The 54,792-nt window shown below is 62.6% G+C and carries 48 protein-coding genes, 1 tRNA gene and 1 pseudogene; 31 read left to right on the forward strand and 19 right to left on the reverse strand.

Annotated features, from left to right (window positions below; genetic code table 11):
* Positions 1 to 281: 281 nt before the first annotated feature.
* The gene (locus tag H620_RS0116765; RefSeq protein ID WP_155950793.1) at positions 282 to 1,646 is read left to right on the forward strand and encodes a hypothetical protein; all 1,365 of its coding nucleotides are present in this window, start codon (positions 282 to 284) and stop codon (positions 1,644 to 1,646) included.
* A gap of 259 nt (positions 1,647 to 1,905) precedes the next feature.
* Positions 1,906 to 2,241: pseudogene (gene greB / locus H620_RS25850) on the forward strand (transcription elongation factor GreB); the annotation flags it as partial.
* 50 nt (positions 2,242 to 2,291) lie between these two features.
* Here the strand turns inward: greB and H620_RS0116775 are convergent.
* Positions 2,292 to 4,799: an ABC transporter permease gene (locus tag H620_RS0116775; protein ID WP_027907722.1), complete on the reverse strand. Its 2,508-nt coding sequence runs from the start codon at positions 4,797 to 4,799 to the stop codon at positions 2,292 to 2,294.
* Entirely contained in the window at positions 4,799 to 5,482 is a 684-nt protein-coding gene (locus H620_RS0116780; protein WP_023379655.1) for an ABC transporter ATP-binding protein, read from the reverse strand. The genes H620_RS0116775 and H620_RS0116780 overlap by 1 nt, the downstream gene beginning before the upstream one ends.
* Positions 5,483 to 5,492: 10 nt before the next feature.
* Here H620_RS0116780 and H620_RS0116785 point away from each other — a divergent pair, with 10 nt between their 5' ends.
* The 3 genes from H620_RS0116785 (at position 5,493) to H620_RS0116795 (ending at position 7,522) form a co-directional block, all read left to right on the forward strand.
* Positions 5,493 to 6,098 carry an arylesterase gene (locus H620_RS0116785; RefSeq protein WP_023379656.1) on the forward strand — a complete coding sequence of 202 codons (606 nt, stop codon included), beginning with the start codon at positions 5,493 to 5,495 and terminating at the stop codon, positions 6,096 to 6,098.
* A gap of 58 nt (positions 6,099 to 6,156) precedes the next feature.
* Positions 6,157 to 6,438: a hypothetical protein gene (locus H620_RS0116790; protein ID WP_023379658.1), complete on the forward strand. Its 282-nt coding sequence runs from the start codon at positions 6,157 to 6,159 to the stop codon at positions 6,436 to 6,438.
* A gap of 106 nt (positions 6,439 to 6,544) precedes the next feature.
* The gene (locus H620_RS0116795) at positions 6,545 to 7,522 is read left to right on the forward strand and encodes a L,D-transpeptidase family protein (RefSeq protein ID WP_023379660.1); all 978 of its coding nucleotides are present in this window, start codon (positions 6,545 to 6,547) and stop codon (positions 7,520 to 7,522) included.
* A 137-nt stretch (positions 7,523 to 7,659) separates the two neighbouring features.
* On the opposite strand, the gene oprI is transcribed toward H620_RS0116795, so the two are convergent.
* Positions 7,660 to 7,911: an outer membrane lipoprotei OprI gene (gene oprI, locus H620_RS0116800; protein ID WP_003259780.1), complete on the reverse strand. Its 252-nt coding sequence runs from the start codon at positions 7,909 to 7,911 to the stop codon at positions 7,660 to 7,662.
* Positions 7,912 to 8,417: 506 nt separating this feature from the next.
* On the opposite strand from oprI, the gene H620_RS0116805 reads away from it, so the two are divergent.
* A complete protein-coding gene (locus tag H620_RS0116805; protein ID WP_023379662.1) occupies positions 8,418 to 8,699 on the forward strand; it encodes a GNAT family N-acetyltransferase in 282 nt (93 codons plus the stop codon).
* A 64-nt stretch (positions 8,700 to 8,763) separates the two neighbouring features.
* Here the strand turns inward: H620_RS0116805 and H620_RS0116810 are convergent, their stop codons facing one another.
* Positions 8,764 to 9,840 carry a 3-deoxy-7-phosphoheptulonate synthase gene (locus H620_RS0116810; protein ID WP_023379664.1) on the reverse strand — a complete coding sequence of 359 codons (1,077 nt, stop codon included), beginning with the start codon at positions 9,838 to 9,840 and terminating at the stop codon, positions 8,764 to 8,766.
* A 236-nt stretch (positions 9,841 to 10,076) separates the two neighbouring features.
* On the opposite strand from H620_RS0116810, the gene H620_RS0116815 reads away from it, so the two are divergent.
* The 3 genes from H620_RS0116815 to cysB all read left to right on the forward strand — a co-directional run bounded on the left by H620_RS0116815 (position 10,077) and on the right by cysB (position 12,730).
* A complete protein-coding gene (locus tag H620_RS0116815) occupies positions 10,077 to 11,024 on the forward strand; it encodes a putative 2-dehydropantoate 2-reductase (RefSeq protein ID WP_023379666.1) in 948 nt (315 codons plus the stop codon).
* A 104-nt stretch (positions 11,025 to 11,128) separates the two neighbouring features.
* Positions 11,129 to 11,626, forward strand: coding sequence for a universal stress protein (locus tag H620_RS0116820; protein ID WP_023379668.1), 498 nt, complete (start codon positions 11,129 to 11,131; stop codon positions 11,624 to 11,626).
* A 129-nt stretch (positions 11,627 to 11,755) separates the two neighbouring features.
* Positions 11,756 to 12,730, forward strand: coding sequence for an HTH-type transcriptional regulator CysB (gene cysB, locus H620_RS0116825; protein ID WP_023379669.1), 975 nt, complete (start codon positions 11,756 to 11,758; stop codon positions 12,728 to 12,730).
* A 54-nt stretch (positions 12,731 to 12,784) separates the two neighbouring features.
* Here the strand turns inward: cysB and H620_RS0116830 are convergent, their stop codons facing one another.
* From H620_RS0116830 to rloA, 5 genes are all read right to left on the reverse strand, one after another.
* Entirely contained in the window at positions 12,785 to 13,519 is a 735-nt protein-coding gene (locus tag H620_RS0116830) for a phosphoadenylyl-sulfate reductase (protein WP_023379671.1), read from the reverse strand.
* Positions 13,520 to 13,650: 131 nt separating this feature from the next.
* Positions 13,651 to 14,994, reverse strand: coding sequence for an aminodeoxychorismate synthase component I (gene pabB / locus H620_RS0116835; RefSeq protein WP_023379673.1), 1,344 nt, complete (start codon positions 14,992 to 14,994; stop codon positions 13,651 to 13,653).
* A gap of 184 nt (positions 14,995 to 15,178) precedes the next feature.
* The gene (locus H620_RS0116840; RefSeq protein WP_027907723.1) at positions 15,179 to 16,159 is read right to left on the reverse strand and encodes an alpha-L-glutamate ligase-like protein; all 981 of its coding nucleotides are present in this window, start codon (positions 16,157 to 16,159) and stop codon (positions 15,179 to 15,181) included.
* Positions 16,159 to 17,694: an osmotic stress tolerance membrane protein RloB gene (rloB, locus tag H620_RS0116845; RefSeq protein WP_023379676.1), complete on the reverse strand. Its 1,536-nt coding sequence runs from the start codon at positions 17,692 to 17,694 to the stop codon at positions 16,159 to 16,161. The genes H620_RS0116840 and rloB overlap by 1 nt, the downstream gene beginning before the upstream one ends.
* A 5-nt stretch (positions 17,695 to 17,699) precedes the next feature.
* Positions 17,700 to 18,236, reverse strand: coding sequence for a retropepsin-like aspartic peptidase RloA (rloA, locus tag H620_RS0116850; protein ID WP_027907724.1), 537 nt, complete (start codon positions 18,234 to 18,236; stop codon positions 17,700 to 17,702).
* 293 nt (positions 18,237 to 18,529) lie between these two features.
* On the opposite strand from rloA, the gene H620_RS0116855 reads away from it, so the two are divergent.
* The 6 genes from H620_RS0116855 (at position 18,530) to prpD (ending at position 26,855) form a co-directional block, all read left to right on the forward strand.
* Positions 18,530 to 19,246 carry a GntR family transcriptional regulator gene (locus H620_RS0116855; RefSeq protein ID WP_023379680.1) on the forward strand — a complete coding sequence of 239 codons (717 nt, stop codon included), beginning with the start codon at positions 18,530 to 18,532 and terminating at the stop codon, positions 19,244 to 19,246.
* On the forward strand, positions 19,243 to 20,133 hold the full coding sequence (prpB, locus tag H620_RS0116860; RefSeq protein WP_023379682.1) for a methylisocitrate lyase: 891 nt from the start codon (positions 19,243 to 19,245) through the stop codon (positions 20,131 to 20,133). The genes H620_RS0116855 and prpB overlap by 4 nt, the downstream gene beginning before the upstream one ends.
* 101 nt (positions 20,134 to 20,234) lie before the next feature.
* On the forward strand, positions 20,235 to 21,362 hold the full coding sequence (gene prpC / locus H620_RS0116865) for a bifunctional 2-methylcitrate synthase/citrate synthase (RefSeq protein ID WP_023379683.1): 1,128 nt from the start codon (positions 20,235 to 20,237) through the stop codon (positions 21,360 to 21,362).
* 85 nt (positions 21,363 to 21,447) lie between these two features.
* Positions 21,448 to 24,036 carry a Fe/S-dependent 2-methylisocitrate dehydratase AcnD gene (gene acnD / locus H620_RS0116870; protein WP_027907725.1) on the forward strand — a complete coding sequence of 863 codons (2,589 nt, stop codon included), beginning with the start codon at positions 21,448 to 21,450 and terminating at the stop codon, positions 24,034 to 24,036.
* A gap of 75 nt (positions 24,037 to 24,111) precedes the next feature.
* Entirely contained in the window at positions 24,112 to 25,302 is a 1,191-nt protein-coding gene (prpF, locus tag H620_RS0116875) for a 2-methylaconitate cis-trans isomerase PrpF (protein WP_027907726.1), read from the forward strand.
* Positions 25,303 to 25,370: 68 nt separating this feature from the next.
* Entirely contained in the window at positions 25,371 to 26,855 is a 1,485-nt protein-coding gene (prpD, locus tag H620_RS0116880) for a 2-methylcitrate dehydratase (RefSeq protein ID WP_023379689.1), read from the forward strand.
* Between the two features lie 143 nt (positions 26,856 to 26,998).
* Here the strand turns inward: prpD and acnB are convergent, their stop codons facing one another.
* Positions 26,999 to 29,608: a bifunctional aconitate hydratase 2/2-methylisocitrate dehydratase gene (acnB, locus tag H620_RS0116885; protein ID WP_027907727.1), complete on the reverse strand. Its 2,610-nt coding sequence runs from the start codon at positions 29,606 to 29,608 to the stop codon at positions 26,999 to 27,001.
* A gap of 404 nt (positions 29,609 to 30,012) precedes the next feature.
* Between acnB and H620_RS0116890 the strand changes: the two genes are divergently transcribed.
* Complete coding sequence (locus H620_RS0116890; protein ID WP_023379692.1) at positions 30,013 to 30,492, forward strand: DUF1289 domain-containing protein; 480 nt, start codon at positions 30,013 to 30,015, stop codon at positions 30,490 to 30,492.
* A 103-nt stretch (positions 30,493 to 30,595) separates the two neighbouring features.
* Here H620_RS0116890 and queD read toward each other — a convergent pair whose 3' ends face one another.
* Positions 30,596 to 30,952 (reverse strand): 6-carboxytetrahydropterin synthase QueD, encoded by a 357-nt coding sequence (gene queD / locus H620_RS0116895; protein WP_015269720.1) that lies wholly within the window; start codon positions 30,950 to 30,952, stop codon positions 30,596 to 30,598.
* Between the two features lie 54 nt (positions 30,953 to 31,006).
* A complete protein-coding gene (locus H620_RS0116900) occupies positions 31,007 to 32,086 on the reverse strand; it encodes a patatin-like phospholipase domain-containing protein (protein WP_023379694.1) in 1,080 nt (359 codons plus the stop codon).
* Positions 32,087 to 32,285: 199 nt separating this feature from the next.
* Between H620_RS0116900 and H620_RS0116905 the strand changes: the two genes are divergently transcribed.
* The 5 genes from H620_RS0116905 to H620_RS0116925 all read left to right on the forward strand — a co-directional run bounded on the left by H620_RS0116905 (position 32,286) and on the right by H620_RS0116925 (position 36,263).
* Entirely contained in the window at positions 32,286 to 32,594 is a 309-nt protein-coding gene (locus H620_RS0116905) for a PepSY domain-containing protein (protein ID WP_023379696.1), read from the forward strand.
* A complete protein-coding gene (locus H620_RS0116910; protein ID WP_023379697.1) occupies positions 32,594 to 32,908 on the forward strand; it encodes a PepSY domain-containing protein in 315 nt (104 codons plus the stop codon). Before H620_RS0116905 ends, H620_RS0116910 begins: the two co-directional genes overlap by 1 nt.
* Positions 32,909 to 33,577, forward strand: coding sequence for a response regulator transcription factor (locus tag H620_RS0116915; protein WP_027907729.1), 669 nt, complete (start codon positions 32,909 to 32,911; stop codon positions 33,575 to 33,577).
* The gene (locus tag H620_RS0116920; RefSeq protein WP_023379700.1) at positions 33,574 to 34,905 is read left to right on the forward strand and encodes a sensor histidine kinase; all 1,332 of its coding nucleotides are present in this window, start codon (positions 33,574 to 33,576) and stop codon (positions 34,903 to 34,905) included. The genes H620_RS0116915 and H620_RS0116920 overlap by 4 nt, the downstream gene beginning before the upstream one ends.
* Positions 34,906 to 35,117: 212 nt before the next feature.
* Positions 35,118 to 36,263 (forward strand): HPP family protein, encoded by a 1,146-nt coding sequence (locus tag H620_RS0116925; protein WP_023379701.1) that lies wholly within the window; start codon positions 35,118 to 35,120, stop codon positions 36,261 to 36,263.
* On the opposite strand, the gene H620_RS0116930 is transcribed toward H620_RS0116925, so the two are convergent.
* Positions 36,237 to 37,103, reverse strand: a complete 867-nt coding sequence (locus H620_RS0116930; protein ID WP_027907730.1) for a LysR family transcriptional regulator — start codon at positions 37,101 to 37,103, stop codon at positions 36,237 to 36,239. The genes H620_RS0116925 and H620_RS0116930 overlap by 27 nt on opposite strands.
* A gap of 180 nt (positions 37,104 to 37,283) precedes the next feature.
* On the opposite strand from H620_RS0116930, the gene H620_RS0116935 reads away from it, so the two are divergent.
* Positions 37,284 to 39,173: a propionyl-CoA synthetase gene (locus H620_RS0116935; protein WP_027907731.1), complete on the forward strand. Its 1,890-nt coding sequence runs from the start codon at positions 37,284 to 37,286 to the stop codon at positions 39,171 to 39,173.
* Positions 39,174 to 39,350: 177 nt separating this feature from the next.
* On the opposite strand, the gene zapE is transcribed toward H620_RS0116935, so the two are convergent.
* On the reverse strand, positions 39,351 to 40,430 hold the full coding sequence (gene zapE / locus H620_RS0116940; RefSeq protein WP_023379704.1) for a cell division protein ZapE: 1,080 nt from the start codon (positions 40,428 to 40,430) through the stop codon (positions 39,351 to 39,353).
* 182 nt (positions 40,431 to 40,612) lie between these two features.
* Here zapE and H620_RS0116945 point away from each other — a divergent pair, with 182 nt between their 5' ends.
* A complete protein-coding gene (locus tag H620_RS0116945; protein ID WP_023379705.1) occupies positions 40,613 to 41,038 on the forward strand; it encodes a DUF1810 domain-containing protein in 426 nt (141 codons plus the stop codon).
* A 180-nt stretch (positions 41,039 to 41,218) separates the two neighbouring features.
* A tRNA-Gln gene (locus H620_RS0116950) sits at positions 41,219 to 41,293 on the forward strand.
* Positions 41,294 to 41,367: 74 nt separating this feature from the next.
* Here the strand turns inward: H620_RS0116950 and H620_RS0116955 are convergent.
* Genes H620_RS0116955 through H620_RS0116965 form a run of 3 tightly spaced genes read right to left on the reverse strand, consistent with a single transcriptional unit; the run spans position 41,368 to position 46,490 of the window.
* Positions 41,368 to 43,755 carry a hybrid sensor histidine kinase/response regulator gene (locus H620_RS0116955; RefSeq protein WP_023379706.1) on the reverse strand — a complete coding sequence of 796 codons (2,388 nt, stop codon included), beginning with the start codon at positions 43,753 to 43,755 and terminating at the stop codon, positions 41,368 to 41,370.
* Between the two features lie 13 nt (positions 43,756 to 43,768).
* Positions 43,769 to 44,230 carry a response regulator gene (locus tag H620_RS0116960; RefSeq protein ID WP_023379707.1) on the reverse strand — a complete coding sequence of 154 codons (462 nt, stop codon included), beginning with the start codon at positions 44,228 to 44,230 and terminating at the stop codon, positions 43,769 to 43,771.
* Between the two features lie 13 nt (positions 44,231 to 44,243).
* Positions 44,244 to 46,490, reverse strand: a complete 2,247-nt coding sequence (locus H620_RS0116965; protein ID WP_027907732.1) for an ATP-binding protein — start codon at positions 46,488 to 46,490, stop codon at positions 44,244 to 44,246.
* Positions 46,491 to 46,769: 279 nt separating this feature from the next.
* Between H620_RS0116965 and H620_RS0116970 the strand changes: the two genes are divergently transcribed.
* The 7 genes from H620_RS0116970 to H620_RS0117000 all read left to right on the forward strand — a co-directional run bounded on the left by H620_RS0116970 (position 46,770) and on the right by H620_RS0117000 (position 53,111).
* Complete coding sequence (locus tag H620_RS0116970) at positions 46,770 to 47,297, forward strand: Csu type fimbrial protein (protein WP_027907733.1); 528 nt, start codon at positions 46,770 to 46,772, stop codon at positions 47,295 to 47,297.
* A 28-nt stretch (positions 47,298 to 47,325) separates the two neighbouring features.
* Positions 47,326 to 47,862 carry a Csu type fimbrial protein gene (locus tag H620_RS0116975; RefSeq protein WP_023379710.1) on the forward strand — a complete coding sequence of 179 codons (537 nt, stop codon included), beginning with the start codon at positions 47,326 to 47,328 and terminating at the stop codon, positions 47,860 to 47,862.
* Positions 47,863 to 47,880: 18 nt separating this feature from the next.
* Positions 47,881 to 48,411, forward strand: a complete 531-nt coding sequence (locus H620_RS0116980) for a Csu type fimbrial protein (protein WP_023379711.1) — start codon at positions 47,881 to 47,883, stop codon at positions 48,409 to 48,411.
* Positions 48,412 to 48,414: 3 nt separating this feature from the next.
* A complete protein-coding gene (locus H620_RS0116985) occupies positions 48,415 to 48,918 on the forward strand; it encodes a Csu type fimbrial protein (protein WP_023379712.1) in 504 nt (167 codons plus the stop codon).
* Positions 48,919 to 48,957: 39 nt separating this feature from the next.
* On the forward strand, positions 48,958 to 49,734 hold the full coding sequence (locus H620_RS0116990) for a fimbrial biogenesis chaperone (protein WP_023379713.1): 777 nt from the start codon (positions 48,958 to 48,960) through the stop codon (positions 49,732 to 49,734).
* A gap of 78 nt (positions 49,735 to 49,812) precedes the next feature.
* Positions 49,813 to 52,140 (forward strand): fimbria/pilus outer membrane usher protein, encoded by a 2,328-nt coding sequence (locus H620_RS0116995; protein ID WP_425311462.1) that lies wholly within the window; start codon positions 49,813 to 49,815, stop codon positions 52,138 to 52,140.
* On the forward strand, positions 52,137 to 53,111 hold the full coding sequence (locus tag H620_RS0117000; protein WP_023379715.1) for a Csu type fimbrial protein: 975 nt from the start codon (positions 52,137 to 52,139) through the stop codon (positions 53,109 to 53,111). Before H620_RS0116995 ends, H620_RS0117000 begins: the two co-directional genes overlap by 4 nt.
* A 63-nt stretch (positions 53,112 to 53,174) precedes the next feature.
* Here H620_RS0117000 and H620_RS0117005 read toward each other — a convergent pair whose 3' ends face one another.
* Together H620_RS0117005 and H620_RS0117010 are read right to left on the reverse strand one after the other, a co-directional pair.
* On the reverse strand, positions 53,175 to 54,323 hold the full coding sequence (locus H620_RS0117005; protein ID WP_023379716.1) for a M14 family metallopeptidase: 1,149 nt from the start codon (positions 54,321 to 54,323) through the stop codon (positions 53,175 to 53,177).
* Positions 54,324 to 54,402: 79 nt separating this feature from the next.
* A partial coding sequence (locus H620_RS0117010) for an RHS repeat domain-containing protein (RefSeq protein WP_027907735.1) occupies positions 54,403 to 54,792 on the reverse strand: 390 nt, incomplete at its 5' end.

The following is a 54,792-nucleotide window of genomic DNA, read 5'->3' on the forward strand; positions in this document are numbered from 1 at the left end:
CCTGCCTGCCTGCCTGCCTGCCTGCCTGCCTGCCTGCCTGCCTGCCTGCCTGCCTGCCTGCCTGCCTGCCTGACCCTGTCTCTCTGTCTCTCTACTTGATCGATTCCTTGACTTCTTCCATCTGTCGCTGCTTGGCAAGCAGATCTGGGGGCGGCCGGGTGTTGGCATCCGTTGTGAGGGAGCGCACCTGTTCCGCCTCTGGCGCCTTTATATAGAAGGACGCAGACTCAAGGTGTGGCGACCGTGTGGTCGGGATGGTGATCGCAAGGAGTGTGGTGCGAGTGATTTCTGAGTTGAAGGATGATGATTTCCCGGCAATCTACGAGTCCCTGGTGGCCTTGCTCCCCGATAGGCCGTGGGTGAAATGGGTGTCGAGCTTGGAGCATCAGCTTGGCGAGGCGCCCCTGATGCGTTCGTTTCTCTGGAGCCGGAACATCATTGCCTACGGGCTGAGGGAGTTTGATTGTCACGGGCTGCAGCCGCCAACCTCAGAGTCGTGGGGTGCCATCAAGGGTGCGCTGATTTTTGCGTCGCAGGTCTTGTTGCTCTGTCGGCAACACTCATCTGGTGGCGGCGCGGAAAGTCGGGGAAAGCTTTTGGGTCGGGTGCGGCATGCCATCAAGGATCCAGATGGTATGCGTGGGCTTCGCTTGGAGCTCATGGTGGCAACGCACCTGAGTCGGCAGGGTTGCGAAATTCAGTGGATGGAAGAAGACGTGGGGGTTGGTACCTTCGACTTGCTCGCCAAGCTTCCTGGTGGTGCTTCGGAGGAATCAGGTGATGCTTCGGAGGAGCCGGGTGATGTTTGGGTGGAGGTCGAGTGCAAGAGTATTTCTGCTGACCGGGGAGAGCCGCTGACAGAGGAAGAATTCCACCTTCTGGTCGGCCCCATCCTCCAGCTCATTGAGCCGCGTTTGCTCCAAGTGGAGCGCCATTTTTTTGGCATCTCGGCTGTCTTTACAGACAAGCTGCCCAAAGGGGCGGCGCGAGGGGCGGTCGTCGAGGCTGTGGCGAGTGCAGTTGGCAAAGCGAGATCTGGAGAGGAGGCATTTGAGGTGCCAGGCGTTTGCCTGGTGCGAGTAGTTCTCTCTGATCTTAGGGAGGTGGTAGTCAAGGGTGAGGGGCTTGCGAGGGGGGAGGCCTACGCGCTCGCCGATCATCTGATCGGAGCGGGGAACGGTTTTCGCTTCATCAAGGGGGTTGGAGATGAGTGCTACCTTTCGATTGATTTTCAGACCGCGCTCCCGAGCAATTTCGAGGTCGGGCTCGGCAGTGTTGCAAAGCGGGCTGTTCGTAAGCAGATGACTGGTACGCGCCCGGGGTGTTTGGTTGTCGGGGTTGAGCGTCACTCCGGGGCTTCGCTCGAAGAGGTTTCACGCCAAGAGTCCGGTGAGTTGGCGCAGAGGGCTACCAAGCTGCTTCGTGATAGCCCGCACCTTGCTTCAGTCGTTTATGTCAGTGCGCCGATCTTGGAGCGGGTTGAGGCTGCGGATGATGGTTGGAGGTGTGCAGGGGGATTGGCAGTGCTTGAAGGCCAGGGGGAGGGACTTATTTCTGAGGGGGAGCTCAGTCGCACGTATGTGTTCGACAATCCTGCTGGTCATTACCCGCACCTTCGGCTCAGTCGGCTTTTCGGGGTTGGCTGAGCATTGAGTCTGATTTGGGCTGCACTAGACTGGTGTCAATCGCGTCCTGGCCTCAGCACACCTTCAAGGGCGTGTGCCTCTCTAAGGGTTTCCCCGATGAGTCCGCTGCTGCTATTGGGGGGCTTTGGGTGGGCGCTTACCGCGCCTGCGATTGATCCAGTCGAAGGTGCTTGGCCCTCTGTAGCCGTTGTGGTGCCGGGGCTTGGGGTGACTGAGGGGCGGGTTGCTAGAAATAGTAGGGCTTGGGGTGGGGTGATAATACCAGTACAACAAGAAGCTGCTTCGGGAAATCGACCGCCGCGTACGCTACCTGCGCAAGCGCCTTGAAGATGTAAAGGTGGTGGATTACTCGCCAGAGCAGGAAGGGCGGGTATTCTTCGGGGCCTGGGTCGAAGTGGAGGACGTCGAGGGCGACACCAAGGCATTCCGTATCGTCGGCTACGATGAAATCTATGATCGCAAGGATTACATCTCCATCGACTCGCCGATGGCCAGGGCACTGCTGAAGAAGTCCGAGGGCGACGAGGTGGTCGTCGCGACGCCGGCTGGCGAAGCTGTCTGGTACATCACCAAGATTACCTATTCCACCCCCTGACGTGGGTCCGCTATGGCCAGCAGCGGACCTTGCCGTGGGCATCCGGGGTTTCAACTTTCTCTGAGGACGGCCAGCGGGCTGGCGTTCAATGCCCGTCGCGTGCCCAACACGCCCGCGCCACCCACCAGCAGCGCGCCGGCCAGCGGTAGCACCAGCAGCCAGGGGTGCGGGCTCCATTGCAAGTCGAAGGCATAGCGATACAGCACCAGCGTGATCAGCTCGCACCCCAACGCCGCGAGCGTGCCACTGACAGCGCCCAGCAAGCCGAACTCGATGCGCCGGGCCTTGACCAGCAGCGGTCGCGGCGCACCCAGTGCACGGAGCAATGCACCCTGGCGGATGCGCTCGTCCAGGGTCGCCTGCAGCCCGGCGAACAGCACTGCCAGGCCCGCCGCCAGCACGAACGACAGGACGTATTCGACTGCCAGGGTGACTTGGGCAAGGATACTGCGTAGCTGCTCAAGCAAGGCATCGACCTGGAGAATGGTCACCGCCGGAAATGCCCGTGACAGTGCCACTACTTCAAGGTCGTGGCCAGGCCCCAGGTAGAAGCTGGTCAGGTAGGTGGTCGGTAGCCCTTGCAACGTGCCAGGCTGAAAGATCATGTAGAAGTTCGGCTGGAAGCTGTCCCAGTGCACGCTGCGCAGGCTAGTGACCCGGGCCTGGCGCTGCTGGCCGCCGATGTCGAAGGTCAACAGGTCGCCCATGTGCAGCTTGAGGCTGCTGGCCAGTTCGGCTTCGACGGAAACACCAGGAATCTGGTCGACGGGCGGCGGAACCTGCCACCAGTTGCCGGCGGTCAGCGTATTGCCCTCGGGCAGTTCGGCGGCCCAGGTCAGGCTAAGGTCGCGTTGTACCGCGCGCTCGCCCGCCGAGTCCTTGCTGACGACCTGCTGCACGGGTTGGTCGTTGATCCGGATCAGCCGCCCCGGCGTGACCGGGTAGAGCGGCGCTGTGCTGGCGTTGACCTGACGCAGACGTTCGGCGAACGGTTCGCGATCGTCCGGCAGGATATTCAGGGCGAAATGGTTGGGCGCGTCCTTGGGCAATTGCGCTTGCCAGGTGTCGAGCAGTTCGGCGCGCAACAGTGCGACCAAAGCCATGGCCAGCAGAATCAGGCCGAACGCCAGGGCCTGGCCGGCGGCGGCCATGGGGTGGCGCAGCAGTTGGCCCAGCCCCAGGCGCCAGGTCAGGGGGGCACCGGCCAGCAGCCGCCTGAGGCTGCGCAAGCCCAGCAAGAGCAAACCGCCGAGCACCAGTGCGGCAAGCAGGCCACCGCCCAGCAGGGCGAACGTCAGCAGCAGGTCGAGGCTCAGGCGCCACATGATCAGACCCAGTGCGAGCAAGGCCGCCCCGTAGACCAGCCAGCTGCTCGGTGGCACGGGCAGCAGGTCACGACGCAACACCCGCAAAGGTGGCACTTGGCCGAGAGCGGCGATCGGGGGCAGGGCGAAGCCGGCCAGGGCCACCAAGCCGGTGCCGATTCCCGCTAGCGCTGGCGTCAATCCACCGGGTGGTACAACGCTCGGTAACAGACCTTCGAGCAGGCGGAACAGGCCTAGCTGCGCCAGCCAGCCGAGCAGGGCGCCAGCCAGGGCTGCGGCAAGGCCGAGCAGGGCCAGTTGCACGCAATACAGTCCCAGGGCCTGCCGGCGGGAAAGCCCCAGGCAGCGCAGCAGCGCGCTGGCGTCCAGGCGTCGTGCCGCGTAACGGCTGGCCGACAAGGCCACCGCCACGCCAGCCAGCAGCACCGCCACCAGGCTGGCCATGTTCAGGTAACGTTCGGCCTTGCCCAGGGCGCCGCCGATCTGCTGGTTGCCGTCGCGGGTATCGCGCAGTCGCTGGTTAGCCGCCAGCCCGCCTTCGAGGGTCTGGCGATACTGCGCCAGGGCCGGGCCTTCGCCGCGCCACAGGTCGCGGTAGGTCACCCGGCTGCCGGGTTGGATGACCCCGGTGGCGGGCAGGTCCGCGAGGTTCATCATCACCCGGGGTGTCAGGCTGTAGAAGTTGTTGGCGCGGTCCGGCTCGTAGGTGAGTACGCGGCTCATGCGCAAGGGTTTCATACCCACGTCGATACTGTCCCCAATCGACAGCCCAAGTGCCGCCAGCAGACGCGGCTCGACCCAGGCTTCACCGGGGGCAGGGCCGCCACCAGGCGCTTCTTGCGCATAAGGCGCAGCGGCACTGCGCACCTGCCCTCGAAGCGGATAGGCGCTATCGGTGGCCTTGATGCTGGACAACTGAATGCCGGCGTCACCGCCCACCACACTGGTGAACTCGACCACCTGCGCATGGCTCAGTCCCAGAGATCGCCCGGCGTCTATCTGGTCCTGGCGGGCGGGCGAGCTACCCTGCAACACCAGGTCTGCGCCCAGGAACTCGCTGGCGCGCAACAGCATGGCGCCGTTGAGGCGGGCACCGAAGTAGCCAATGGCCGTGCTGGCGGCCACGGCGACCAGCAGGGCGAAGAACAGCACGCGCACTTCACTGGCGCGGGCGTCGCGCAGCAGTTGGCGCACGGCCAAGCCGCACAGGCGGGAAAAGGGCATGTGGGTCATCAGACCTCCGCAGCGGCCACCAGGCGGCCAGCGTCCAGGCGGATCTGGCGGCGGCAGCGCTGGGCCAGGCGCTCGTCATGGGTGACCAGCACCAGGGTGGTGCCGCGTTCCTTGTTAAGCTCGAACAGAAGATCGCTGATGCGCTCGCCGGTATGGCTGTCCAGATTGCCGGTCGGCTCATCGGCGAACAGTACCGCCGGATGCGCGGCAAATGCCCGGGCGATGGCTACCCGTTGCTGCTCGCCACCGGACAGTTGGCGAGGCGTGTGGCTCAGGCGCTTGCCCAGGCCGACGCGTTCGAGCAAGGTGCGGGCTTGTTCGCGGGCATCGCGACGACCGTCGAGCTCCAGCGGCAGCATCACGTTTTCCAGGGCGTTGAGGCTGTCGAGCAACTGGAACGACTGGAACACGAAGCCGACATGCTCGGCACGCACCCGTGCGCGCTGGTCCTCGTCCAGTGGCCCCAGGTCCTGGCCTGCGAGGATGACCTTGCCGGCGCTGGGGCGGTCCAGCCCGGCGAGCAGGCCGAGCAGGGTCGACTTGCCCGAGCCCGATGCACCGACGATGGCCAGGCTGTCGCCCTGGGCGAGATCAAGGGAGAGGGCATGGAGGATGGTCAGGTCACCTTCCGCGCTTGGGACCACTTTGCTAAGGTTCTGCGCAACGAGAATGCTGGGGCCCATGGAGAATCCAATGCGAGTGTGGTGGTTGAGTGCCGGTCTGGCGCTGTTTTGCCTGGCCCAGAGCGCGGCAGCGGGAACACTGCTGGTTGTTGGCGATAGTATCAGCGCCGGTTTTGGGCTGGATAGCCGCCAAGGTTGGGTTTCCCTGTTGCAGCAACGCCTGAAACGCGAGGGTTTCAACGATCAGGTGGTCAACGCGTCGATCAGTGGCGATACCAGTGCCGGAGGCCAGGCGCGGCTGCCGGCGCTGCTTGCAGCGCATAAGCCGACCCTGGTGGTACTGGAGTTGGGCGGTAACGACGGGCTGCGTGGTCAGCCTCCGCAGCAATTGCAACAAAATCTTGCCTCGATGATCGACCAGTCCCATGACGCGGGCGCCAAGGTCGTCCTGCTGGGCATGCGGTTACCGCCCAACTACGGGGTGCGCTATACCACGGCCTTCACTCAGGTATACGAGCAATTGGCAGCGCAAAAGAAGGTGTCGCTGGTGCCGTTTTTCCTCGAAGGTGTGGGGGGTGTACCGGAGATGATGCAGGCGGATGGCATCCACCCGGCCCAGGGCGCCCAGACACGCTTGCTGGAAAATGCCTGGCCGGCGATAAAACCCTTGCTGTGACGCTTTTAACGGGGCCGGCTTTCGGCTAATGTTGCGCCCCCCGTTTCGAGAGCCCCCAATGCCGCGTCCTGCCTGGTCCTTGTATGCCTACCAACTGATCGAGCCCGACGAACAGCTCGACCTGTTCGCGTGCCAGGAAATCCGCGTTCATCTGGTGGCCCGTCAGCTCGAGCTGGGGGTGCCCGTGGATCGCACACTGTGTGGCGGTTTGCTGCCGGCGCAACCACGCTGGTCGGGTGTGCAGCGCTCGATCTATCGCGACAACCGTCTGTGCACGTTGTGCCGGGCAATTCTCGAGGCCCAGCGGCGGGGGATGCGCCCCGTGTGGCCGGAACTCTGAGCACCTTTTATCATCTGAAACGCATGCAGCTCGTCAATGCCTCCCGTTCCCAACAGGGCGGGTGTACAATCGACTGTCTTGACCCATCTTTCGAAGGATTTACCGGATGTTGCCGCGCTTTCCCGCCGTCACCCGTAGCCTGTCCCTGGTCGCCCTGCTGGTAGCTGGGCCCGCCGTCGCGCTGGAGCTGCCCTTGCCGCCACCCGGTGAAGACGTCGTCGGTCAAGTGCAGGTCATCAAGGCCAAGTACGAGGACACCTTTGCCGACATCGGCACGGCCAACGACCTTGGCTACCTTGAAATGATCGCCGCCAACCCGGGTGTCGACCCGTGGCTGCCGGGCGCCGGTACCGAAATCATCCTGCCGACCCGTTATGTGCTGCCGCCAGGCCCGCGTGAAGGGATCGTCATCAACCTTGCCGAATACCGCATGTACTACTTCCCGAAAGGGCAAAACGTCGTGCACACCTTCCCACTGGGTATCGGCCGGGAAGGTTGGGGGTCGCCGATCGCCAACACCAAGATCACCGCCAAGACGCCCAACCCGACCTGGACACCACCTGCTTCGATCCGTGCCGAGCACGCTGCCGATGGCGACATCCTGCCTGCGGTGGTGCCAGCAGGACCCGACAATCCGCTGGGCCCGTTCAAGTTCACCCTGGGCGTGCCGGGTTACCTGATCCACGGTTCGAACAAAAAGTTCGGTATTGGCATGCGTACCAGCCATGGTTGCTTCCGCATGCTCAACAACAACGTGTTGGAGTTGTCGAAGATGGTGCCGGTGGGTACGCCGGTTCGTATCATCAACGAGCCTTACAAGTTCGGTATCAGTGGTGGCAAGGTCTATCTGGAGGCTCACACGCCGTTGGACGATCATGGCAACCCATCGGTGGTCGACAAGCACACCGCGGTCATCAACGCGTTGCTCAAGCGTGAAGACCTGGCCAACAACCTGCGCATGAACTGGGACATGGTGCGTGACGTAGTCGCCGCGGAAGATGGCATGCCGGTTGAAATTGCAGTGCCGGTCAACAACCAGGGTGCGGCACCGATGGTGTCGAGCATCCCGGCTGAACTGCAGTAAAGCCGTTTCGCGATGCCTTTAGGGCCTGCCTTAGTGCAGGCCTTTTCGTTTCTGCCGCAGACAGGCAGGTAAAAACGACAGGCAATAAAAAAGCCGACCCACAAGTGGGTCGGCTTCTCAACAATCCGTGAGGATTATTACTTGCGGCTGGCTTTGTCCAGCATACGCAGAGCGCGCTCGTTGGCTTCGTCAGCGGTCTGCTGAGCCTTCTGAGCGGCTGCCAGTGCGTCGTCAGCCTTACGGTAGGCTTCGTCAGCACGAGCTTGAGCGCGAGCTGCTGCGTCTTCAGTCGCAGTCAGACGAGCTTCGGTTTCTTTGGATACGCTGCTGCAACCGGTAGCCAGAACTGCGGCCAGAGCCAGAGCAGAGAATTTCAGAACGTTGTTCATCGTGTTCCCCTTCAAGGACTTTCTATTAAATAGCCATCTCTCGGAAAAGAGAAACTGGCCGGCGTACATAGTACCCATTACTTGTAGTAAGTAAACTGACTAAGCGCAAGAACTGCAAAAAAAATGTTGGCGAAGGGGTAGCCGACAAGATTTGTAGGGGATTTGTGAAAAAACCGTACAGGTGACGCAAGCGTTTGTAGCGTGGGAACTTTTTTGTTGAACTAACGGTGACTTTAACTGTCGGTTGACGTCTTAAGCCCAAGAGCATCCGGCTGCTGTTCCGGAGTCCAGGGTGGGTGGTTCGCCGTGGAGTTCCGAGCTTTTTAATCGCTCCCACCTTGAGCAATCCTGCCTGCGGCGCCTACTATTTGTGAGTGCCCAGCCGACCGAACGATTGCAATCGCCTCGAGGTCCAAGGGGCAAATGGTGGCGTAGAGGTTCCTCCGCCGGATAAACCATCATCGGTTAAGGTAAGGGCCTGCCATAAAGGCCTGTGAGGAGTAGTGATGAGTGAAGCGCTGACTATCCACCATGACCAGGCCGGTCATCAGTTCGAGACCAATGTGGACGGTCACCGTGCCTATCTGACGTACATGGACCTGGGCAAGCAGACGCTGGACATTTATCGCACCTTCGTGCCGAACGCCTTGCGCGGCCGCGGTATTGCCGCAGCGCTGACCGAGAAGGCCCTGGAGTACGCCGATCAGATGGGTTACACGGTGATCCCATCGTGCTCTTACGTCGAGCGCTACATGGAACGCCAGCAGCGCCATTCGAGCAAAGTCTGATACCGGCGCTGGACGCCAGATACGAAAACGCCGGGCGATGCCCGGCGTTTTCATTGGGCGTGGCTTAACCGCGTTTGCGCTGCGGCAGCACATCCTTGAGTTTGGCGCGCATGCTGCGCAGGGTCTTCTCGGTGGCACTCCAGTCGATGCAGGCATCGGTGATCGAGACGCCGTACTGCAATTCGCTCAGGTCTTTCGGGATCGACTGGCAGCCCCAGTTCAGGTGGCTCTCGACCATCAGGCCGATGATCGACTGGTTGCCTTCGAGGATCTGGTTGGCGACGTTTTCCATCACCAGAGGCTGCAGGGCCGGGTCCTTGTTGGAGTTGGCATGGCTGCAGTCGACCATGATGTTGGCCTTGATCTTGGCCTTGGCCAGGTCCTGTTCGCACAAGGCGACGCTGACCGAATCATAGTTCGGCTTGCCGTTGCCGCCGCGCAGTACCACGTGGCCGTAAGGGTTGCCCTTGGTGGTGACGATGGATACGCCACCTTCCTGGTTGATGCCGAGGAAGCGGTGAGGCTTGGAGACCGACTGCAAGGCGTTGATGGCCACGGTCAGGCCGCCATCGGTGCCATTCTTGAAGCCCACTGCCGAAGAGAGGCCCGAGGCCATTTCGCGGTGGGTCTGGGACTCAGTGGTGCGGGCGCCGATGGCCGACCAGCTGATCAGATCCTGCAGGTACTGCGGGGAAATCGGGTCGAGCGCCTCGGTGGCGGTCGGCAGGCCCATTTCGGCCAGGTCCAGCAGCAACTGACGACCAATGTGCAGGCCATCCTGGATCTTGAACGAGTCATCCAGGTACGGGTCGTTGATCAGGCCTTTCCAGCCGACGGTGGTGCGTGGCTTCTCGAAGTACACGCGCATGACCAGGTACAGCGTGTCGGAAACCTCTTCGGCCAGGACCTTCAGGCGCTCGGCATATTCATGAGCCGCCTTGATGTCATGGATCGAGCAGGGGCCTACCACGACGAACAGGCGGTGGTCCTTGCCGTCGAGGATATTGCGCACCACTTCGCGGCCGGCAGTAACGGTCTGCAGGGCCTTGGCGCTGAGGGGGATTTCCTTCTTGAGCTGATCAGGGGTGATCAAGGTCTCGTTGGAGGCAACGTTTAAGTCATCGATCGGTAAATCAGCCATCGTGTTACTCGTCAGGTCACGGGTGCCGGCCGCCAGCAATCCCCGTGCGGCCCAGCAGCAAGAAAATTCGCAGCGGGGAGCCGAACCTTAGCGCGTTAAGGGGGGCGCGACAATGGGCTGAGTCCCGTCGTTGCGGGGTTTTTCCCCAAAGCCCTGGGCGCCTGATGGTGAATCAGGTGCTTCGCATCGACAAACCGGTGTAAAAATGCTCACCGTCCTTTACCTGGAGTCCCCCTATGCATTCTCGCAAACCGCGTATCGGCATCATCGGCAGTGGCGCCATCGGTGGCTTTTATGGGCTGATGCTGCTGCGCGCCGGCTTCGATGTGCACTTCTTGTTGCGCAGTGAATACGACGTGGTGCGTCAGCAGGGGTTGAGGCTCGACAGTGCGGTACACGGTGAGGTGCGGATGGAGGTTCAGGCCTATGCTGACGTCGCGCACATGCCGCAGTGCGATTGGCTGCTGGTGGGAGCCAAGGCAACCAGCAATCTCGAGCTGGCACCGCTGATCATGCAGGCAGCTGCGCCGGGCGCCCGCGTGGTGTTGCTGCAGAATGGCCTTGGGGTTGAAACGCAGCTGCGCCCGGCTCTGCGCGACGACCTGCACCTGCTGGGTGGCTTGTGTTTCATCTGCGTCAACCGACAGGCACCGGGGCTGATCCGACATCAAGCCCTGGGGGCGGTCCACCTGGGCTATCACAGCGGGCCGGCCACGGACGGCGGCGAGGCGATCGTCGAAGAGGGCGCCGGATTGTTCCGTACAGCGGGAATCGACTCCAAGGCCATGAGCAACCTTGACCAGGCGCGTTGGCAGAAGCTGGTGTGGAACGTGCCCTACAACGGCCTGTCGGTGCTGTTGCGGGCCAGCACTACGCCACTGATGGCCGACGCCGACAGCCGGGCATTGATTCAGGCGCTGATGGCGGAAGTCGTCCTGGGCGCAAAAGCGTGCGGGCATGCCTTGCCTGAAGGTTACGCTGAACAGCTGTTTCGCATGACCGAGCAGATGCCTGATTACTGGCCCAGCATGTATCACGACTTTGCCCAGCACCGCCCGCTGGAGCTGCAAGCCATCTACGCCGAACCGCTGGCCCAGGCGCATGCCGCCGGCTGCCGCCTGCCGAACATGGAAATGCTCTATAAGGCCCTGGCATTCATCGACCGCGACAGTCGCCGCACCTGAGCCTGCCCAGGCGTGCAGCCCCGGTGCGCCGGGCGGCGAAGCGAGGCTGCCCGGCGCTGCTAAGCTGTAGCTTGCTCTGCCTTAGCGGCAGTCGAGGAGGTCGAATGATTCGTTCCATGTTGTATGCCACCGACCTCGGTGTTTACGCGCCATTCGTCATGCAGCATGCCCTGGCCCTGGCGCGAACTTTCAACGCGGAGCTGTACGTGATCCATGCAGTGGAGCCGATGGGGCAGTTCGCCGAGTCGCTTCTGCAAAGCTACCTCGACGAGCAGACCCTGGATGAGCTGCACAGCGAGGGCGTCAATACGGTCATGGCCAACATCGAGCAGCGGGTGCTGGAGAATTTTCGCGAGGAACTGGGGGAGGCGGCGGACCTGGCGGTGATCAAAAACGTCAGGGTGCGCCAAGGTGATCCGGCCCAAGTGATACTCGACCAGGCGCAGCGCCTGGCGGTCGACCTGCTGATTTTCGGTAGCCACAGCCAGGGGGCAGGTGTCGATGTGCCCCTCGGGCGCACGGCGGTTCGCTTGCTGCAGTTGTCGCCGGTGCCGGTGTACATGGTGCCGCTGGCTCAGCATTTGGGGCGTAGGAAATCGTGACCGTGACGGTAGGAATCTTTCCTGAGGCGTGTAACAAAATAGTTCTAGATTTATTTCGAGAACCACTAATATAGTTATATCTCGTCGCTGCCTGCTGCCGGTGACTTACCGCTGATCCGAGGGAAACCTATGAAGCTTCAACAACTGCGCTACATCTGGGAAGTGGCGCACCATGACCTCAACGTCTCTGCGACGGCACAGAGTCTGTATACCTCCCAGCCCGGGATCAGCAAGCAGATCCGCCTGCTCGAGGATGAGCTGGGTGTCGAAGTCTTCGCCCGCAGCGGCAAGCACCTGACCCGCGTTACGCCCGCAGGTGAGCGCATCATCAACACTGCAGGCGAAATCCTGCGCAAGGTTGAGAGCATCAAGCAGATCGCCCAGGAATTCTCCAACGAGAAGAAGGGTACGCTGTCCATCGCTACCACTCACACTCAGGCACGCTATGCGCTGCCGCCAGTGATCAGCAGCTTCATCAAGCAGTATCCGGAAGTTTCCCTGCACATGCACCAGGGCTCGCCCATGCAGATTGCCGAGATGGCCGCCGACGGCACCGTCGACTTCGCCATCGCCACCGAAGCCCTGGAGCTGTTCGGCGACCTGATCATGATGCCGTGCTACAAGTGGAACCGTTGCGTGGTGGTGCCGCAGGGCCACCCGCTGGCCAAGTTACCGAAGCTGACCCTGGAAGCCGTTGCCGAGTATCCGATCGTCACCTACGTATTTGGTTTCACCGGCCGCTCCAAGCTGGACGAAGCGTTCAATCACCGTGGCTTGACGCCGAAGGTGGTGTTCACCGCCGCTGATGCCGACGTGATCAAGACCTATGTACGATTGGGGCTGGGCGTGGGTATCGTGGCCAAGATGGCTGTGGACAGCAAGCTCGACAGTGACCTGGTGGCTCTGGATGCCAGCGAGTTGTTCGAGGCCAGCATCACCAAGATTGGCTTCCGTCGTGGCACCTTCCTGCGTGGCTTCATGTGCGACTTTATCGAAAAGTTCGCCCCACACCTGACCCGCGAGGTAATGGCCAAGGCCATTCAATGCCATAACAAGCAGGAACTCGAAGAGCTGTTCGACGGCGTCGAGCTGCCCGTGCACTGATAGCGACAGGCAATGAAAAACCGGCTCAAGGGCCGGTTTTTCTTTGCCTGTGGTTCAGGCCTTGCTGATCAGGTTGCCAGCGTGCAGCCCGCATTCCTTCTGGGTCGACTCTTCCCACCACCAGCGACCTTCGCGTTCGTGCTGGTTCGGCAGCACTGGACGGGTGCAGGGTTCGCAACCGATGCTGATGAAGCCGCGCTCATGCAGGCTGTTGTAGGGCAGCTCCAGCATGCGGATGTAGCCCCAGACTTCCTCGCTGGTCATCTGTGCCAGCGGGTTGAACTTGTACAAGGTGCGCTCGGGGGTGGAGAACGCCGTGTCGATTTCCACTACCGCCACCTGGCTGCGGGTGCCGGGGCTCTGGTCGCGACGCTGGCCGGTGGCCCAGGCGCTCACTGTGGTCAGCTTGCGTCGCAGCGGTTCGATCTTGCGGATGCCGCAGCACTCGCCATGGCCGTCCTTGTAGAAGCTGAACAGACCTTTTTCCTTGACGAACGGATCCAGTTTGGCGCGGTCTGGGCTGAGAATCTCGATCGGCAGGTTGTACTGTTCACGTACCTGGTCGATGAAGCGATAGGTTTCCGGGTGCAAGCGGCCGGTGTCGAGGCTGAACACCTTGACCTGCTTGTTCAGCTTCCAGGCCATGTCGACCAGGACCACGTCCTCGGCGCCGCTGAAGGAGATCCACAAGTCGTCGCCAAAGTGTTCGAAGGCAAGCTTAAGGATGTCCTGGGGGGACTTGTTGGCATAGGTCGCGGCCAGGGCGGCGACGTCGAAGGGTTGGCTCATCAGGCGGTTTCCATCTTGGCTGTGGCGCTGTGCGCTCGTAGTGATGTGATGGTAACAAAAAACGGCGGGGCAGACGTCCTGCGTGACAGCCGTCCTGGTCACGTCGCTGATGGGCGAAAGCGCACGCACAATTACATCCCTTGCAGGGTCTGCATCAGTACCCGCACCTTGGCGATCGACTCTTCGTACTCCGACTGCCAGTTCGAATCCGCCACGACGGCGCCGCCGCCCCAGCAACAGGCTTGGCCGTCCTTGATCAGCAAGCTGCGAATGGCGATGGAGCTGTCCATTTCGCCGCGCACGTCCACATACAGCAGTGAGCCGCAATACAGGGCGCGGCGGGTGGGTTCGAGTTCGTCGATGATCTGCATGGCGCGGATCTTCGGTGCGCCGGTGATCGAGCCGCCGGGGAAGCTGTCGCCAATCAGGTCCAGGGCATCTTTGTCGTCGGCCAGGCGACCGGTGATGCTGCTGACCAGATGGTGGACGTTGGGGTAGCTCTCCAGGCTGAACAGCTCGGGCACGTTTACCGAGCCGATCTGGCAGGTGCGGCCCAGGTCATTGCGCAGCAGGTCGACGATCATGAGGTTTTCCGAGCGGTCCTTGGGGCTGTGACGCAGCTCTTCGGCGTTGCGCAAATCTTCGGCCGGGTCGGCAGAGCGCGGGCGGGTGCCCTTGATTGGCCGCGTTTCGACCAGTCCTTGGCTGACCCGGATGAAGCGCTCCGGAGAGAAGCTGAGCAATGCGCTGCCGTCGGCCAGTTGCTGGAAACCGGAGAAAGGCGTTGGACAGGCTTTGCGCAAGGCTTGATAGGCGCGCCATGGATCACCCTGGCAGGGTGCACGGAACCGTTGGGTCAGGTTGATCTGATAGCAATCGCCAGCCTGAATGTACTGCTGGACCTGGTCGAAGGCAGCTTTGTATTGCACTGGGGTCAGATCGCCGGCCATTGGGGCGAGCAGCTTGAATTCGGGGTGCTCGATGCCGGCAGGGGCTTGGAACAGGTCCATCAGCCGGTCCCGCTCGCCAGGCGCCAGGCTCGGGTGCAGGACCAGTTGGCTGGTGCCAAGCTGGTGGTCGGTGACCAGTGCCCAGGCGTACAGGCCCAATTGGGCATCGGGTAGGCCCAGGTCGTCGCGGGCCTTGGCGGGCAGGTGCTCCAGGCGACGGCCAAAGTCGTAGCTCAGGTAACCGATCAGGCCGCCGGCGAACGGCAGTTCGACACCTTCGGGCAACTCGGCCCGGCCCAGTCGTGCCAGTCCGGCACGCAGGCGCTGCAGGAAGGCGCGTCCCGTCTCGTCAGGGTGTGCTTGCAGGTGCTGCATGGGCCAGGCACTGATCAGGTCGAAGCGACCGCGTTCGGCACCGGGGCGGGCGCTATCGAGCAGGATGGCACCGGGCGCCTGTCGCAGACGTGCGAAATAGGCTGCGGGGTCGGGCTGATAGGGTAGGGGATGTAGCGTACAGGTCGGCATCAGGATGGACGGCGATGACAAAGCGAGGAGGGCGATTGTAGACCTGAGTGGGGTATGCGCCTAGCGTTGGTGCGGCATTTGTGTGGCGTGTCGCGGCCGCATCGCCGGCAAGCCGGTTCCGACAGGCACCGCGACGATCGCGGAGCGCTGTGGGAGCCTGCTTGCCGGCGATTGGCTGGTGCCGTCAACGCTGATGAACGTGCCCGAACAGCCCTTGGGCAACGCGCACGCGCTGCTCGGCATCTTCGGTTTCGCCATTCTTGGCCAGCGCTTCCAGGTGCGCCTCGATGGCGTGGGTGCGCTGGGTCAGGCCGCAGTCGTTGGCGATCTGGATGTTCAGGCCAGGGCGGGCGTTGAGTTCGAGAATCAACGGCCCCTTGTCCTGGTCCAGCACCATGTCTACGCCGATGTAGCCCAGGCCGCACAGTTCATAGCAACTGGCGGCCAGCTTCATGAAACCGTCCCAGTTCGGCAACTGCACGCCGTCTACCGCGTTGGTGGTATCGGGGTGCTTGCTGATGATCCGGTTCAGCCAGGTGCCGCGCAGGGTCATGCCGGTGGCCAGGTCCACGCCTACACCGATGGCGCCCTGGTGCAGGTTGGCCTTGCCGCCGGACTGGCGGGTCGGCAAGCGCAGCATGGCCATCACCGGGTAGCCCATCAACACGATGATGCGAATGTCCGGCACGCCTTCGTAGCTGATGCTTTTGAAGATCTGGTCCGGGGTCACCCGGTACTCGATCAGCGCGCGGTCGCGGTGGCCACCTAGCGAGTACAGGCCGGTCAGGATGCTGGAAATCTGGTGTTCGATTTCCTCATGGCTGATGATCTTGCCCGAGACCGTGCGGTAGTTGTCCTCGAAACGGTCGGCAATCACCAGGATGCCGTCACCGCCGGCGCCTTGCGCCGGCTTGATGACGAAATCGTTGCGCTCGCCGATGATCTGGTCGAGCTTCTCGATTTCTTTTTCGGTTTCGATGATGCCGTACATTTCCGGCACATGGATGCCGGCGGCCAAGGCACGTTCCTTGGTGATGATCTTGTCGTCGACGATCGGGTACAGGTGGCGCTTGTTGTACTTCAACACGTAGTCCGCGTTGCGCCGGTTGATACCCATGATGCCCCGGGCCTCCAGGGCTTTCCAGGTCTTGATCAGGCCGAGCATCAGGCGTCAGCCTTCTTCAGGAAAGCCTTGAAGCGCACGAGCTCGGTCAGGCGGTAGCCGCGGTAGCGACCCATCGCCAGCATGAAGCCCACCAGGATCAGCAGTACCGCCGGGAAGGTGAAGACGAAGTACACCAACTCAGGCACGGTCATCAGCAGGTGCGCGAGCGAGGCCGCGAACAGAGTGCCGATGGCGACTTTCATGGCATGGCCGCCGCCACGCTCTTCCCAAGTGATCGACAGGCGCTCGATGGTCATGGTCAGGATCACCATCGGGAACAGGGCGACCGACAGGCCGCGTTCCAGGCCCAGCTTGTGGCTGAACAGGCTGATGGCGGCAATCAGCACCACCACGAAGGTCAGTACCACCGACAGGCGCGGCAGCATCTGCAGCTTGAGGTGTTCGAGGTACGAGCGCAGCGACAGGCCCAGGGCGGTAATCACCGTGAACAGGATGATACCGAAGCCCAGCTGGGTCTCCCGGAAGGCCAGGGCGATCAGCACTGGGGTGAAGGTGCCCAGGGTCTGGATGCCGATCAGGTTGCGCAGCACCAGGATCACCAGCACGCCGATCGGAATCATCACCATGATCATGAAGGTCTGCTGGGTCTGCAGCGGCAGGCCGTAGAGCGAGTATTCGAGAAAGTCGGCGTCGGTGTTCTCGTCGGTCAGCTTGGCCAGGCGGATGGCGTTCATCTCGCTGTTGTTCATGCTGAAGGTGACGTTGGCTTTCTTGCCGCCATCGACGGTGATCAGGTTGTCATCGCCGGTCCACCACAGCAGACGGTCGCTGGGCAGGCCCTGCTCACCGGTGTCCGGATTGAAGTACAGCCAGTCGGTGCCGTTGAAGCTGCGCAGCCACAACTCAGGAGTTTGCGGGGTATCGGCGACCAGGCGGATGGTGTGGACCTTTTCGATCGGCACGTGGGCGATCGACAGCAGCAGGTCGATGACCTGGGCTTTCTTCATCGCCGAGGTGTCGCCGGCAAGCAGCAACTTGACGTTGTCGTCGTTGAGGTTGTTGACCCGTTTGATGGTCTCGCTGACGAAGGTCTCGACGTCGGCCGAGTGCTGGCGGATCGGCGCCATCAGGGCTTCGGCGGCGATCTTCTCGGGGCCCTCGACGGCCAGGCTGTCACGGAAGGTAGGGCCTTTTACCGTGGTCTTCTCTTTGCTATAGCGCTTGGTCAGCACCAGGCGGTAGTAGAGCGTCTGGTTGCCACTGGCGCGGCGGGCCGACCAGGTGACCTTGCGGTTGCCATCGGCCCGGTTGACGCTCACCCCATAGTTGTTGGAAATGAAGCTTTCATTGAGGCTGACGTAGTCGCGGTTCAGCGGCGGCACGAACATCTGGACCTTGACCGGGTCCTTGGCGCTGGCCACGAACTCGACCTTGGCGTCGATGTTCCAGAGGTCATCGGTTTCGTCCTCGGTCACCGGTATGCCGAGGAAGAAGATCTGATAAGCCGTGACCGCCACGCCCAGCAGCACCAGCACGGTGATCAGGACTTTCAAATGGAGGGTAAGAGAGCGCATCGGGATTACTCTGCTTTAGGAGCTTCGGTGGCACAGGCAGGTTTGCCGGCCGCGTATTTAAGGCTTGGGTCGACCAGTGCGTCGAAGTGCTTGAGCGCCTCGGAGCCGATCAGCAGCGGGAACTGGAAGGCGCTGCGGTCGGTGAGGTTGACTTCGATGGTGCGAAGGGTCTGGCCCATGCAGATTTCGAGTTCGATGACCGGGCGGGCCGTGTAGGCCTTGCCGGAGTCTGCATCATAGTCGCCGGCACGTCGCTTGATCTTGCTGACGCGGGCCAGGGGGCGCTCGATCGGGTGCGAGTGGGCGGCATCGATGGCCAGGTAGAAACGCACCCAGCTTTCGCCATTTCGCTTGAAGCGCTTGATGTCGCGCGCGCTCAAGGATGCGGTCTTGGCGCCGGTGTCGAGCTTGGCGGCCACTTCCAGGTCGAGGTCGCCCAGGCGGGCGTATTCGTTCAGACCATACACGGTCTTGCCTGCCGCCTGGCCAAGGGCCGGCAACAGGGTGAGGCATGACAGCAATAAAACGGGTGTAAGTCTCATAATCCTGGCGCGGTGCTGTGCAGGGTTCGGTGTAAGGCGACTGGCAACTACGGCGCAAGCTTCCTCGTTCATCTGTCAACAACATGAATGGATGACAGACACGCAATCCATACTCCGTTGGAGGCGCGGCATTCTATCACGACGATGTCTTGACGCCAGCGCGTCGCAATCAGACAGCGCTGGGCTTGGGTAAGTTCGTTCTTAGACGATTGTCGACAATATTCATTTTGTCTTTGACTGCTTGCGCCTGATTCGCTAGTTTCTGGCGAAGTGACTAGCAAGGTGTCAACAATATGCTGGACCTTTCCATCGACAGCCCGGCAGTGAGCGACGAAACGGAAACCTTGTCCGAGAACGTCTTCCGCCGTATCCAGGCCGCGATCGTCAAGGGCGAGATCGCCCCTGGCAGCAAGATCTCCGAGCCTGAACTGGCGCGTACCTATGGCATCAGCCGCGGTCCGCTGCGCGAGGCCATCCACCGTCTGGAAGGCCAGCGCCTGCTGGTGCGTGTGCCGCACGTGGGGGCGCGGGTGGTTTCGCTCAGTCATGCCGAACTGATCGAGCTTTACGAAATTCGCGAATCCCTGGAAGGCATGGCCTGTCGCCTGGCCGCCGAGCGCATGAGCCGGGCCGACATCGAAGAGCTGCGTCGGGTGCTCGACACCCACGAGCGTGACGCCGCGTTTCAGGCGGGGCAGGGCTATTACCAGCAGGAAGGCGACTACGACTTCCATTACCGGATCATCCAGGGCAGCGGCAACCAGACCCTGGTGAAGATGCTGTGCGGCGAGCTGTACCAACTGGTGCGCATGTACCGCATCCAGTTTTCCGCTACGCCCAACCGGCCGCGCCAGGCCTTCGCCGAGCACCACCGCATTCTCGACGCCATCGCCGACCGAGACGGCGAACTGGCCGAACTCCTGATGCGCCGTCACATCGGCGCGTCCAAACGCAACATCGAGCGTCACTACCTGGACGCCAACAACAACAGCCCACGAGGTGAGTCATGACTGTGAAGAGCACCCCCGGTCAGCGTTTTCGCGACGCCGTTGCCGCCGAACATCCGCTGCAGGTGGTCGGGACCATCAACGCCAACCATGCCCTGCTGGCCAAGCGTGCCGGTTTCAAGGCCATCTACCTGTCTGGTGGCGGTGTTGCTGCAGGTTCTCTGGGCCTGCCGGACCTGGGCATCACCGGGCTGGATGACGTGTTGACCGATGTGCGGCGTATCACCGACGTCTGCGACCTGCCGCTGCTGGTGGATGTCGACACCGGCTTTGGCGCTTCAGCCTTCAACGTGGCGCGTACCGTGCGCTCGATGATCAAGTTCGGCGCCGCGGCCATTCATATCGAAGACCAAGTGGGCGCCAAGCGTTGCGGGCACCGTCCGAACAAAGAGATTGTCAGCCAGCAGGAGATGGTCGACCGCATCAAGGCTGCGGTGGACGCCCGCACCGATGACAGCTTCGTGATCATGGCGCGTACCGACGCCCTGGCTGTTGAAGGCCTGAACGCTGCGCTGGAGCGCGCCGAAGCCTGCATCGAGGCGGGCGCCGACATGATTTTCCCGGAAGCCATCACCGAGCTGTCGATGTACAAGACCTTCGCCGATCGAGTGAAGGCGCCGATTCTGGCCAACATCACCGAATTCGGCGCCACGCCGCTTTACACCACCGAAGAGCTGGCCTCGGTCGACGTGTCGCTGGTGCTGTACCCGCTGTCGGCGTTCCGTGCCATGAACAAGGCCGCCGAGAACGTTTACACCGCGTTGCGCCGTGACGGGACCCAGAAGAACGTGATCGACACCATGCAAACCCGCATGGAGCTCTACGATGCCATTGGTTACCACGCCTTCGAGCAGAGCCTCGATGCATTGTTCGCCCAGAAGAAAGGTTAAGCCTGTGCCCGCGCCGAACCGGTAGGCGCGACGGGGCAGCAGAGTGACCTGAGAAATTAGCCAGACCGCTTCAATAACAATTTCAAGAAAGGAGAAAAACCATGGCCGAAGCAAAAGTACTCAGTGGCGCAGGCCTGCGTGGCCAGGTAGCCGGCCAGACTGCATTGTCGACAGTTGGCCAGGCCGGTGCCGGGCTGACCTACCGCGGTTACGACGTCCGTGACCTGGCCGCCGGCGCCGAGTTCGAGGAAGTCGCCTACCTGCTGCTGTACGGCGAGCTGCCGAGCAAGGCTGAACTGGCCGACTACAAGCGCAAGCTCAAGGGCCTGCGCGAACTGCCGCAAGCGCTGAAGGAAGTCCTGGAGCGCATCCCGCGTGATGCCCACCCCATGGACGTGATGCGCACCGGTTGCTCGGTGCTCGGCACCCTGGAGCCCGAACTGACCTTCGAGGCCCAGCGCGAGAAGACCGACCGCCTGTTGGCGGTGTTCCCCGCGATCATGTGCTACTGGTACCGCTTCACCCATCACGGTGTGCGTATCGACTGCACCAGCGACGAAGACACCTTGGGCGGTCACTTCCTGCACCTGCTACACGGCAAGAAGCCAAGCGAGCTGCACGTCAAGGTCATGAACGTCTCGCTGATTCTCTACGCCGAGCACGAGTTCAATGCCTCGACGTTCACCGCTCGAGTTTGTGCCTCGACCCTGTCGGACCTGTATTCGTGCATCACCGCGGCCATCGGTTCGTTGCGCGGCCCGCTGCATGGCGGCGCCAACGAGGCGGCGATGGAGCTGATCGAGCGCTTCCAGAGCCCGCAGGAAGCCGTGACCGAGCTGCTCGCCATGCTCGAGCGCAAAGACAAGATCATGGGCTTCGGCCATGCCATCTACAAAGAGTCCGATCCACGCAACGAGGTGATCAAGGGCTGGTCGAAGCAGTTGGCCGACGAGGTGGGCGACACAGTGCTGTACCCGGTTTCCGAGGCCATCGACAAGACCATGTGGGAGCAGAAGCGCCTGTTCCCCAACGCCGACTTCTACCATGCCTCGGCGTATCACTTCATGGGTATCCCGACCAAGCTGTTCACCCCGATTTTCGTCTGCTCGCGCCTGACTGGCTGGGCGGCGCATGTCTTCGAGCAGCGTGCCAACAACCGCATCATCCGTCCGAGCGCCGAGTATGTCGGCGTCGAGCAGCGCCAGTTCGTGCCGATCGACCAGCGCTGATCGTGGAAGACGCCGGGGGCGCACTGCGCCTCTGGAGGTCCACGCCGCACCTGCCCCGAACACCGTGACCGAGCCTGATAACCATATGAACACTGCATTTCGCAAGCACCTGCCAGGCACCGACCTGGACTACTTCGATGCCCGCGCGGCGGTCGAGGCGATCAAGCCCGGCGCCTACGATGGCCTGCCTTACACATCCCGCGTTCTCGCCGAAAACCTGGTGCGCCGCTGCGACCCGGCCACCCTCGACGCTTCGCTGGGGCAGTTGATCGAGCGCAAGCGCGACCTCGACTTTCCCTGGTTCCCGGCCCGTGTCGTGTGCCACGACATCCTCGGCCAGACCGCGTTGGTCGACCTGGCCGGGTTGCGCGATGCCATCGCCGACAAAGGCGGTGATCCGGCACAGGTCAACCCGGTAGTGCCGGTGCAGTTGATCGTCGACCACTCCCTGGCCGTCGAGCGCGGTGGTTTCGACCCGCAGGCGTTCGAGAAGAACCGCGCCATCGAAGACCGCCGCAACGAAGACCGCTTCCACTTCATCAACTGGACCAAGAAGGCGTTCAAGAACGTCGATGTGATCCAGCCGGGCAACGGCATCATGCACCAGATCAACCTGGAGAAGATGTCGCCGGTCATCCACAGCGACCGTGGCGTGGCCTACCCGGACACCTGTGTCGGTACCGACAGCCACACACCTCATGTCGATGCCCTGGGTGTGATCGCCATCGGTGTGGGTGGCCTTGAGGCCGAGAACGTCATGCTTGGCCGCGCCTCCTGGATGCGCCTGCCGGAGATCGTCGGTGTCGAGCTGAGCGGCAAGTTGGCGCCGAACATCACCGCCACCGACCTGGTCCTGGCCTTGACCGAATTCTTGCGCAAGCAGAAGGTGGTGGGTGCTTACCTCGAGTTCTACGGTGAAGGTGCCCGCGCCCTGACCCTGGGCGACCGTGCCACCATCTCCAACATGGCCCCGGAGTACGGCGCTACTGCCGCGATGTTCGCCATCGACCAGCAGACCATCGACTACCTCAAACTGACCGGTCGCGAAGAACAGCAGGTCAAGCTGGTGGAGACCTATGCCAAGGCGACCGGCCTGTGGGCCGACGCACTGGCCAAGGCCGAGTACGAGCGCGTGCTGCGCTTCGATCTGTCGAGTGTCGTGCGCAACATGGCAGGGCCGTCCAACCCGCATGCCCGCGTGGCCACCAGCGACCTGGCGGCCAAGGGTATCGCCGGAGCCTGGGAGGAAGTCCCGGGCCAGATGCCGGACGGCGCGGTGATCATTGCCGCCATCACCAGTTGCACCAACACCAGCAACCCGCGCAACGTGATCGCCGCAGGCCTCTTGGCGCGCAACGCCAACAAACTCGGCCTGATGCGTAAACCCTGGGTCAAGTCGTCGCTTGCCCCGGGCTCCAAAGCTGTTCAGCTGTACCTGGAAGAAGCGGGTCTGGAGAAGGAGCTGGAACAACTGGGCTTTGGTATCGTCGCCTTTGCCTGCACCACCTGCAACGGCATGTCCGGCGCGCTGGACCCTGTGATCCAGCAAGAGATCATCGACCGCGACCTGTACGCCACCGCCGTGCTGTCGGGCAACCGTAACTTTGACGGGCGGATCCACCCCTACGCCAAGCAGGCTTTCCTGGCCTCGCCGCCTTTGGTGGTGGCCTATGCCATCGCCGGCACCATCCGCTTCGACATCGAGAAAGATGTGCTGGGTGTGGTCGACGGCAAGGAGATTCGCCTCAAGGACATCTGGCCGAGCGATGAAGAGATCGACGCGGTGGTGCGTGCGGCGGTCAAGCCGGAGCAGTTCCGCAAGGTCTACATTCCGATGTTCGCCATCGAGGAAGACCGTGGGCCGAAGGTGGCACCGCTGTATGAATGGCGCCCGATGAGTACCTACATTCGTCGTCCACCCTACTGGGAAGGCGCCCTGGCGGGTGAGCGCACCTTGCGTGGCATGCGCCCACTGGCGGTGCTGCCGGACAACATTACCACCGACCATCTTTCGCCCTCCAACGCCATCCTGCTCGACAGCGCGGCGGGCGAGTACCTGGCGAAGATGGGCCTGCCGGAGGAGGACTTCAACTCCTACGCCACCCATCGTGGCGACCACCTCACCGCGCAACGTGCCACCTTTGCCAACCCCAAGCTGTTCAACGAGATGGTGCGCAAGGAAGACGGCAGTGTCAGGCAGGGATCGCTGGCGCGCATCGAGCCGGAAGGCAAGGTCACCCGGATGTGGGAGGCGATCGAGACCTACATGGAGCGTAAACAGCCGCTGATCATCGTTGCCGGGGCCGACTATGGCCAAGGTTCATCTCGCGACTGGGCGGCCAAGGGCGTACGCCTGGCGGGTGTCGAGGCCATTGTCGCCGAAGGTTTCGAGCGCATTCACCGGACCAACCTGGTGGGCATGGGCGTGTTGCCGCTTGAATTCAAGGCAGGCACCGATCGCAAGACCCTGGCGCTGGACGGCAGTGAGACCTATGACGTGCTGGGCGAGCGCAAGCCGCGTGCAACCCTGACGCTGGTGGTGACGCGCAAGAATGGCGAGCGCGTCGAGGTGCCGGTGACTTGCCGCTTGGATACCGCCGAGGAGGTATCGATCTACGAGGCCGGCGGGGTGCTGCAGCGCTTTGCCCAGGACTTCCTCGAAGCGACCGCCTAATCAGGAGCAGCGCGGTCCCTTGTGGGCGCGGGCAAGCCCCGCGCCCACAAGGGCTGTGCGAGACAGGAATTGAACATGGCCCATGTACCGCAAGTGAAGATCCCCGCCACCTACATCCGTGGTGGCACCAGCAAAGGCGTGTTCTTCCGCCTGCAAGATCTGCCCGAGCAAGCCCAGATTCCCGGCCCGGCCCGCGACGCATTGTTGCTGCGGGTCATTGGCAGCCCCGATCCTTACGGCAAGCAGATCGACGGCATGGGGGGCGCGACCTCCAGCACCAGCAAGACCGTCATTCTTTCGCCCAGCATCAAGCCGGAGCACGATGTCGATTACCTGTTCGGCCAGGTGTCGATCGACAAGGCCTTCGTTGACTGGAGCGGCAACTGCGGCAACCTGTCCGCGGCCGTTGGTGCGTTCGCCATCAGCAGCGGCCTGGTCGACCCAGCGCGCATCCCGCGCAACGGCATCGCCACCGTGCGTATCTGGCAGGCGAATATCGGCAAGACCATCATCGCCCATGTACCGATCACCGAAGGTGAAGTGCAGGAAGCCGGTGATTTCGAGTTGGATGGCGTAACCTTCCCGGCGGCCGAGGTGCAGCTGGAGTTCCTCGATCCGGCAGCTGACGAGGATGGCGACGGTGGTGCGATGTTCCCCACTGGCAACCTGGTGGACGACCTGGAGGTGCCGGGTGTCGGTACCTTCAAGGCGACGCTGATCAATGCCGGTATCCCGACCATTTTCGTCAACGCGGCCGATATCGGTTATACCGGCACCGAACTGCAGGATGCCATCAACGGTGACCCGCAGGCCTTGCTGCGCTTCGAGACCATTCGCGCCCATGGCGCAGTGCGCATGGGGTTGATCGACAACGTCGATCAGGCTGCCGGGCGTCAGCACACGCCGAAAGTCGCCTTCGTCGCGCCACCAACCACCTACACTGCGTCCAGTGGCAAGACGGTTGCGGCCGGCGATGTCGACCTGCTGGTGCGTGCGTTGTCGATGGGCAAGCTGCACCATGCGATGATGGGTACTGCAGCCGTGGCAATCGGCACCGCTGCCGCCATTCCGGGCACCTTGGTCAACCTCGCCGCAGGCGGGGGCGAACGCAGTGCCGTGCGCTTCGGTCATCCCTCGGGCACATTGCGCGTCGGGGCCGAGGCGCGACAGGTGGGCGGCGAGTGGACGGTGACCAAGGCAATCATGAGCCGTAGTGCTCGCGTGCTGATGGAAGGCTGGGTGAGGGTGCCTGGCGATAGTTTCTGACGCACCACTGGCGCTTGGCTTTGAATGAGTAGGGCCGCCCTGCGGCCCCGAATTCACAGGAGCTGCAAATGAGCGCCAACGTGGATCTGAACGAGCGCCCCGATTACGACGGCGTGCTGCAAACCCTCGCCGACTATGTGCTGACCTACCGGGTCGATTCACCCGAGGCCCTGGATACCGCGCGCAACTGCCTGATGGACACGCTGGGTTGCGGCTTGCTTGCCTTGCGCTTCCCTGAATGCACCAAGCACCTCGGCCCGCTGGTCGAGGGCACCGTGGTACCCAATGGCGCGCGCGTGCCCGGCACCAGCTATCGCCTTGACCCGGTGAAGGCCGCCTGGGACATCGGCTGTACCATCCGCTGGCTGGACTACAACGACACTTGGCTGGCCGCCGAATGGGCGCATCCCTCTGACAACCTCGGCGGTATTCTGGCAGTCGCCGATCATCTGTCGCAAAAGCGCGTGGCCACGGGCGAGCGACCGTTGTTGATGCGTGATGTGCTCGAAGCCATGGTCATGGCCCATGAGATCCAGGGTGTACTGGCGCTGGAAAACGCCTTCAACCGCGTTGGCCTCGATCACGTGATTCTGGTCAAGGTGGCTTCTACAGCTGTGTGCGCCAGGCTGATGGGGGCCAACCGCGAGCAGATGCTGAGTGCGTTGTCCCATGCTTTCGTCGATGGTCAGGCACTGCGCACCTACCGTCATGCACCCAACGCCGGTTCGCGCAAGTCTTGGGCTGCCGGGGATGCGTCCAGTCGGGGCGTGCGCCTGGCCGATATCGCCTTGCGCGGCGAGATGGGTGTACCAGGGGTGCTCACTGCGCCGCAGTGGGGGTTCTACGACGTGCTGTTCAGCCATACCAACAAGGACCTGGCGCTCAAGCCTGCCGGCCAGCAAGCGTTGCGCGTGCCTCAGGCATTGGGCAGCTACGTGATGGAAAATGTGCTGTTCAAGGTCAGTTTCCCCGCCGAGTTCCACGCCCAGACCGCCTGTGAGGCAGCCGTGATCCTGCATCCCCTCGTGCGTAACCGCCTGCACGAAGTCGACCGAATCGTCATCACTACCCAGGAGTCGGCGATCCGTATCATCTCCAAGAGCGGGCCGCTGGCCAATGCCGCCGACCGCGACCACTGTTTGCAGTACATGGTGGCGGTGCCGCTGATCTTCGGCCATCTGGTGGCCGAGCATTACGAGGATGCTTTCCACGCCAACCACCCGAGCATCGACCGCTTGCGCGAAAAAATGGAGGTAGTGGAAGACCCTCGCTTCAGCCGCGAATACCTGGAAGCGGACAAGCGCTCGATCGCCAACGCCGTGCAGGTGTTCTTCAAGGATGGCACCAGTACCGAACAGGTAGTGGTGGAATACCCGATCGGGCATCGGCGGCGGCGCGGGGAGGGCATTGCGTTGCTGGAGGCCAAGTTCAGGGAGAACCTGGCGACGCGTTTTGCGCGGCAGCGGTGTGGTGAGATTCTTCAGGTGTGCAAGGACCAGCAGCAGCTGGAACAGATGGCGGTGCATCGGTTTGTCGATTTGTTCGTGATCTGAGGTTGCTCGTCGTCCTGCACAACCCTCGAAAACTGTGCGGTCCCTGTAGGAGCGGCTTCAGCCGCGAAGAGGTCGGCACAGGTTGAAACAAGAAAGCCCCGGTATTTCTACCGGGGCTTTTCTTTTACATCTTACAACTCAGCTTATGCCTGGACCACTGGGATCTTGGCGTTGGCTGCCGCTTCGCGGAACTCGGCGATCTGGTCGAAGCTCAGGTAGCGGTAGACGTCGGCAGCCATGCTGTCGATGTCTTTGGCGTACTGCATGTACTCTTCGACGGTCGGCAGCTTGCCGATGATCGAAGCGACAGCAGCCAGCTCGGCCGATGCCAGGTACACGTTGGTGGCGTCGCCCAGACGGTTCGGGAAGTTACGGGTCGAGGTGGAGACCACGGTCGAACCGGTCTGCACACGTGCCTGGTTACCCATGCACAGCGAGCAGCCTGGCATTTCCATACGCGCGCCAGCCTTGCCGTAAATGCCGTAGTAGCCTTCTTCGGTCAGTTGGTGAGCATCCATCTTGGTTGGCGGAGCCAGCCACAGGCGGGTCGGGATGCCGCCCTTGACTTTGTCCAGCAGCTTGCCGGCAGCGCGGAAGTGACCGATGTTGGTCATGCACGAACCGATGAACACTTCGTCGATCTTCTCGCCTTGTACCGAGGACAGCAGGCGGGCATCGTCTGGGTCGTTCGGCGCGCAGAGCACAGGCTCCTTGACTTCGGCCAGGTCGATTTCGATGATTTCGGCGTATTCGGCATCGGCGTCGGCCGACAGCAGCTTAGGCTTGGCCAGCCAGGCTTCCATCGCCTGGGCACGGCGCTCCAGGGTACGGGCGTCGCCGTAGCCTTCGCCGATCATCCAGCGCAGCAGGGTGATGTTGGACTGCAGGTACTCGGCGATGGCCTTCTCTGGCAGCTTGATGGTGCAACCTGCGGCAGAACGCTCGGCCGAGGCGTCGGACAGCTCGAAAGCTTGCTCGACGGTGAGGTCGTTCAGGCCTTCGATCTCGAGGATGCGGCCAGAGAAGATGTTCTTCTTGCCCTTCTTCTCGACGGTCAGCAGACCCTTCTGGATGGCGTAGTAAGGGATGGCGTGAACCAGGTCACGCAGGGTGATGCCCGGTTGCAGTTTGCCCTTGAAGCGCACCAGTACCGACTCAGGCATGTCCAGCGGCATGACGCCGGTAGCAGCAGCGAAGGCTACTAGGCCGGAACCGGCCGGGAACGAGATGCCGATCGGGAAGCGGGTGTGCGAGTCACCACCGGTACCGACGGTGTCCGGCATCAGCATGCGGTTCAGCCAGCTGTGGATGATGCCGTCGCCTGGGCGCAGCGACACGCCGCCACGGGTGCGGATGAAGTCTGGCAGGGTGTGATGGGTGGTGACGTCGATCGGCTTCGGATAGGCCGCGGTGTGGCAGAAGGACTGCATGACCAGGTCGGCGGAGAAGCCCAGGCATGCCAGGTCTTTCAGCTCGTCACGGGTCATCGGGCCAGTGGTGTCCTGGGAGCCGACGGTGGTCATCTTCGGTTCGCAGTAGGCACCTGGGCGTACGCCTTGGCCTTCTGGCAGACCGCAAGCGCGGCCGACCATTTTCTGGGCCAGGGTGAAGCCCTTGCCGGAATCGGCAGGCTGTTCTGGCTTCTTGAACAGGTCCGAAGCACCCAGGCCCAGTTCGGCACGGGCTTTCTCGGTCAGGCCACGGCCGACGATCAGCGGAATACGGCCACCGGCACGAACTTCGTCGAGCAGCACTTCGGTTTTCAGTTCGAAGGTGGTGACCAGCTCGTCGCTACCGTGACGGCGTACTTCACCCTTGAATGGGTAAACGTCGATGACGTCGCCCATGGCCAGGTTGGTGCAGTCGAACTCGATCGGCAGGGCGCCGGCGTCTTCCATGGTGTTGTAGAAGATCGGGGCGATCTTGGTGCCGAAGCAGAAGCCACCTGCGCGCTTGTTCGGCACGTAAGGGATGTCGTCGCCGAAGAACCACAGCACCGAGTTGGTGGCGGACTTACGCGAAGAACCGGTACCGACCACGTCACCGACGTAGGCAACTGGGTAGCCCTTGGCCTTGACCGCTTCGATCTGGGCCAGCGGGCCGACCGAACCAGGCTGCTTCGGCTCGATGCCGTCACGGGCCATTTTCAGCATGGCCAGGGCGTGCAGCGGGATGTCAGGGCGAGACCAGGCGTCTGGAGCAGGGGACAGGTCGTCGGTGTTGGTTTCGCCAGGCACCTTGAACACGGTCAGGGTGTACTTCTCGGCGATGGCCGGGCGGGAGGTGAACCACTCGCCGGCAGCCCAGGATTCCAGGACGGCCTTGGCGTGAACATTGCCGGCCTTGGCCTTTTCGGCCACGTCGTGGAAGGCATCGAACATCAGCAGGGTGTGCTTGAGCTGTTCGGCCGCGACGGCGCCCAGCTCGGCGTCATCCAGCAGCGTGACCAGCGTTTCGATGTTGTAGCCGCCCTGCATGGTGCCCAGCAGCTCGGTGGCGTGCTTGCGGTCGATCAGTGGGGACTTGGCTTCACCCTTGGCGACAGCGGAGAGGAAAGCGGCCTTGACGTAGGCAGCTTCGTCGACTCCTGGCGGAACGCGGTGGGTGATCAGGTCTACGAGGAAGGCTTCTTCGCCGGCCGGCGGGTTTTTCAGCAGCTCGACCAGGCCTGCAGTTTGTTCGGCGTTCAGCGGCTGGGGGACGATACCCAGGGCGGCACGCTCTTCGATGTGTTTGCGGTAGGCTTCAAGCACAGTTATTACCCTCATCAGTGGTCCCTAAAGGGAGTCCGGGACGCTCATCCAGCATTCCCTGCACCCATGCGCGGAGCACGGCTTTTTGAGCCGTCCAGCCAGAGTCGCAGAGAATCCTTACAGAAGCTGCTTTCAAAGTTTTACGCCTGTAGAACGGAAGGCTGATGAGGGCTGGCTCGGGCATGTGGGTACATGGCCCGGGCCAACGCCGTTCTACCGGATGAACTGTGCTCGTGACGCTTTGAAAACAGCTTCCAACGGACATTGTTGCCTTGAAAAGGCGGGATGATTCTACGGCAAAAAAAGCCTGAAGGTAAGGCGGCGAATGTGACTTTAACGAGTGACCCTGGTTAGACAAAGGGCTAACATGGGCCAGTGTTCCATCGCCAAGCCGTTGTTTTTCCATGTCCAATCACGCCATCAAGACCCCTTGCGTCGGCCTGTGCTCCACGGTTTACGGAGACACGGTGTGCCGTGGCTGCAAGCGTTTCCACCATGAGGTGATCCACTGGAACGGCTACGACGACGAGCAGAAGCGCGCGGTCTGGATGCGTCTGGAGCAACTGCTGGCGCAGGTGATGATGGCCAAGCTGGAGGTGTTCGACAAACACCTGCTGCGCCAGCAACTGGTGCAGCGTTCGATTCGCTTCGTCGAACAGCAGTCGGAATATTGCTGGGCGTATCAGCTGATCGCGCGTGGGGCGCGGATGATTCGTGACGTCGAGGCCTACGGGATGGTGTTGCTGCCGGAGTTTCGCGACTGGGAACTGCCGCAGTTGCGCGATGCCATCGACCGGGAGTTCTTTCTGCTTTCCGAGGCGCATTACCAGCGGTACATCGCCCCAGGTTTCCTGCGTGATGCGCTAGAGGGCGGACAGGGCTGAAGCCGTGCAGTGAAGCTGCCTGATACATCGCCAGCAAGCCAGTTCCTACGAGGGGGCGCGTTTGTCCCGCAGGAGCTGGCTTGCCAGCGAAGGGGACGCCAGGTCAGTCCCCGGTATATTCGCAACCGCTGGTGCAGGTTTCGTGGATGCGTACCTTGGACAGCTCTGGCAGCAGCGGCTTGACCTGGTCCCAGATCCACTTTGCGATCACTTCGCTGGTCGGATTTTCCAGGCCTGGAATATCGTTCAGGTAGTTATGATCCAGTTGCTCGTAGATCGGCTTGAAGACCGCCTTGATCTCGGCGAAATCCCGGATCCAGCCGGTGTGCGGGTCGAGTGGGCCGGTCAGGTGCAGGCCGACCTTGAACGAGTGACCATGCAGGCGCCCGCACTTGTGCCCGGCAGGAACGTGGGGCAGGCGGTGGGCCGATTCGAACGTAAACTCTTTGAAGATTTCCACGACTGTCATAACTCTGTGTGAATCGATAATGCGCGCAGTCTACCAGCATGGCCGCTACAAGGCTTGCAGCTGTTCATGCAGCCGCCCGGTGGCAATCAGCTCCAGCAGTTCGTCGCCCAGGCGCTGGCTTTCGGCGATGGCCTTGTACCAGTAGCGCTTGCGGCTCGGCGCATCGCCCATGAAGCGCTTGAAGTCGTTACGGTCCGGCAGCTTGCCGTAGGGCAGCGCTGCCAGGTACTGCGGCGAGGGTGTCATCAGCAGTACGTTTTGCAGGCGCGTGCGGTCGCCCTTGCGCCAGGGCAGGACCTTGTCGAACCAGCCGGGCACCACCTTGTCGGTGAAATGGGGGTAAAGCACCAGGTCGTCGCCGCGGTAGGGCAGGTCCAGATGGTAGTCGAGCAGGCCGCCGTCGCGGTAGGTGCCGGTTCCGGCGCCGGGGATGTCGCGTACACCCTCCATGACCATCGGGATCGAGCCCGAGGCCAGCAGCGCATGGCGCAGGTTGCCCAGGTCGAGCGGCAGGCAGCGTGATGGGAAGTCGGTGAGCGCATCGAGCGGGGGTGTGGCGCGGCCATCATGGAGGATCACCCGCTCGAAGTGTCGACCCAGTCGCGAACGCCCGAGCAGATTGTCAGCGATGACCGACGACAGCCCCATCCCCAATCGACCACGGTGGTCATAAGCGAGCTGGCCGTGGCTTTTGACCACCAGGATATTCAGACGGTAGTGCGGGTTGGCGAGAATCTGGCCATCACGCCCCTGCAGCAGGTCATCGAGCATGCGCTGGCAACTGCGGCTGATCTGGGCCGGGGTGACGCCCTTGGCGAAGTCCTGTTCGGTGTACAGCTCGCCCAGCAGGCGCAGGCCCGCGACCGGGTCGTCCAGGCAGGCACTGGCGAAGCGCCACGAGCCGATCGACGCACCGATCAGCGACCGCTGGCGCGGCGCCGAGGGCAGCCACTGGCCGAACAATGCCAGGTCCAGCCCCTGGATACCCAGAGGTTTCGGGCCACCCGCGGCGCCGGGCAGCACGCCGACATCGGCCGCCTGCAAGCCACGTTCGCGGATCTGCCGCAGGGCACGGGTGCCGGCCTTGAAGGTCAGGGCGGGGTACTTGATGTGGATGGCGCTCATTGAGGTTCTCGCTGGCAACAAGCGGGTCATTATAGAACCATCGCTCGCAGGTCCGGCGCTTTCCCACACCGGCTCTGCATCCGCGGGGCGCAAGGGGAAACATGCGCTATCATGGCGCCAGCTGTTTTCAGGTTGAATTAAGGACCGCTGGGTAATCTTAACCCCGTAGACAACTTGAACATCTCCAAGGAGAGAAACGATGAAAACCTTGACTGCCCTGTTCGCCGCCGCTGCCCTTGCCCTGGGTGCCAATGCCGCCTTCGCCAAGGACGTTCAGCCTGACGAAGTGGTCAAGCTGGTTAGCGAAAAGACCATCAAGTCGCTGGATGAACTCAAGGCAGCTGCCGTTGCCAAGCATCCAGGCGCTACCGTGACCGACTCCGAACTGGAAAACGAGTACGGCCGTTACATCTACAAGGTCGATCTGCGTGATGCGCAGAACGTCGAATGGGATGTCGACCTGGATGCCAAGACCGGTGAAGTGCTGAAGGACGAGCGGGACAACTGATGATCGCGTTACCGCGGCCGGCGCGTTACCTGGCGCTTTCGCTGCTGGCCGTCTGCTCCCTGGCCGTTGCCCGGGATCTGGATCAGGACGAAGCCCTGGAGCTGCGCCAGAAGGGCATCATCCTGCCGCTCGAGCGACTGCTCGAAACCGCCCTGGGGCGTCACCCCGGGGCGCGTTTGCTGGAGGCCGAACTGGAAGAAGAGGACGACCGCTACGAGTACGAGGTCGAGCTTTTGACCACCGAAGGCGTGGTGCGTGAAATCAAGCTCGATGCCACCTCCGGCGCCCTGCTCAAAGACGAGGAAGACGACTGAATGCGCCTGTTGCTTGTCGAGGACAACGTACCGCTGGCCGATGAACTGATCACCAGCCTGCAACGCCAAGGCTATGCCGTGGACTGGCTGGCCGATGGCCGTGACGCGGTGTACCAAGGCCAAAGCGAGCCTTACGACCTGATCATTCTCGACCTTGGCTTGCCAGGGTTGCCGGGCCTTGAAGTACTGGGCCAATGGCGTGCCGCTGGCCTGGTCACGCCTGTGCTGATTCTAACCGCCCGGGGTTCCTGGGCCGAGCGTATCGAGGGCCTGAAGGCTGGGGCCGACGATTACCTGAGCAAGCCGTTCCACCCTGAAGAATTACAGCTGCGCATCCAGGCCCTGTTGCGTCGTGCCCGTGGCCTGGCCAACCAGCCCACGCTCGAAGCGGCCGGCCTGCACCTGGACGAGAGCCAGCAGTGTGTGAAGCGCGATGGGGTGGATATCCCGCTGACCGCAGCGGAATTCCGCTTGTTGCGTTACTTCATGTTGCACCCGCGGCAGATCCTGTCCAAGAGCCACTTGGCCGAGCATCTGTACGACGGTGAAACCGAGCGCGATTCCAATGTGCTGGAAGTACACGTCAATCATCTGCGGCGCAAACTGGGTCGCAGTGTGATCGAGACCCGCCGTGGCCAAGGGTACCTGTACGCCGGGAGCGCCGAGTGAAGTCGATCCAGGCGCGCCTGAGTCTGGGCCTCGTAGCGGTACTGGTGGTGGTGGGCGTGGCGCTCGCTCAGTTGACGCTGTGGCTGTTCGAGGTGGGGCTGCAGCGCTACCTGGAGGCGGGCCTGCGCAAGGAAAGCGAGAACCTGCTGGTGGCGATGGTGCGCGGGCCGTCCGGCTTGCAGCTCGATGAACGACGTATTTCCGCTGCTTACCAACGGCCATTTTCCGGCTACTACTTTCGTATCGACTTCGACCAAGGCACCTGGCGCTCGCGCTCGCTGTGGGACCTGGACATGCCCAAGCCCGCTGCGCCGGGTCTGTCGGACAGCCATGCGCTAGGGCCAGAAGGCCAGCAACTGCTGGCGTTGCGTGCGGATTATCGGCGCCTTGGACAGGACGTCTCCATCAGCGTGGCCCAGGACTATTCCCCGGTGCGCGAGGGCTTTCGGCGAATGCAGCAGATCGGCCTGGGTATTGGGCTGGTGGCGCTGGTGCTGATCCTGGTGTTGCAGCGGGTCACGGTCACCCGGTCGCTGCGACCGCTGGAGCGGGCACGCCAACAGATCGCCCAGCTGCAACAGGGCCAACGTACGCAGCTGGATGCTGAAGTGCCCACCGAGCTGGCGCCGCTGGTCGACCAGATCAACCACTTGCTGAGCCACACCGAGGACAGCCTGCGCCGTTCGCGCAACGCCCTGGGCAATCTGGGGCATGCCTTGAAAACGCCGCTAGCGGTGTTACTCACCTTGGCGTCCAGCGAGCGCTTGAAGGATTTGCCCGAGGTGCAGGCGCAGATGCGCGAACAACTCGAGCAGATCCAGCAGCGTCTGGCCCGGGAGCTAAACCGGGCGCGCCTGGCCGGGGACGCACTGCCGGGTGCGCAGTTCGATTGCGATGCCGAGCTGCCAGGGCTGCTCGGCACGCTGGCCATGATCCATGGCGAGGGTTTGTCGCTCGTGCATGAGGTGCCGCCTGGGCTGCTGTTGCCGTGGGACCGCGAGGACTTGCTGGAGCTGCTGGGCAATTTGCTGGACAACGCCTGCAAATGGGCCGACAGCGAGGTCCGACTGTCGATTGCGCCGACGCCTGAGGGGTATCGGATCTGCATCGACGACGATGGCCCTGGGATTCCCGAAGGGCAGCGCCAGCAGGTGTTGGAGCGGGGTTCGCGGTTGGATGAGCAGGTCGACGGGCATGGCCTGGGGCTGGGGATCGTGCGCGACATCGTCGAAGCCTGGGGCGGGCAACTGGCCTTGCTGGAGAGCCCCCTGGGCGGGTTGCGGGTCCGCCTTGAACTACCACGCAAGACAGCGCTGATAACCGGCTGACGCGCCTGCAGGTATCAGCTTGCCGAGCGTGGGGCCGTATCAGCACTGCAAAAAAATTGCAGTACAGCCGCATTTTTTTGAATTGGTCCAACCCCTGGGCATCCCTGCACAATGAGCTGCAGTTTCCATCTCTCCATGGATGGCTTCCAGGGCCCAGGCCGCTGCGGCTGGGCTTCCTTTTCAACCCAAAAAACATGACCCCCATTACCTGAATGTCTGCCTCGTCTTCTGAAAGCCGTCTGAGCAGGCTGTTGCCTGCCCCCTTGAACATTCCTCCCCAAGAGTGGCTGCGCGCCGCCTTCGGTGCACTGCTTGGCCTGTTCCTCGCCGGTTGGTTGACCAGCCTGGCCTATGGCCCTGGGATTGCCTTGCACTTGCTTGGGCCCTTGGCCGCCTCGGCGGTACTGGTATTCGCCGTGCACTCCGGGCCCTTGGCCCAACCCTGGTCGGTGGTGGGCAGCTATGCCCTGGCGGGTGCCGTGGGTCTGGCCATGCGCCAGGGCTTGGGTAGCGAACTGTGGGTAGCGGCCGTCGCCCTGGGGCTGTCGTTGGTGTTGATGTGCTTGCTGCGTTGCCTGCACCCACCGGGTGGTGGCGTGGCGGTGAGCGCAGTGCTGGCCGACGCGGGATTGACCGCCCTGGGGGATCATCTGCTTGAGCCGGTGCTGCTCGATGCCTTGATCCTGGTGACGGTGGCGGTGATCTACAACCGCATGACCGGTGTGCGCTACCCCAAGGGTGCAGCACCGCGCAATGAACCGCACCACACGCACGACCCGCTGCCCAGCCAGCGTGTCGGCGTCAGCAGCCAAGACCTGGACCAGGCACTGGACGAATTGGGCGAGTTCGTCGACGTCACCCGCGACGAACTGCAACGCATCATTCTCGCCACCGAGCAAAACGCCTTGCAGCGCAGTCTTGGTGGTATCACTGCCGCCTCGGTGATGTCCCGTGACGTGCAGTTCGCCACACCCGACACCACCCTGGAGCAGGCCTGGGCCATGTTGGCCAGTCACCACTTGAAAACCCTGCCCGTACTGGAGCGAGGCAAGCTGGTGGGCATCGTCAGCCTCAGTGACCTGGTCGGCCCGGCCATGCAGCGCGGGCGGTTCGGTTGGCAGGGTCTGTTCGGTCGCAAAACCGTGCGTATGGCTCAGGTCATGAGCCGTCGTGTGGTCAGCGTGAGCGGGCAACACCCTCTTGAGCGCCTGCTGCCACTGCTGTGTGAGCAAGGCCTGCATTGCTTGCCAGTGCTCGAGGGGGAGCGTCTGGTGGGGGTGGTCACCCAGACCGATCTGATCGCCGGCCTCAAGCGCCAGATTCTCAACGGCTCAGATCAGCGGGTCCCAGCGTTGTGACCAATCGCTGGCGCCGGCAGCCACCAGCCGGCGCAGCAGCGCGAAGGACTGCTGCAGGGCTTCGCTGTCACGCTTGCGCGGGTACACCAGGAATGTCGGATAGGTGAACTCCGGTGCCTGAGGCACCCGCTCGAACACCCCGCTGTCCAGGTAGGCCTGGACCACGCGCGTCCGGAAGTAGCCGCTGCCACCCTGGTCGAGAATGAACTGCAGGGCCAGCGGCCCCAGGTTGAAACTCAGGGCTGGGCGCGCGCAGTCAGGCAGGGCGGCATCATGCTGGCGGCGGAAGGCTTCGCCCCAGTCGATGTAGATGTAAGGCTCTGGCCGATCGACGCGACGCACGCGGATCAGCTTCTCTTCCATCAATTGCTCCACTTGCAGCCCTGGGCCGTAGGTCGGCTGGTACACCAGGGCCGCGTCGAGCAGGCCCATTTCAACCTTGCGCAGCAACGACTCGCCGTCGCTGACCTCGCTGTGGATGGCATGGCTGGGTAGCTCACGGTGCAGGGCGCTGACCCAATCGAGCAGCATCGGGTTGCCCAGACTTACCTCGGCACCGATATGCAGCACCTGCTGGCAGCCTTCGGGTAGCGGCAGGTCGCGCCGCGCCGCCTCCCAGGTCTGCACCAGTTGGTTGGCGTAGCTGACGAAGGCTTCACCGTCGCTGGTCAGGCTGGCACCGGTTCGGCTACGCACGAACAGTTGGCAGCCCAGTTGTCGTTCCAGGCGCTGCACCCTCGCGGTTATGGCCGTCTGCGACACGAACAGGCGTTCGGCAGCGGCCACCAGGCTGCCGCACCGCACGATTTCCAGAAATGTTCGGGCCTGATCGATATCCATGGGCTGCTCGGTGACTGAAGGGGCGGCCTATTCTAGAGGCTTTGCACTGTTATGGGGCGCAATTGCGTTGTCTGCAAATTTGCAGGTCGGTTGTGACTTTAGTCCCATGGCGGCCCCGGCGTGCGGGTCCATACTCAATATCCGCCCTTCAATAACAACAAGTACCGGGTTTCCTTCGCCATGACTTACCAGCACAGCTACACCCATTCCATTTCCGACCCTGCTGCTTTTTGGTCCGAACAGGCCGAACGGCTGGCCTGGCACCGCAAGCCTTCCCTAACCCTGCAACAGAACCCTGATGGCACCCACCGCTGGTTCGCCGACGGTCGCCTGAACAGTTGCTACCTGGCCCTGGACCATCAGATCGAGCAGGGCCGGGGCGAGCAACTGGCGCTGATATACAATTCGCCGGTCACCGGCGTGAAGCAAAGCTTCACCTACAACCAGTTGCGCGATGAGGTGGCACGCCTGGCCGGACTGCTGCGTGAGCTGGGCGTGGGCAAGGGTGACGGCGTGATCATCTACATGCCCATGGTGCCGCAGGCGGCCATGGCCATGCTCGCCTGTGCGCGTATCGGCGCGGTGCACTCGGTGGTGTTCGGTGGCTTTGCCGCCAATGAACTGGCCTTGCGTATCGACGATGCCCGGCCAACGTTACTGCTCACGGCCTCGTGCGGATTGGAGTTCGATCGGGTGATCGAGTACAAGCCGCTGGTCGATCGTGCCTTGCAACTGGCCAGGCACCAGCCCAGGCAGGTGTTGGTGCTGCAACGTCCGCAAGCGCGTGCCGAGCTTCAGGCAGGGCGCGATCTTGACTGGAACCAGGCCCTTGTCGACGCCAAGCCGGTGCCCCCGGTGGAGCTGGAAGCCGGCGACCCGCTTTACATCATGTACACCTCCGGAACCACTGGAAAACCCAAGGGCATCGTGCGCGAGAACGGTGGCAATGCGGTCGCCTTGTGCTACGCCATGCGCCATATCTATGGCATGCAGGCTGGCGATGTGTGGTGGGGCATCTCCGACGTGGGTTGGGTGGTGGGCCATTCGCTGATCGTCTACGGCCCGCTGATGAATGGCTGCACCACGGTGTTCTATGAAGGCAAGCCGATTCGCACGCCGGATGCTTCGGCCTACTGGCGCGTGGTCGAGGCGTACAAGGTCAACGCCTTGTTCTGTGCGCCGACGGCGATGCGTGCGATCCGCAAGGAGGACCCGGACGGAGAACTGATCCGTCGTCATGACCTGAGTTCGCTGCGCCACCTGTTCCTGGCGGGTGAGAAGCTCGACTCCAGTACCCACGAGTGGCTGGAACGGGTCAGCGGAAAACCAGTGCACGATCACTGGTGGCAGACCGAAACCGGCTGGCCGGTGACCGCCCCCTGCGTGGGCCTGGAAGGCAGCGCGGCGCGGCCTGGATCCAGCAACCGAGCGGTACCCGGCTACAACGTCCGCGTGCTGGATGACGAAGGGCGCCTGCTTGGGCCGAATCATCAGGGCTCGATCGTCATCGCATTGCCGCTGCCGCCGGGTTGCAGCCAGACGCTATGGGGTGATCACGAACGTTACCTGCAGGCTTACCTACGGACTTATCCGGGGTATTACCACACCGGTGATGGCGGCTATCTGGACGATGACGGCTTCGTCTACATCATGGGGCGCACCGATGATGTGATCAATGTCTCCGGGCATCGCCTGTCCACTGGCGAGATGGAGGACCTGGTGGCACGACATCCCGCAGTGGCCGAATGCGCGGTGATCGGCGTGCATGACGAGATCAAGGGCCAGGTGCCGTTGGCGCTGGTGGTGCTCAAGGACGGGGAGGGCATTGCCGAGTCGCAGCTGCTGGTCGAGCTGGTCGGCAGTGTGCGTGAAGAGATTGGCGCGCTGGCGTGCTTCAACCGGGTACGCCTGGTCAAGCGCTTGCCCAAGACGCGTTCAGGGAAAATCCTGCGGGCGGTGCTGCGCAAGATCGCCGATGGCCAGGACTATGTGCCGCCGTCGACCCTGGATGACCCAGCGGTGCTGGGGGAGATCGAAGCAGTGCTGGCCGACTTGCCACGGGCTGGTTAGATGCTATCGTGCCGCAGAGCCCTGGCTTCGGTGTCACGATGGCTGGGGCTCTGCGCAGCTCTTTCGCGACGCGGGGCCGCGTCCACATGGACCGGGTGCCGTGTCGGCCTTGGGTGACCGGTGCACTAGCAGCAGCTGGCTTGCACGCGGTAGGGTCAGCGAGCGCAACACAAGAAGCTAGTCGCGATCCGGTCCGACTTGATGCAACTGCCCCAGGCGGCTACGCGTGCGCATCAGGTCGGCGAGCGTGCCACCGAGGCTGTCGGCCAGTGGTCGCTGGCCGATGACCGTCAGTTGCTTGTCCTGGTCATACAGCACATCCACCAGGTTGGCGAAGCGTTGCTGCGCGGCCAATGAACACTCCGACAAATCATCCAGCCGGTCGATGATCCATTCATCGTACTGTTGCGTCAGCACCAGGTAGTCGATGACCGCTGTGGCGTGCTCGCACAAGTCCTCGAACGCGAACATCACTTGTCGGCCTGCTGTGGCTAACGCGCGCAGGGGGCGTTTGTTGACCTCCAGCATGATCGGTTGCAGCGCTGGCACGTTCAGCAACCGACGTTGTGCAGCATCGCCAGGCCATACAAAACTGCCGTAGGTGAAACGCTGATGCTCGCGGTTGGCCGGCAGGCTACGAAAATCGGTATCGCCACTGACTTCCAGCACCTGCATTCGGCTGTTGATCAGGCGGATCACCGGCAGGAAACGCTCATGGTACAGCGGGTTGGGCAGCAGGCCCTCCGGCGCATAGTTGGAGGTTACCAGCAGGAAAATTTCGCGCTCGAACAAGGCGCTGAACAAGCGGGTGAGCAGCATGGCGTCGCCGATGTCGTGCACATGGAACTCGTCGAAGCACAGTACCCGGCAATCGCCCAGGAGCTCGTCCAGCGTCGCGCCCAGGGCGTCATCCAGGGCCCTGTGGCGATGCATGCCTTGGTGCAAGCGGGCGAAGAAATCGTGGAAATGCAGGCGCCGCTTGGCCTGCACCGGCACGGCCTGGAAGAAACCGTCGAGCAGCCAGCTTTTGCCACGGCCCACCGAACCATGCAGGTACAGGCTGCGAGGCTGGCCTTGCGCCAGTCGGGCCAGTTGCTCGGACATGCACTGGATGACCCTGCGTTGCCCCTCGCTGAGCTGGTAGCCACGGGCACTGGCCTTGTCTTCGAACCAGGCAAGCAACTCGCTGTCATTGGACATACCGGCGCGCAGGCGCTGGCCGAGCTGACGCAAAGGGGACGGAATCCAGGCGGGCAAGACGAAGCCTCCTTGGGCTATGGCAGGGCAGGGTGCAGTCTGCGGGAAGCCGTCTATTTTGACTAATAAAGAAACTTGGAGGCAATCATCGTTGCAGGCGATGTATCGGATTGAGCTGAGGGGGATCGCTGAGCGCTCAGGGTTGCGGTGCAGCCCCCATCAATTGCAAGCGAGGTGCCCAGATGAGCGATGACTTTCAGTTGTCCCGCTTCGTGGACGCGCAGGAGCAGGTGTTCCCGCGTGTGCTGAGCGAACTTGTGGCTGGACACAAGACCAGCCACTGGATGTGGTTCATCTTTCCGCAGCTCGATGGCCTCGGGCACAGCGCCATGGCCGAGCGCTACGCGATTTCCGGTTTGGCCGAAGCGCGGGCGTACCTGAACCATCCGCTGCTGGGCGCCCGCTTGCTGCAATGCATCGATGCGTTGCTGCCCCACACCGATAAGACAGCTCGCCAGATCCTTGGTCGGCCTGACGATCTGAAGCTTCGTTCCTGCCTCACGCTGTTCGCCCAGGTCGACCCGCATGACAGCGTGATCGACCAGGCGCTTTTGCAGTTTTATGCCGGGGAAGCCGATCCAGCTACCCTCGACTTGCTTGTGCGGTAGCTGGCGTTCGAATACCGAAAAACACTAACTCGCTGTTTTACTGCAATTTTTTTTGCACTAGGGGCTTCCCAGGTACGAATAATGTTGTTAAAGTGCCGCGCATTCCAAGACAACAACCCAGTTGTCACTCACTTGGAATTGTCAAAGTAACATCAAGTTAATGATCGTTACTTCCGATACAGGGGCGTCGCCAAGCGGTAAGGCAGCAGGTTTTGATCCTGCCATGCGTTGGTTCGAATCCAGCCGCCCCTGCCATTTTTCCCGTAGAACATTCAAAGCTCAGTGCGGAGTCGATCGGCGCTGGGTAAAGTCGTTTCTGCGCATCATGCCTATCCTGGCATGCCGAGCAATTCCTTCAATATCCGCGCCAATTCCTCGGCCTGCACCGGTTTCTGGATCACCAGGCTGCCCGGCAACTCCAGGCCTTGCAGTTCGGCATAGCCGGTCAGGAACACCACCGGCAGGCGCGGGAAGCGCTCACGCACGGCCACGGCTAGCTGGGCACCATTGAATTCAGGCATGGCGAAGTCAGTCAGCAGCAGGTCGATGCCTTCGTCCAGTTGTGCCAGTGCCTGCTCGCCGTTGTGCGCTTGGCGCACCTGATAGCCGTACTGGCGCAACACATCGCCGATCATGTCGCGTACCAGATGGTCATCATCCACCAGCAGCACGGTTCGGTCCCGGCCGCTCTCGCTGACCGATGGTGCGATGCTGGCCACGATCGGCCTTGCCTCGACTTCTTGCTTGACCGCCGGCAGGTAGACCGCGACCTGGGTGCCGCGTCCTGGCTCGGTGTCGATGCGCACGCCACCGCCGGATTGCTTGGCGAAACCGAACACCTGAGCCAGACCCAGACCAGAACCCTTGCCGATGTCCTTGGTGGTGAAGAAGGGTTCGAAGACCTTGGCCAGCACCTCTTCACTCATGCCGCAACCGGTGTCGCGGATACTCAGCATCACGTATTCGCCAGGCTCTGGGTCTTCCGGACGTTGGGGGCGTGCCTTGATCCGGGTGTTGCGGGTCGAGAGCGTCAACTGGCCGCCGTCGGTCATGGCATCGCGGGCATTGATCGCCAGGTTGAGGATGATCATCTCGGTCTGGGTCGGGTCGGTCAGCGCCTGCCAGAGGTTGGTGTCCAGGTCCAGGCGCACCGCGACATTGCCGCCCAGGGTGCGGCGCAGCAGTTCCTCCAGCCCGGCCAGTGTCTGGTTGAGGTTCAATGGGACAGGTTCCAGACGTTGACGGCGAGAAAATGCCAGCAACTGCGAAGTCAGCTTGGCGCCACGCTCCCCGGCTTCACGGATGTGGGTCAGGCGAGAGCGGGCTTTATCCATGTCGGCCTTGGCCAGGTCGCGCTCGAGGAAGGAGGCGCCGGTGAGAATCACCGTCAGCAGGTTGTTGAAGTCATGGGCGACCCCGGCGGTGAGCTGGCCGACCGCCTCCAGCCGCTGCATCTGCTGCAGTGCGGCCTCGATGCGCTCACGCTCGGTGATCTGTTCGCGCAAGCGGGTGTTGGCTTCTGCCAGACCCAGCGCGGACTCACGTTCGCTGGTGATGTCACGGGCTACCACATACAGCAGGGTGTCTTCAGGCACCACCACCCAGGACAACCAGCGCTGCTGTCCGCCAGCATGCTGGATGCGGCTGACGAAGCGGGCACTGGTGCGACCATGGGCCAGGGCCGCCAGCTCGGTGAGCAGGGTTTCCTGGTCGGCCTCGGGAAGCAGATGCAACAGCGAAACCTGGCTCAGACGCTCGCGGGAAAACCCCAGGCTGGCCTCCCATGCTGGGTTCAGCGCGACGGGGGTGAGGTCCTTGTTGAGCACTGCCAACAGGTCCTGGGACAGCTCCCAGGCGCGGTCGCGCTCGCGAGTGCGGCGTTCCACCCGCTCGCCGAGCATCTCATTGAGTTGCTTGAGCGCCTGGGTGGCCATGCGCTGGGTGTGGATGTCCTGCAGCACACCAGAAAAGCGTACACACCGGCCATCGACCCATTGGCTCTGGCCGCTACTAAGCAACCAGCGGGGCTCCATGCCGTTGCGCAGGGCGATTCGGAATTCGACCCTGTAATGCCCGTCGCTGTCCGTGCAAAGGGCCTGGTTGACGGCGTCCCGGACCATTTGCAGGTCGTCGGGGTAGATGCCGGCGTAGAACACCTCAAGGTTCATCTCGGTGTCGGTGGGCAGACCGAACAGGGTCTTGCAACGGTCATCCCACAGCAGCACGTCTTCCTGGGGTCGATAATCCCAAGTGCCCATGCCTGCCGCGTTGATGGCGATGCGGGCCCGTGCCTCGACATCGGCCAGCGCTTCTTCGGCGCGACGCCGACGCTGGCGCTCCTGCACTTCGGTCAGGGCCCGGCGAACCGCCTTGGGCAGCAGTGGCAGGTTCTTCTTCAGCACGTAGTCGGTGGCACCCAGGCGGATCATTTCCACCGCATGCTCTTCACCGTAGATGCCAGACAAGAAAATGAACGGCACATCCGGCGCCAGGCGCTGGGCGATGGCCAGCACTTCGGTGCCCGATGAGCCGGGTAGCACGCAATCGCAGAGAATCAGGTCGTAGTCGTTTTCGCGCAGGGCATGTTCAGCCTCGGTATGGTTGAAGACCAATTGCGATTGCACCTGTAGTCCACTGCGTTCAAGGCGCACCAAGGTCAGCTCGGCATCCATCGAGCTGTCTTCGACCATCAGCAGTTTCAGCGGAGTCGGCAGCATGGTTGCGCTCGCCTCAATTGTTGCCACGGCGGTTCAGCCTCAGTGATCCGGGAGGTGGCTCGTTGAGCACGGCCCAGAACACGCCAAGGTCGGAGATCGCGGCAACGAACTCCTTGAACTCCACCGGTTTTACCACGTAGGCGTTGACTCCGAGTTCGTAGGCACGCAACAGGTCGGGCTCTTCCCGCGAGGAGGTCAGCATCACCGTGGGAATGCTGCGCAGCTCCGCGGTGGCGCGAACTTCCTTGAGCACTTCCAGGCCGTCGACCTTCGGCAGCTTCAGGTCCAGCAACAAGACGGCCGGGTTGCCATCGTCGCGCCCGGCATAGGCATTACGGCGCAGCAGGTAGTCAAGGGCATCGGCGCCATCGCGCAGGACAATGACTTCGTTGGCCAACTGGCTGCGCTCGAGGGCCAGAAGTGTCAGCTCCAGGTCACGGGGGTTGTCTTCGACCAGCAGGATAGGCTTGAGCATGGTTTCAGGTGCCTCAATAAATCGAGGGGTCACGTGGAAGGGTGAAATGGAATGCAGCGCCGTGGTCGATCTGGCCTTCGGCCCACACCCGGCCATCGTGGCGCTCGATGATGCGTCGCACACTCGCCAGGCCGATGCCGGTACCTTCGAAGTCTTCCATGCGGTGCAGGCGCTGGAACACGCCGAACAGTTTGTTGGCATAGGCCATATCGAATCCTACGCCATTATCGCGAATGCAGATCTCGATTTCTGTCGGGTGTTGCACAGCACTGATCTGGATTCGGGCCGGCGCTCGCCCGCGGGTATACTTGATGGCGTTGGCGATCAGGTTCTGCAAGGCCATGTTGATGAAGGCGGGGTCGGCGTGCACCTTTGGCAAATCGGCGATGTCCCAGACGATTTCCCGGTCTTTGTAGTCCGGCGCGAGATCGCTACGAATGGCGGTGATCAGGGCGTTGAGGTCAACGTCCGACAGGCGCAAGGCAGAGCGGCCCATCTGCGAGAAGTTCAGCAAGTTGTCCACCAGGCTGCCAGCGAACTGCGCTGCCTCGCCGATGTGCTGCAAGAACCGCCTGCCACGTGGGCTGAGGACTTCACCTTCGATTTCCCCAAGCAGTTCGCTGTACCCGGCAATGTGGCGCAGCGGCGCCCTCAGATCGTGGGACACACTATAGGAAAAGGCCTCCAGTTCCTTGTTGGAGCGACGCAGTTCGTTCGCCAGTTGTGCCAGCTCTTCAGCCTTGCGCAGGACGATGCCCAGCACCGCGGTGCGCAGCTCGACGACGCCTTCGATGAGAAGTGGGTCCCACGTTTCGCTGTAGCCACGCACCTCTTCCTGCCAGCGTTCGAAGCTGTGCCGCGGGTCGAGATTGCCCTGCGGGCCGATATGTTTTTCAGGGCGCCCGGCCCATTGCACGGTGCGAACCTGCTCGGTCCGGAACCACAGCAGGTAATGCGAATGGATCTGCGAAATCGCCACGGCCAGCACACCTGCGACGTGACGGGTGAGCTCGGGAAGTTCGTCGATGTCGCGGCCCACGTTGTCGCTATGGAATACCACTTCATCATCCCGGGACAGCCAGTGCACCAGTGCAGTCACCTGCGCGACTGGTGGTGTCTGGCCGATGAGCTCGCAGCGTTCGGCGGAGATGACCGCAGCCCCGGTTGCACCGGCAAAGTCCAGCAGTACCTGCGGCAGTTGGTGCAGGCCCTCGCTGACACTGTCATGGTCGGCCATCGACGAAATCATCTGCACGATATGCTGGCGCAGGTCGAGCAGCATGCGGGTACGGGCATGGGATTCGCGTGACTCGATCTGCAGCGACAGCACGCTGGCCAGCAGTTCGCAGGCGGTGCGGGTGCGCAAATCCACGGGACGCGGCTGCGCATGGTGGCACGAAATCAGGCCCCACAGCTGATCATCGACCACGATCGACAGCGACATCGACGCCAGGGTGCCCATGTTGCGCATGTACTGCAGGTGCACCGGCGAAACGCTACGCAGGGTGGCGAAACTCATGTCCAACGCCTTGCCCGTGCGCGGGTTGGCGGCGGGAACCAGGTTTGCCGGCTGATAATGGGCGTCCTCGATCACCCGAATCCGGTTGACCCGGTACAACTCGCGGGCCTGGCGCGGAATGTCCGAGGCCGGGAAGCATAGGCCCAGGTAACTCGGATAACCGTCATCCGCCACTTCGGCCAGTACCTCGCCATTACCCTCGCCATCGAAGCGGTAGGCCTTGACCCGACCGAAGCCGGTGATGCGCTTGATCTGCTCCACCGACTGTTGCAGCAATGCCTGGAGGCTGCCGGCTTTGTGCAGGCTACCCACGAAACCCCGAACCAGCGGATAGTAGTCACCATGGGCTTCGAGGCCCTGCGGCGTGCGCAAAGGCTCGAACTCGGTAATCAGCACCTGGTCGTGACGATGGACCAACAAGCGCAGGACGTCGCCGTAGGGTGAACCAGGGCGCAGGCGCACATCGCCTATGTGAAACGGGAACACTTCCTGCGCAGGCAGCCGCGCAAGGTGCCCGCGCAGGTCGAAGGATCCGCTCATCAGGTCGGCGAACAGGCTGCCCAGCAGCTCCCTGGCCGGCACGCCCAACCAGCGTTCGGTATTGTCGCTGGCCTGAAGGACGCGCAGATCATGCTCGTCCAGCACCAGCAAAAACCCATGGGGCTGAATGCTGCCTGGGACCTGGATCGGCTCCTGGGCGCACCGCTCGAGGGCTTCGGCAAGCGCTTTGTCTAAAGTCATCGATGAAAACTCCTGTCCTTCTGCGCCCATGCATCGTGCATGCGTCTGATACAGGCTGTTGAATGGTGGTTAACGTAACAGAATGTAGGCCGCTTTACCGGCCCAATAGCTATTTGAGGCATGGGAAGCGTCGCGGGTTCGGTGTATGGGTAAATTTTCTTACTCATTTGGCACCACGTCGCGCGTCAGAGTTAATACAAAAGAGTGGCTCCAGGCCATCACGGGAACTGCATTCCGCTGCTACGCTGAAATCCAGCACATAAATACAAGGATAAAAGAGTGACGGAACGCCTTCTGGCCGCGCTGTTGGGCCTGCTGTTGAGCGGCAATGCCGTGGCGACTGACTTCCTTGTGGAAGTGCGGGTTCAGGTAGAGCGCGGTTGCATGCTGGTCAACCAGCAACGCGACGCCGGCGCGCAGGCCTTGGGACGAATCGATCTGGGGGCCGCCGCACGCCTGGACGGCCCAGGCACACCGTTGAGCGGCGTGCTGATCAGCCGGCGCCCCCCGCGCCTGGAATGCAATCCTGATACGCCGTATCAGGTGCGGGTCGATGGTGGCCAGCATGGCGGAGTCGGCGAGCTACGCTACCTGGCGAGCAACGACGGCAAGTCCCGTCCGATTCCTTATCGTCTATACCGGGATGCCGCTTGGCGCGAGCCGGTAGCGGCGGGTGTGCCGCACTCGGCACGGGTGCCTGACAGCGGCTCGGTGGCGCTTCCGCTCTACGCCCGTATCGACAGCCTGGCCTGGGTCCCGCGAGCGGGGCTTTACGCTGACATGCTCAAAGTCACAGTGACTTGGTAGGAAGCCCCATGACCAGGGACGCGACGCCATGAACCGAACCTCGATCTTGTTGCTTAGCCTTGGTCCACTGCTGTTGCCCAGTGGCATAGCCCATGGCACCACCACCGGGTTCATCCAGGCGCGCCTGGTCATCAGCACGGCCTGTCAGATCAGCAACGGTACCGATCAGCCCGCTACCCTGGCCAATCCGGGGGTGATGGATTTCGGCGCGCGCGGGCCGAGCTGGGACCAGCCGTTACGCGGGCGGGTGGACGAAGTGGGCGGTGAGGGCAGCCTGAGGATCAGCTGCACGCCTGAAGTCAGGGCATTCAACGTGCGAATCAATGGTGGCCTCAACGGTAGCGATGGTGTGCGTCGGCTCAGCAACGGCCGCGAAACCATCCCTTACCAACTGGCCTTGGACCCGGGTGGCAATAGCCACTACGGCATTGGCCAGGCACGCGCGTTCACCATCAGCAGCGCCCAGCAGATCCCGATTCCCATCTACGGCGTGGTGGTAGCGCAATCGCGCGCGCTGCCGGCCGGGCTGTATCGCGACACCCTGAGAGTGACTCTGGACTGGTAATCACGCAAGGAGACTCCGATGCGCACGACAATCACCCGTTGTATCCTCGCCGGCCTCGGATTGGCGCTGGCGTACCAGGCTCAGGCCGCCACGGTGACTGGCACCATCAGTGCGACGCTCACGCTGACTGCCGCGTGCCAGGTCAACGGCACTTCAGGCGACTCGGGGTTGAACTTCGGCTCCCTCAACTTCGGCAGCCAGGAAGCCCTGTTCACCAGCGCCAACGCGCAGGTGCTCGGTGGCGCCTCCGCGATGAGCATCCTCTGTTCGGCAGGCACCGTGCCGGTGATCAAGGTGCGCACGGGCACTCATGATGGCCAGTCCAGTGGTGGGACGCGAGCCTTGTCCGATGGCAATGGCAATTTCGTGCCTTACGACTTCTATACCGATGCCGGGCGCACCACGCTGCTGCCCATCGACGGCACCATAACCTTACCGACCAGCACAGGCGTGGCCCAGTCCGTCAACCTGTACGGTCAGGCACGGGGCAAGGCTGGCCTGCCGGCGGGGGTATATACCGACACCGTGGCGGTCGAGCTGTCGTTCTGAGTCATGCGTCCATGGACGAACATCTGCCTCGCGGGGGCGGGGGCGCTGCTGGCCGCGCCTTTGGATGCGGCGACCAGCAGCACATTCCAGGTTTCCGCACAAATCGTTGCTGGCTGCCTGGTGATCGGCGGCGCGACCAACTATGGCCTGCTGGATTTCGGTACCCAGTCGGCGTTGTCGACCAGCACCCTGAACACGTCCCTGGGCGGCACCACGGTGACGTTCCAGTGCACCCCGGGGGTGACCCTGAGCATGAGCCTGGACGGCGGCCAGAACTCCGCCAGTGGTACACGCAACCTCAAGCGCAGCGGTGGAAGCCAATTATTGGCGTATCAACTCTACAGCGATGCCGCCTACAGCCAGGTGCTGGGGATTGGGGCGAGCCTAAACGTCAGCTACGCCGACCCCACCGCGATCAAGTTACCGGTCTATGGCCGGACGCTGTTGAGCGGCACCTTGCCAGCCGGCATCTACACCGACGTGGTGCAGGTGACGGTGACCTGGTGATGCAGCCGGCAACCATGACAAGCAATCAAGGAGAGCAGTATGGCGTCAGGCGCGAAGTGTGCGCGAGGATTGATCGGGGGGTTGCTGCTGGTCTGTTTGCCGGCTGGGGCGGCCACCTCGGTGCTGATCTGGCCGATCGACCCGGTGCTGGAAGCGGGCCAGAAAGCCGGTGCGCTGTGGTTGGAAAACCGCGGGACGGCGCCGGCAAGCCTGCAGGTTCGAGTATTCGCCTGGCGCCAAGGCGATTACCAGGAGCAGTTCCAGGCCCAGCGCGACATCATCGGCAGCCCGCCCGTGGCCACCATCGCGCCGGGGCAGAAGCAACTCGTACGACTGACCCGCACCGGCAGTTCACCTGCCGGCCAGGAGCAGGCATACCGCATCATCATCGATGAAATCCCTTCGCCGCTGCCCACCGACAATGCCAGCCAAGGCACCACCGCGGCCATTCGCCTGCAGATGCGCTATTCGGTGCCGTTGTTCGTCTACGGCGAGGGTTTGTGGGGCAAGCCAGATCCCGAGGGCAAGCGCAGCGTCGACAGTGTCGGCAAGCCGCAACTGAGTTGGCGTGCGGTCACGATACAGGGCAAGCCCTATGTGGAGTTGCGCAACACTGGCCCTGTCCACGCACGCCTGACGGATGTGGTGGTACAGCAGGGCAGTCAGGCCAAGCCGCTGGCCGAAGGCTTGCTGGGCTATGTGTTGCCGGGTGCCAGCATGCGTTGGCCGGCACCACTGGCGCCGAACGCTGGCAGTGTGCTCAAAGGGCGGATCAATGGCCAGGAAGTGGCCGAGGCTATCCGTCAGGGCCAATGAATCTTCAGCTGATTGCTAGGCAGTGGCCAAGGGGGCCCCGGCAATGGTTGGAAACCGTGCGTGAAATGGCTGTCACTGATGGCGCGTCCATGGTGCCTGGGGGCTGCTGTGTTAAGCCCCAACCTCGGCGTGGCCGACGACCTGCCGCCGCCTCCCACGGAGATGGCTGCCGTCGCCGACGCCACGTTGTACCTCGATGTATGGGTGAACCAAGTGCCCAGGGTTGAACTGGTACCGGTCCAGCAGCGCAACGGACGTCTCTATCTGGAAAGCGACGTGCTTCGCAGTGCGGGTATCGACTTGCCGGGCAACCCCCAAGGGGAAGTGGAGCTGGATGCCGTGCAGAGCCTTCACGTCGATTACGACAGTCAGAACCAGCGCCTTATGCTGCAAGTGCCCCCCGCATGGCTGCCAGACCAGCAGGTCGGCGATCGCAACCTGTATCCACCCAGCGACGCCCGCAGCAGCTTCGGCGCATTGTTCAACTACGACCTCTACCTTAATGATATCGATGAGGGTGGTACCTACCTCGCTGCCTGGAATGAACTGCGCTTGTTCGATAGTTGGGGCTCGTTTGCCACCACCGGCCAGTGGCGTCAGTCGTTCCAGCGCATGCCAGGCGATGACAGCCGTCAGGGTTTCCTGCGCTATGACACCCTATGGCGCTACACCGACGAACAGCGCCTGCTGACCTACGATGCCGGTGACCTGGTCACCGGTGCTTTGCCCTGGACCGGATCGGTGCGCGTCGGCGGTGTGCAGGTGTCGCGCGACTTCGGCGCCCGGCCGGACCTGGTCACCTACCCACTGCCGGCATTTGCCGGTGAAGCAGCAGTGCCGACGTCGCTGGACCTCTTCATCAACGGCTACAAGAGCAGCACCACCGAGCTGCAACCGGGCCCCTACACCTTGACTAACGTGCCTTTCATCAACGGTGCGGGTGAGGCCGTGGTAGTCACCACCGACGCACTCGGCCGTCAGGTTTCCACCACCTTGCCGTTCTATGTCACCAGCACCTTGTTGCAGAAAGGCCTGTCGGATTTTTCGGTGGCGGCTGGCAGCTTGCGCCGTGACTATGGCGTGCGCGACTTCAGCTATGGCCCAGGCGTCGCCTCAGCCAGCCTGCGCCATGGCGTTTCCGACAGCTTCACCCTGGAAAGCCATGTCGAGACCGCCGAATCGCTGTTGCTCGGTGGCTTGGGCGGGAACATGCGGCTGGGTAACTTCGGCGTGCTCAATGCGGCCCTGGCCCAAAGCCAGTTCGAGGGGGAAAAAGGCCATCAGGTCGCGTTCGGCTATCAATTCAACAGCCAGCGGCTGGGCTTCAATTATCAGCGCTTGCAGCGTCACGGCGGCTATGCTGATCTGTCACGGGTCGATACCCCGGACATGCAGTTGAGTCAGCGCAGCGAGCAGGTCACCGCGAGTCTGAACCTGAATCGGTACGGTAGCCTCGGTGCCGGCTATTTCGATGTGCGCGCCGGCGATGGCACACGGACCCGCCTGCTCAACCTGAGTTGGAGCAAGCCGCTTTGGGGCAACAGCAGCCTGTATCTGTCGGCGAATCGCGAGATAGGCGACAGCCAGTGGGCAGTGCAGGCCCAGCTGGTGATCCCGTTCGACCTGCACGGAACCCTGGCCCTGAGTACCGAGCGCAGTCAGCAGGGCGAAGACCTGCAACGCGTGAACTATAGCCGCGCCGTGCCATTGGGCGGTGGAGTTGGCTACAACCTGGGGTACGCCACGGGCGGTGACCGCGACGCCTACCGCCAAGCCGATGTGACCTGGCGCCTGCAGTCGGTGCAGTTGCAGGTCGGGGCCTACGGCAGCAGTGGCGCGATGACCCGCTGGGCAGATGCCACCGGTTCCCTGGTGTGGATGGACGCCGGCCTGTTCGCCGCCAACCGCATCGACGATGCCTTCGTAGTGGTCAGCACCGGCGGTTATGCCGATATCCCCGTGCGCTACGAAAACCAGGAGGTGGGCCGTACCGACCGGAACGGCCACCTGCTGGTGCCCTATGGCAGCGGCTACTACCGCGGCAAGTACGAGATCGACCCCATGAACCTGCCGCCGGACATCCTGGCGGCAGAGGTGGAGCAGCGAGTAGCGGTGCGGCGAGGCAGCGGCTATTTGCTGGAATTTCAGCTCAAGCGGGTGATGGCGGCGAGCATCGAACTGGTCGATGTTGGCCAGCAGGCACTCAAGCTGGGCAGCCGTGTGACCCACCAGCAAAGCGGTGGACAGGCGGTGGTCGGCTGGGATGGCCTGGTGTACCTGGAGAATCTGTCGCCGCACAACCGCCTGCGCGTCGACCTGGAAGGGGGCGGGCAATGTCAGGTCGAATTCGATCTGCCTGAAGGGGAGGGCTCGATTCCACTGATCGGCCCACTGGTGTGCCGATGAAGGTGAGACTTGGCGGCTTGCTGTCGTGCGCACTGGTGTCGACCGGGCCTGCCTGGGCGGGATGCACATTGGTATCGACCGCGCCCGCTGCTTTCGGCACGGTCAACTCGACCCTGGTACGCACCGTCGTGCAGAGTGCCTCCACAACCAATGCCGGGCTTCAATGCACGGGCTCTTTGTTGGCGCTGCTGTCGACCACTGACCATTTCTATCTCACGATCACATCGTCGACGACCGGTCTGGTTGGGCCGACGGGGGATGTCATCCCCTATACGATCTATGGCGATAACACTACGTCCTATCCCATCAGCCGCGGCACACCAGCGTTCGACTTCGCACCCAAGGGCATCCTCGAAGCACTCGGGCTGCTTGGCAGCACTGCGCCCAAAACCGTGCCGCTGTACTTCAGGACCCAGATCGGCAGCAATGTGGCGGCAGGCTTGTACCAGGAAACCCTGACCCTTTCCTGGAACTGGGATTATTGCGTGGGGGTCGCCGTCGGCGGCCTGTGCCTGGCGGGGCGAGATTCCGGTAGTGGCAGCAGGTCGCTCAATGTGAGCCTGACCGTGAGCAACGACTGCCAGATCACCACACCCAACATCAGTTTCGCCAGCGCGCCGGTGGTGAGTGGGTTTGGCACGGTTAGCCAGAGCGTGAGCTTGTCCTGTACCAAGGGCAGCAGCTACACGGTAGGGTTGGACGACGGGCAGAACGTATCGGGCGGACGGCGCCGGATGAAATCCAGCGCCAACAATTACCTGGCGTACGACATCTTCAAAAGTGCCGGTGCGGTGCGCTGGGGGGCGTTGAGCAGCGCCCGGCGTTCGAGCAGCGATGCCGACATAAACCCGGGCAATGGGACTGGTACCGGGAGCCAGGTCTTCAACTACAACGCTAAGGTATACACCGACCAGGCCACACCGCCGGCGGCGACTTACATCGATAATGTGGTGCTGGACGTGCAGTTCTGACACCGCTGTTGCGGCCCCCACAGCCTCGTGGGAGCCGGCTGGCCGGCGAGGACGCCGACAACCTCAACGCAAATCATCGACCATCTTCGACAATGTCTCCAACACTGCCCCGGCCAACGCTTTCGACCGCGCCCCCGACCATCCGGTCTCAGGGTTGGGCGCATCGTCATGATCCTTGAACGGCATCTCCAGGGTCAGCGACAGGCAGTCATGGGCCATGCCCACCGCATTGCACGCCAGGGTCGTATTGGCCTGCCCCGGTTCGTCACGGGTATAGCCATATTCGGTCTGAAAGTCTGGCGTCACCCTGCACAGCGTGCTGCGGAACTGCGCCTCCAGCTTCGCCAGCCGCGGCGTGTACCCTGGGTTGCCTTCACAGGCGGCGGTGAACACATGCGGAATTTCCTCATCGCCATGCACGTCGATGAACGCATCCACGCCGTACTGTTTCATCTGCGCCTGGGCGAAGAACACTTCTGGGCTGAGCTCGACGCTGGCGTCTTGCCAGGCCCGGTTGAGGTCCTTGCCCTTGAAGTTGGTACGCAGGTGGCCGAGGACGGCGCCGTCGGGGTTCATGTTCGGGATCAGGTACAGGTCTGCCTTGGCCAGCAGTTGCTGCACCACCGCGTCGTTGGCTTGCAGGCGGTCGATCACACCCTCCATGAACCACTCGGCCATGTGCTCGCCCGGATGTTGCTGGGCGATCAGCCACAACTTGCGTTTGTTTGCAGCGCCATCGCCTGCGCGCAGCAACGGAATATCGCGGCCCTGCACGCTGCGGCCGCTAGCCAGCAGCTCGACTCCCGGAATCTGCCGGGCGCGTTCGATCAGCTGGTTGTGACGGGCGCGGGGGTAGGGCTCGAAATAAGCGAACCAGATCTGCTCCTGTTCGGCCTTCACTTCGAATGACAGGGCCTTGCCATCGAACTGGCTGGGGACCCGGAACCAGGATTGCTGGTCGTAGGACGCCACCGCGTTGTAGCCACTCCAGGCGTTCTTGTAGGAAGACTGCGAAGCGTTGTCCAGGCTGAAGCGATGGACCTGGCCGGGCGTGAGACCGCTGACCTTGAAGTGGAACCACTGGAAATGGCCGCTGTGCGTGTCCGGGCGGATGGCCAGGTGCACCCGGCTCGGGTTGCTGGCATCCAGTACCTGGATGTTGCCGGAATCGAAATCGCAGTCGATTTTCAGGGGGGACAGCGTTGCGGTCATTGTCAGGCTCCTGGGATTTTCGTGGGGGTACTGTACACCGCCTTGGGGCTCGGCGTGCACCAGCGTTTAGGTTGAGTTCCTAGGTCTTCTGGCCCAGCAGGTTGCCGGCCGGGTCGAAGGCGAAGGTCTCGACACCCAGGCGACTGGTGGCTTGCAGCAGGCGGCCCACCGGGTCGTACTGATAGGCCAGGTGACCACGGCGGGTGTCGTGGATGTCGGTCAGCTGGCCGACGGCATCGTATTGATACTGGCGCTTGAGCAACGTGGACTTGCCGTCGTGGCTACCCAGCCATTGCGCCTGCAGGCGACCCGCCGAGTCCCACGCCTGGGTCTGCATCAGCTGGTTGCCCTGATGCCGGACCACCTCACGGTGCAGAGCATCGCGCTCGTAGGCCAGCAGCTCATGCTGGTCAAGGGTCATGCCCAGCACGTGACCGCTGCCGTAGGTGAGCGTGCTGACCTTATGGCC

Origin of the sequence: Pseudomonas taiwanensis DSM 21245 (assembly GCF_000425785.1) — a bacterium.
GTDB lineage: Bacteria > Pseudomonadota > Gammaproteobacteria > Pseudomonadales > Pseudomonadaceae > Aquipseudomonas > Aquipseudomonas taiwanensis.

Excerpts from the sequence above, each read along its gene's own strand:
- H620_RS0116775 (WP_027907722.1), bottom strand. The coding sequence starts at position 4,799 with ATGACCCACATGCCCTTTTCCCGCCTGTGCGGCTTGGCCGTGCGCCAA.
- H620_RS0116780 (WP_023379655.1), bottom strand. The coding sequence starts at position 5,482 with ATGGGCCCCAGCATTCTCGTTGCGCAGAACCTTAGCAAAGTGGTCCCA.
- H620_RS0116785 (WP_023379656.1), top strand. The coding sequence starts at position 5,493 with ATGCGAGTGTGGTGGTTGAGTGCCGGTCTGGCGCTGTTTTGCCTGGCC.
- H620_RS0116790 (WP_023379658.1), top strand. The coding sequence starts at position 6,157 with ATGCCGCGTCCTGCCTGGTCCTTGTATGCCTACCAACTGATCGAGCCC.
- H620_RS0116795 (WP_023379660.1), top strand. The coding sequence starts at position 6,545 with ATGTTGCCGCGCTTTCCCGCCGTCACCCGTAGCCTGTCCCTGGTCGCC.
- oprI (WP_003259780.1), bottom strand. The coding sequence starts at position 7,911 with ATGAACAACGTTCTGAAATTCTCTGCTCTGGCTCTGGCCGCAGTTCTG.
- H620_RS0116805 (WP_023379662.1), top strand. The coding sequence starts at position 8,418 with ATGAGTGAAGCGCTGACTATCCACCATGACCAGGCCGGTCATCAGTTC.
- H620_RS0116810 (WP_023379664.1), bottom strand. The coding sequence starts at position 9,840 with ATGGCTGATTTACCGATCGATGACTTAAACGTTGCCTCCAACGAGACC.
- H620_RS0116815 (WP_023379666.1), top strand. The coding sequence starts at position 10,077 with ATGCATTCTCGCAAACCGCGTATCGGCATCATCGGCAGTGGCGCCATC.
- H620_RS0116820 (WP_023379668.1), top strand. The coding sequence starts at position 11,129 with ATGATTCGTTCCATGTTGTATGCCACCGACCTCGGTGTTTACGCGCCA.
- cysB (WP_023379669.1), top strand. The coding sequence starts at position 11,756 with ATGAAGCTTCAACAACTGCGCTACATCTGGGAAGTGGCGCACCATGAC.
- H620_RS0116830 (WP_023379671.1), bottom strand. The coding sequence starts at position 13,519 with ATGAGCCAACCCTTCGACGTCGCCGCCCTGGCCGCGACCTATGCCAAC.
- pabB (WP_023379673.1), bottom strand. The coding sequence starts at position 14,994 with ATGCCGACCTGTACGCTACATCCCCTACCCTATCAGCCCGACCCCGCA.
- H620_RS0116840 (WP_027907723.1), bottom strand. The coding sequence starts at position 16,159 with ATGCTCGGCCTGATCAAGACCTGGAAAGCCCTGGAGGCCCGGGGCATC.
- rloB (WP_023379676.1), bottom strand. The coding sequence starts at position 17,694 with ATGCGCTCTCTTACCCTCCATTTGAAAGTCCTGATCACCGTGCTGGTG.
- rloA (WP_027907724.1), bottom strand. The coding sequence starts at position 18,236 with ATGAGACTTACACCCGTTTTATTGCTGTCATGCCTCACCCTGTTGCCG.
- H620_RS0116855 (WP_023379680.1), top strand. The coding sequence starts at position 18,530 with ATGCTGGACCTTTCCATCGACAGCCCGGCAGTGAGCGACGAAACGGAA.
- prpB (WP_023379682.1), top strand. The coding sequence starts at position 19,243 with ATGACTGTGAAGAGCACCCCCGGTCAGCGTTTTCGCGACGCCGTTGCC.
- prpC (WP_023379683.1), top strand. The coding sequence starts at position 20,235 with ATGGCCGAAGCAAAAGTACTCAGTGGCGCAGGCCTGCGTGGCCAGGTA.
- acnD (WP_027907725.1), top strand. The coding sequence starts at position 21,448 with ATGAACACTGCATTTCGCAAGCACCTGCCAGGCACCGACCTGGACTAC.
- prpF (WP_027907726.1), top strand. The coding sequence starts at position 24,112 with ATGGCCCATGTACCGCAAGTGAAGATCCCCGCCACCTACATCCGTGGT.
- prpD (WP_023379689.1), top strand. The coding sequence starts at position 25,371 with ATGAGCGCCAACGTGGATCTGAACGAGCGCCCCGATTACGACGGCGTG.
- H620_RS0116890 (WP_023379692.1), top strand. The coding sequence starts at position 30,013 with ATGTCCAATCACGCCATCAAGACCCCTTGCGTCGGCCTGTGCTCCACG.
- H620_RS0116900 (WP_023379694.1), bottom strand. The coding sequence starts at position 32,086 with ATGAGCGCCATCCACATCAAGTACCCCGCCCTGACCTTCAAGGCCGGC.
- H620_RS0116905 (WP_023379696.1), top strand. The coding sequence starts at position 32,286 with ATGAAAACCTTGACTGCCCTGTTCGCCGCCGCTGCCCTTGCCCTGGGT.
- H620_RS0116910 (WP_023379697.1), top strand. The coding sequence starts at position 32,594 with ATGATCGCGTTACCGCGGCCGGCGCGTTACCTGGCGCTTTCGCTGCTG.
- H620_RS0116915 (WP_027907729.1), top strand. The coding sequence starts at position 32,909 with ATGCGCCTGTTGCTTGTCGAGGACAACGTACCGCTGGCCGATGAACTG.
- H620_RS0116925 (WP_023379701.1), top strand. The coding sequence starts at position 35,118 with ATGTCTGCCTCGTCTTCTGAAAGCCGTCTGAGCAGGCTGTTGCCTGCC.
- H620_RS0116930 (WP_027907730.1), bottom strand. The coding sequence starts at position 37,103 with ATGGATATCGATCAGGCCCGAACATTTCTGGAAATCGTGCGGTGCGGC.
- H620_RS0116935 (WP_027907731.1), top strand. The coding sequence starts at position 37,284 with ATGACTTACCAGCACAGCTACACCCATTCCATTTCCGACCCTGCTGCT.
- H620_RS0116945 (WP_023379705.1), top strand. The coding sequence starts at position 40,613 with ATGAGCGATGACTTTCAGTTGTCCCGCTTCGTGGACGCGCAGGAGCAG.
- H620_RS0116955 (WP_023379706.1), bottom strand. The coding sequence starts at position 43,755 with ATGCTGCCGACTCCGCTGAAACTGCTGATGGTCGAAGACAGCTCGATG.
- H620_RS0116960 (WP_023379707.1), bottom strand. The coding sequence starts at position 44,230 with ATGCTCAAGCCTATCCTGCTGGTCGAAGACAACCCCCGTGACCTGGAG.
- H620_RS0116965 (WP_027907732.1), bottom strand. The coding sequence starts at position 46,490 with ATGACTTTAGACAAAGCGCTTGCCGAAGCCCTCGAGCGGTGCGCCCAG.
- H620_RS0116975 (WP_023379710.1), top strand. The coding sequence starts at position 47,326 with ATGAACCGAACCTCGATCTTGTTGCTTAGCCTTGGTCCACTGCTGTTG.
- H620_RS0116980 (WP_023379711.1), top strand. The coding sequence starts at position 47,881 with ATGCGCACGACAATCACCCGTTGTATCCTCGCCGGCCTCGGATTGGCG.
- H620_RS0116985 (WP_023379712.1), top strand. The coding sequence starts at position 48,415 with ATGCGTCCATGGACGAACATCTGCCTCGCGGGGGCGGGGGCGCTGCTG.
- H620_RS0116990 (WP_023379713.1), top strand. The coding sequence starts at position 48,958 with ATGGCGTCAGGCGCGAAGTGTGCGCGAGGATTGATCGGGGGGTTGCTG.
- H620_RS0116995 (WP_425311462.1), top strand. The coding sequence starts at position 49,813 with ATGGCGCGTCCATGGTGCCTGGGGGCTGCTGTGTTAAGCCCCAACCTC.
- H620_RS0117000 (WP_023379715.1), top strand. The coding sequence starts at position 52,137 with ATGAAGGTGAGACTTGGCGGCTTGCTGTCGTGCGCACTGGTGTCGACC.
- H620_RS0117005 (WP_023379716.1), bottom strand. The coding sequence starts at position 54,323 with ATGACCGCAACGCTGTCCCCCCTGAAAATCGACTGCGATTTCGATTCC.